The organism is Actinomadura oligospora ATCC 43269 (genome assembly GCF_000518265.1).
Lineage (GTDB): Bacteria > Actinomycetota > Actinomycetes > Streptosporangiales > Streptosporangiaceae > Spirillospora > Spirillospora oligospora.
Genome location: NZ_KI912413.1, coordinates 11,949 through 55,723 on the forward strand (window position 1 = coordinate 11,949; position 43,775 = coordinate 55,723).

A 43,775-nucleotide genomic window follows, 5' to 3' on the forward strand; every position below is an offset into this window, starting at 1 on the left:
TGAGCTGGCAATACTACAGTGAGTTTCCGATTGATCAAGGAACTAATTCGGTCATTGCACACAAATCGTCCCAAAGTATCTTCGGAACCTTCCGGGGTTCCTATGGGAACTGGAGGTTCCGAAGCACATACCGGCCTCACAGTTGGTCCGTCGACAGGCTCGCCTGGCGGCGCGAGGGAGCTGTCCGTACTCGGTCGCAGCGCGTCTGGGGGGCGAGGTTGCCGGAGGATTCGGATGAAGGCGCCATTCGGCGCTCCTCTGACTGCTTCACTCGAGTGAAGGTTATCTCGGTGTTCTGGCGCAGGTGGCAGGCGATTCTCAGGCCCGAAAGCGGGTTCAAGGACGCCACCGGACGCGGAGTTGGCTCCCCGCAGGAACCGGACGATAAGTTGATCTGGATGCCTGCCGAGACCGTTGGTTAAGAGCGCTGGCAATGCCCTCAGCTGGGGTGCTGGAAGTGAGAGTCGAGGGACGAGAGCGATGCAGCCCGCCGATGCTAAGCAGCTCGAACGAGCTGAGCGGCTGCATAGACGGGACTTCCCGGGCAGGACTGTTGTAGCTCCGACCGAAGCCATGCGCGGGCGGCGATCAGAATCTCTGGCCGTGATGAAGCGACCTGAGATCGGGTGAGGTTCGGTCGCCCCCTGCCCAGCTGATCTCCCTATGCCCTTCCTATCTGCTTGCCCACTTGATTGGGGAGTGGGTGTGGGGAGTATCGCCAGGTCATCGGCGAAACAGGTCTCCTGCTGAGTGCTCCGACTGGATGGAGCCACGGATTGGTAGAGGGGGCGACGGGGGTGCGGGGCTTCCCGCAGTAGCGGACATAGCGCACCGATTTTGTTGCTCTCGATATCTAGGCTGTTAATTTGGATATTAACTTCGCTGGCTCCATTGGGTATTGATCTCGACTCTGCTGTCATTTGGATGGTCGGCCGCCAGTCCTTCGAAGGCCATCGACTCTTGTTGACTTCTCAAAGTCGATGACGGGCGCCTATCCTTCGGTGATGCAAGGCTTCCTTTATGTGTAGCTGCTTTTTGTGGTGCGATGGCGGACAATTGATTGGAAGGTGAAAAAGAAAGGGGCGCGCGCCACGGCGTGTCGACAGAACGGAGAACGGTCATGGCTGCGGACTTTCGAGAGATCGGCCCGAGCAAGATTCCGGGTGAGTCGCTTACGCCCGAGGACATGGCGCGCGTCACGGACCACGACTGGACGGAGATCCGGTCGATCGCGCGCGGATACTGCCGCAAGGTGGACGCGACCCGATCGCGCAAGCTGGCCAATGGCAGCGCGACCGTGACCAAGAACGGATACCCGCTGTTCGGCACCGACGATGCATCGGATGACACGGCTCAGGACTCCGTGCTGATCTACGCGCAGCGTCTGCGCGACGTGATCGCACGCTGCGAGCCGTCCGCCGAGAGCGGTACCGAGCCAGAGTCGCAGGAGTGGGTGTACGTCCGTCGTGACGGCGAGCAGATGGTCATCACGCGTGCGACGCTGCGTCGCTGGGCTGTGCGGGATGCCGCACAGCGCAACGGCTATCGGGTCACGCAGCCGCCTGCGGATGACGCTCTTCGCGCTCTCTTGCGTGACGCGACGTTCGCGCAGAACAGCGCCGTCACCTTCCGGACGGCGTGGGGCAACGGCTCGGAGTTCCCGACGCTTCGGCAGATGCTCGAAACAGCCGAGAAGTCCGACGATCTCAGGCGCGCGGGTGTCTTCGCCACCGTGGCGCAGGAATGCCACGGTGGCGCCTACGGTTCGCGCCGTCAGGTCATCCGCACGCGCCGCGACGCCGAAGCCGAATGGCGTGAGCTGTCCAGTCGGCTGGACGAAGCGCGCGAAAGCTTCGCGACCGAAGACCAGAACAACGCCTAGAGTCAATCCCTCGGCGACCCCCGGAAGAATCCGGGGGTCGCTTCATTTTGATCCACCGAAATCTCAAGAGAATCATGGTGGCGGCGGACGTTCCGGCAAAGATCGCGGACGTATGTAAGTGAAGGCGAATTCGCCCGGCTCGCTCCGCTCTCCAGTCCGGCGATCGAACTTCGATTCTCTGAACGCGTGGCTCGGAAAACGGATTCGAGCCGAGATCGCTGAGGGGTGGGAATGGACATGAGGGAAGCTCTCGCGGGGATGATCTCCGCTGGGCTCGAACGGCGGAACTTCAGTACCGGATCCAAGGGATTCCACGCGTTCGGGCGGATCGTCCTCGATGGGATCAGCTACCAGGCGCAGGCACAAGCGATCTTGGTCGGTTCCAAGGGCGACCCCGAGCTGGTGCCCGAGGCGTCGACGGAAGAGATCGGGACGGCACTGGTCGATCTCGCGTCCCGCGCGCTCACTCCCAAGGACTTCCGGTCCGGCCGATCGGGCTTCCTGGCGAACGGCAAGGTCACGGTGCGCGGACAGCGCTACCAGGCCAACGTTCAGGCCGTCCGCCTCACCTGAAGCCCTTACGAGCGGCGCGGTCTTCTCCGCTCACGGCCGACGCACGGCGTTCCCGGGGCCCCACGATTCCGGGAACGTCCGTGCCACTCAAACCCGAATTCCACACCCGGGATGGTGCCTCATGACGTCCAGCCAGGTGATCGAGATTCCGCCGTGGTGGCGCGTCTCGGTCCGCCTCACGGCCTGCTGGCCGATCGATGACACGCACACACTCGAACTCGAACCGGCCGGACGTACCGACGACAACCGCATCCGCTGGGGCTACCGGCTGGCCTGCGACGGCCAGACGATCTTCGAGGCGCGCGACGTGTGCTCGCCCGTCGGTGAGCCACTGTCCGCCGATGCCCACGTGAAGGCGGCGAAGGCCATCCTGACCTTCCTCATCACGCCGTCGGAGGACCCCGAGGACCTCACCCCCGAACAGGTCGCTTGGCGTGAAGAGCACGCCGAGGAGCTGGCACTGCTGATCCGCGACGACATGTGCGGCTACTGCGGATCGCCCGCGCACATCTCGCCCGCATGCACCGACCGCTGACTAAACCCGTCCGGCGATGCCGACAGGAGGTTCACACATGCCCAAGATCTCCAGCCGCTCCAGCGCGCTCGGAAGGCTGCTCACCCACCACAAGGCGTTCACAACCGGCGGTGGACTCTCCGCGGTGACCGATGCCCCGCACGCGGTGGGACGCCTTCCGGTGGAGTGGGCGGACCGCTACCGGGCCGATCTCGAGGTGCCCGGGATCGGATACGTCGCGCTGTCGTACCTCACTCCCATCGCGTGGGTGCGCCGGGACGGCCTGACCGTCATCCCGGACGAGCACTACTCGGCCACCACGACCCGCCACCAGTCGATCATCCGGCGCTGGATGTGCGAAGGGGAGTGGTCATGACGGTCTATGGCCTGTGGCGGGGCGGCCCCAGCAACAGCCGTCCCGCCCATGAGGACCTTGAGCGCCTCTGACCGCTCCGTGCTCGGTCGGTGCCATCCACTGCGGCCCCATCGGACACCGCCGCGCCTTCCGACGGCCCTCGACCTCTCCGACTCCAACTCGCTGGGCCGTGCGTGCTATGGCGCGCACGGCCCAGCGAACAGAAAGGGCAGAACATGAGCACTCCGCCACCTCCCGCCCCCGGCCGTCCCGACGATGAGCCGCTGGAACCGATGAAGATCCGGACGCCGGAGGACGTGATCACCGCTGTGCCGTACCTTCTCGGGTTCCACCCCCGGGACAGCCTTGTGGTGGCCGCCTTCGACGGACCGCGCAACTTCGCCGCCATCCGGATCGACTTGCCGGGTCCAGAGCCGGAGCCGCGCGAATTCGAGGTCGAGGCGGCTATCACCGAGATCCTGACGCGCCACCGCTTCGCGAAGGCCGTCCTGATCGGTTACGGCACTGAGGAGGGCGTGTTGCCCTGCGCCGACCGGGTCCACGAGGCGCTCGCACGGGCCGGGGTCCGGGTCGCCGATTGCCTTCGCGTCGACGAGGGCCGCTGGTGGTCGCTCACCTGCGTCAACTCCTCCTGCTGCCCGCCGGAGGGGAAACCCTACGACGCGTCGCGGTCGGTGGTGGCCGCGACGGCCACGTACCTTGGGCTTGCCGCCGCGCCTTCACGCGAGGCCCTCGCCGAAATGATCGAGGCGGACGAGACCGTCCAGCAGGAGATCCGGGAGGCCACCGGTCGCGCCGAACGGCGGCTTCGGCACGTCTGGTCCGCCGACCCGAGGGAGACGCCGAAGGAAACGATCTCTGAGTTCGTCCATCGGCTCGGTGACCTGCGAGCGAGGACACGCGCCAATGAGAACCCGATCAGCGTCGAGGAGATCGCGGAGTTCAGCGTCCTGCTCGGCAACCTGCGGCTTCGGGACGAGGCATGGGTCAGGATCGGCGAGGGCGACCTGAACGCCGACATCGATCTCTGGACCGAAGTCCTCCGCCGCACCTCACCCGATTTCGCCGCCCCGCCAGCGACGCTGCTCGCGTTCGCGGCCTACATGGCGGGCAACAGCGGAATGGCCCGTGTCGCCCTCGATCGCGCGGACGAAGCCGACCCGTACTACTCGCTCGCTGCCCTCCTGCACATGATGGTCAGCGCTGCGGTGCCCCCTTCGACGCTGCGGAAGTTCGTGGCTCAGCAGAACCTCGACGACGCCTACGACACCCCACGCGAGCCGTCCTGAGAAGAACCGGGCACAGCTCACCAGCCGGATGAGCGACGACGATGCAGCACCCGCCACGGGCCGCCCTCACCAGGGCGGCCCGTTCATCTCGCACGCACCGCACGGAAGGGCTCCCATGCCTGCGGACAAAACCAAGCAGATTCAGAAGATCAGACAGCTCCTGACTCTCGCCGAACACCCCGACACCCCCGACTCCGAACGCGAGGCCGCTTTCGCGCGGGTGGGCATGCTCATGCTCAAGTACGAGATCGAAGACGCCGACCTCAAAGCCGCTCCGGGCGGAGACGTGCGGGAGGAGATCCTCCTGTACGAGCACGCCGTGTCCGGACGCGGCGGGCACGGCAGGGAACGCGCCTGGGCGCTCGGCGACGTGGCCGAGGGGATGGGCTGTGAGGTCGCGTTCCGCGCCAACGATTCCAGTAGCCGCATCCGCTGGGTCCTGGTCGTCGGCCCCGCCGCCACGATCGAGAACCTCAAGCTCCTGCTGCCCGCCGTCCTGCTCCAGATGGAGAACAGCGCCGCCAAGGCTGCCCGCACGCACGCTCGGAACCTGCCGAACTGGCTCACCCCTGGCGAGAAGACCATAGAGACCTCTACTGTCCGTCGCAGCTTCATGCGCGGCTTCGGCAAGGGCATCAAGGACAAGCTTGACGCCGCCCGAGCTCGGTTCGCCGAGGAACTCGACGCCGAAGCGGTGGCCGGTGACGCCAGCGCCGCGTCCCGTGAGCTGGTGCTCATGAACCGCCACCAGCTCGTCCACGCCGAGTTCGCACGCCGCTTCCCCAAACTCGGCAAGGCCCCGCGCGCCCCGCAGATTCGACGGGCACGGCTACCGGCAGGGCCACGACGCAGGCCGCTCCGCAGACCTTGGCGACGGGAAGCTCGGCGGGACACCCCGAGGCGAACTCACCTGATCCCGCCGCGCGGCCTGCCGTTCCGCCTACCGTTGGGATGGCAGGCCGCACGCCCACCCACCTTGGAGGGCCCGGATGAACGAACACACCGAGGCGCTACTGCGCGACGCCGTGAAGCGCCTCCAGCAAGCCATCCGAGCCCACGACTGCCCCGCCATCGTCGTCTTGGACGGGTCCCCGCGGCTGGTCCTCAGCGACTACGACTACCTCCGCGACGACGCCACCGCCCGCGCCTTCGAACTCCGCGCCGCCGCCAAGGCCAAACAAACCGGCGCCACCCGCTGGGCCCTGGCCGTCCCCATGGTCTGGCTCATCACCGAACACTCCATCGCCGCCCGCCCGGTCACCAACCATCCCCTGCGCGAAGGCGAGCAGGAAGTCATCATGTGGACCGTCGGCGACCTGGCCGAAGGCGTCGACTACGGCCGCGTCTCTTACGTCCGCCGCCCCGATGGCACTCCCGTTTTCGACGACCCTGAGGTCGCTGCTGTCACCCTCGGTCCAGCTGACTACACCATCGGATTCGTGCTGCTTCAGACGCTCACGGATGAGTTGCATTGAGTAGGCCGATGCCTCGGCAATCACCCTGGCCAGCTCGGAGGGCCGTCCAGCTGAGAAGATGCCAGGAGCCAACCATTCAAGCAACGAGGCGAAACCTCACCTGAACCGCCCCGGCTGTGCCTGAGTCATTTGCCAGGCCCGCCTCAGCAGCTTTGAGAGACTTGCTGAGGCGGGCATCGATCCTTGAACGAGCGATGACGCAAGGCCGGCGTCCTTGCGAGCTCTCACGCAGTAGTTACTGAAGGTTGCTATTCGGTCGCGGGAGCGGCCGTGCTGGAGCTATGCCCAGGTGGTGTAAGCAACCTCCGCTAACTCCACGATCAACCGTAGTAGTAACACAGCGCGTTCATTTCCCAGGTGATCGCCAAGCGCGGACGCTGCAAGCTAAATCACCGTTTACCTGGCAGCGATGTGATCTATCTCACTGGCGATCTCGACGCTGTGTAGTTCTATCTGGCCATAGGTGAGGTTCTGGTTGATTTACGCCTAAAATCTACCATTTGTCCGATTTAAGTGACGCGTAAAGATGTCACGAGATGCGATCGCCGTGGCCGTGTGATCTGTGTCACTTGTGTGAGAGTGTTGACTACTTTGCGTGGCCTAGTTAAGTTTCCGCCGTTCAGGAAGCTTTGCTTGCAGTTTCGGTACTTGTCATTTGCCGTGCCGAGTTAGCTGTAGCGCTCTGTAGCGGTGGTGATGAGGTGGCCAGCTTTCTCGGTGGGTGCAGCAGCCCGCTGTCTCAGCCCTTCTCGGTGGGCGGCGAGAGGGCGGCCGGATCGTCGGTTCCCGTGCGTAGGCATGGATGGCGGGCGTGGCGCCCGCTGGCCGTTGCCCTGGTGGTCCTGGCTATCGCCGGTATCTCCGCTGGCTGTGGCAGAGATACCAATAAGTCCTGTGGCCAGATCGAGCGGGAACTGGCGACCTTCAGAAACCGCCCGGTGAGTAACCCTCAGCTGGCCGCGTCAGCTTTTGAACAGGCGGCGTCCAAAGTCAGGGCGAGTGGCAAGTCCGCCGACGACGCTCACGTCCGCAGCTCAGCCCGGCAGCTTGCCCAGGCATTTACCGACCTCGCGCGCCGTATCCGATCCCAGTCGACCGCCTCAGCGCCAGCTCTCGACACCAGTGCGGTGACAGCAGCCGGAGCGGAGCTTCGACGAGCATGTTCCCGATAGCCAGCTGATGACCTCCGAACAGGGGCGGGGCATGCCTTCCGCCGCATCGATAAGCAACCCCCGCAGGCGCGAGTCCCTGTCACACACTCGCCCGAAGTTCCGCACTGGAGGCCCGTGTGCCTGGTAGACGCTCCGCAACTTCGAGCGGTGGAGTATTCCGCTCCCTGGGGGCGCTTGCGACCCGGTCGAAGACACTGGTTGCAGCCTTGGGTGTGCTGCTCTTGGTCGCCCTGATTCAGGTCGTGACTCCGGTCAGCCAGAAGGCGTCCGCAGATACCTCACCCGATCTCTCCACTGAGGCTGGTGCGCTAGCGGAGGCGAAGGCATCGGGTAAGGAGGTTGAGGTCACCGGGTTGCGCAGCGAGACCCGGGACGTTGTGGCCCGGCCGGATGGCTTGCTGGAAGGTGTCGAGCACCTGCGGCCCGTCCGCACGATGAAGGACGGCAAGTGGGTCGGGGTGGATCCGACCCTGCACCGGTCGGACGACGGCTCCATCGCCCCCGCGGCATCCACCGTTGGATTGACGTTCTCCGGTGGTGGATCGGGACCGCTGGTGAAGATGACCCGCGCTGGCCGGCAGATGACCTTGACCTGGCCCAGCGCGCTACCAAAGCCGACCCTGGATGGCGAGACTGCGACCTACCCGGAGGTCCTGCCGGGGGTCGACCTGCAGGTACGTGCCGATGTCGACGGGTTCGGCCAAGTGCTGATCGTCAAGACACCTGAAGCGGCAGCCGACCCACGCGTCGCGCAGATCAAGCTGGGAATGGACAGCGGCGGCCTCACCGTCACGCAGGGGCCCGACAAAACCCTGAAGGCGATAGACAAGGGAACCGGCGGCACGGTGTTCGCGGCCCCCGCTCCCCGTATGTGGGACTCGGGCCAGACCGACACCCCGGAGACACCTCCCTCCGAATCCCCGTCGCCCTCCCCCTCGGCGACCTCATCGGTTGCGCCGAAGCTGCGTAGCGAGACCTCGCCGACCACGAGCCCGACGGCAAGCCCTTCGCCGGCCCCAACTCAGACCGGTGGTCCCAGTCTTGCTGGTGGCGATGCTTCCGAGGGCGCGCCGGATGGGGCCAAGCAGGCACCGGTCGGCGTCACTGTGGACAACTCGTCCCTGACCCTGACTCCTGACAAATCGCTGCTAACGGCGTCCGACACCAACTTCCCGGTGTACATCGACCCGTGGTTTCAGGGAACCCCGCTGAGCACCGATTCCGGCGGCGAGTGGGGCATGGTCGGAAGTGAGCAGGTCCAGTACAAGTTCTCCTCCAACGAGGGTGTCGGGTTCTGCGACTACTCCTTTGACCCCAAATGCCAGCGCGATCAGGTCAAGCGGATTTGGTACCGGTTCCCGATCGGCAAGTACATCGGCAAGGACATCAGCAGCGCCTACTTCACGGCCAACGAGACCGCCGCGTCACAGTGCCCGAGCACGACCGCTCGCCGGATCAACCTGTACCGGCCCAAGGCGGGAACCGGCTTCAACTCCAGCTCGACCTGGAACTCCACCAACGACAGCGACCACTTCAACACGCTGCTGTCCTACCGGAACGCGACGCTGTGCTCAGGGTTGCCCGCCCCGATCAAGTTCGACAACTCCGACGATGAAAATTCCACCAGCAAGACGACCAGCTACCTGAAGGAGCGCCTGAACGGGAAGATCAACACGATCCTGTTCGCGCTGAAGGCAGGCAGCGAGTCGGACATGATGTACACCAAGCGGCTGGCCACCAAGGCCGAGTTGCACATCACCTACAACACCCGGCCGAACAAGCCGACGCTCAGCCAGATGAACATGGTGAACGGCGGTGGGTGCACCAACCCTGATGGCTCGCTGCACAACACCCGTACGCAACCGGCGATGGTGAGTGAGTTGCCGCGGGTTCATGTGAGGAACGTCTCCGATCCGGATGCCAGCCAGGGCGACATGGTGCGGGTGCAGTTTGGTCTTTCATGGGATGCCGGGGACGGCACCGGCTGGAAATCGCGGTGGGTGTCGAATTACACCGGATACATGAGGAGCGGCGCCAATGACTTCGGCTGGAGTCTGAGTCAGCCGTCCCCGCCAGTGACCATTCCGCAGGACACCTTGATCGGCTGGCATGTGATCGCCAACGACGGGAAGTCCAGCAGCGCATGGAGCTGGCAGAACGGCAGCGACGACTGCTACTTCAAGTACGACCTCTCTGCACCCAAAGTGACCATTGCCTCGACTGACTACCCAATGTTCGATCCGGAGAAGGGTGTCGATGCCCCCTACGGCAATGTGGGCCAGTATGGCGTTTTCACTGCGAAGATTGATGCCAACGGCACCGGAGTGAGTCAGGTGAGTTGGGATATTAATCACGACTCGCGCAACGGCGGCACAGCTCCGGTGGTGAACGGCATCGCGACCATAAATGCGATGCCAGTCAAGGCTGGCGTGAACGACCTGAATGTCACCGTTACTAATAATTATGGTAAGAGAGTCGACGCGACTTACCCGTTCCGCGTCATGACCGGATCGGACCCCAAGGCCTATTGGACCGCTAATGAGGAAGAGGGGAGCAGTGCCTTGGCTGATTCGGGAAGCGAGGATCCCAAGGCCCCCTTGTCCTTGAATGGTGGCGTGACGACGGGGGCGCCTGGCAAGGTCGGCAAGGCTGCAACGTTCAACGGCAGTGACGGCTACGGGCAGACCTCCGGCCAGGTGGTGGACACCACCAAGAGCTTCTCGCTGTCGGCGTGGGTGAGGTTGACCGACAAGGCGCTGTACCGGGCGGTGATCAGCCAGGCTGGGGGCAGCACCAATGGATTGCTGATGTCCTACTCGCCGGTCAAGGACCGCTGGACCTGGATCCTGCACCACCCCGACGGCACCGACGACGCCATCGCCTCCGATCAGGCCCCCGTGGCGGGGCAGTGGACCCATCTGACCGGGGTGTACGACGTGGTCACCAAGCAGATGGCGCTCTATGTCAACGGTTTGCGCCAGCAAGGAACCGCCACCCATCAGCCGTGGGCGGCGACCGGGCCGTTGTACGTGGGTACTGGCTGGACCCCCGCCAGCCTGGCTGCCAAATGGCGAGGCGACCTTGACGATATCCGCCTCTACGACCGCCCCCTGGGCTACGGCGAGGTCAGCCTGCTCGCCACCGCACGGCAGCAGATCACCGGGCGCTGGCGGCTCAACACCGCCACTGGCTCCCCGCTGGCCAGCCCGAACGAGGTCATTGGGGGTGCGCCGCTGACGCTTGCAGGCCAGGCGAACATGGTGACGGGCGTCCCATTGTTCGACGACTCGGTGAGTCCGCTGCCCGCTGCGGATAGAACGTCGCCGGTGGGATCGCTGTCGCTGAACGAACAGTCAGGAACCGACGGCACCGCCACCACCTCCCAGACCCTCGATGGAAGCCATAGCTTCACCGTCTCCGCGTGGGTTTGGGCGGCTGCCGAACCCACCAGGGCGATGACCGCGTTCAGCCTCGCCGGGGCCAACGGCGATGGGCTCACCGTCCACTACCTGCCCGGTGCCGTGGGGGAGGTCAAAGGTGGGGTGTGGGAAGCGGCTCTGACTGGGCGTAAGACCGGCATTCCCACCAGCAGCACGAATCTGGCCCACTTTTACGGCTGGAATCCCTTCCCCGACCACGGCGACCGATGGCAGTTGATCACTGTGGTGTACGACGCGGCCCAGAAGCGCCTCACCCTGTACGTCAACAGCCAGGAGCAGGACACCAGCGACGATGACACCACCGACGACGGTTCCATCGTCGAGTTGGTCGACGGGTTCACTGGCTCCGCGCCGGTGCGTTTGGGGCGCAACATGTCGGGTGGTGAACCGTGGAGCGGTCGTGTCGACGACGTGTGGACTGTCGATGGTGCGCTCTCCCCTGACCAGGTGGGTTGGCTCTACGGCATGACCACCGAACTGGACGCCGACCAGATGACGAACTGACGCCCGGCACGGGTGTCCCTGGCCGTCAGCGCGCTGTCGGCCAGGCCCCGGCACACCTCTGACCTGCTTTGCTCCACCCCCTTGCCCCTCGATAGGGCGGCATGACCATGCGCGGAGGACACGGTGAAGCTCACCGGACGCACCCCCCTGGGACGTTCCAGAAAAATCAGATTCCCGCTGGCGGGCACCGGCGGAGTTCGGCGTCACATCGCAGCCGCGACTGCTGTCACAGCGGCGGCCTCGCTGCTGACTCCGGTCCCCGCACTTGCGGCTCCCTATCGTCCCGCGGTGCCACAGGCGGATCGGAAGGTCAGTGGGCACAGCCTGAAGGCCAAGACGCCGAATACGACGACACGTGGCCTGGTGACGGCGAAGCCGAAGGTTAGCTGGCCCAAGGCGTCTACTGACCGAGTCGCAGTGCCCAAGACGCCGTCCGCGAACGGACGGTCGGCCCGTTCAACCCTTCAGGTCGCTCAAGTCGGGACGTCTCCGATCTCGGTCATGGCTCCAGGACAACTGCCCGCTGACAAGAAGACCCCCAAGCTGGCAGCAGATCCTGTGGGTCAGGTGCAGGTGAGCGTTCTCGACCAGTCGGTGACACGCAAGGCCGGAATCGAGGGCCTGGTGTTCACAGTCGGGCGCACCGACATGCCCGCCACTGGGGGAGCCAAGCCCGGGGCCGTGGGTGTTCGATTGGACTACTCAAGCTTCGCCCAGGCCTTTGGTGGTGCCTATGGGACGCGGCTGCGGCTGTCGCGCTATCCGGCGTGCGTGCTGTCCACTCCCCAACGACCTGAATGTCACAAGGCCGTCCTCATCCCATCGCTCAACGACGGCACACGCCGATTGCTCGCAGCTGATGTCGAGGCGGCGCCTGTCGAGGTGCCTTCGTCCTCGCCTTCTCCTTCTCCCTCACCCACAGGGCGACCGAGCGCCTCGAGTTCGCCTGCTGCCTCTCCGACTGCGACCGCGTCTTCCCAGGTCAAACAGCCAGGGATTGCTCAGGTGCAACCGGCCGAACAGCCCACGGTCCTCGTCGCAGCCGCAACATCCTCCGGGACGAACGGCAGCTTCAACGCTACCGACCTTGCACCGTCCTCCACCTGGAACGTCGGCGGCAACACGGGGGATTTCAGCTGGTCCTACCCCATGCGCGTTCCCCCGGTGCCGGGTGGTCTGACGCCTAAGCTCGCACTGACCTACAACTCGGCCGGAACTGACGGCCGGACCAGCAACACTGGCAATCAGCCGTCCTGGATCGGCGAGGGCTTCGATCTGTGGCCCGGCTACATCGAGCGCCGCTATGAATCCTGCAAGGACGCCGGGGCGCCCAAGAACACGACCGAGAACGGCTACCCCGGAGACCAATGCTGGGGTTATGACAATGCGGCGCTCACCTGGAGCGGTAAGGGTGGCCAGCTCATCCCCGACGGCAAGGGCAAATGGCACCTGAAGGACGATGACGGCACCCGGATCGAGAAGCTGACCGGCGCCGCCAACGGCGACGACAACGGTGAGTACTGGAAGGTCACCACTACCGACGGCGTCCAGTACTACTTCGGCCGCAACACCTGGACCGCCGGTAAGCCCACCACCAGCTCGGCCTGGACCACCCCGGTGTTCGGCGTGCACTCCGGCGACCCGTGCTACAACGCCAGTGGCTTCGCCGACTCCTCATGCGACCAGGCATACCGGTGGAACTTGGACTACGTGGTGGACCCGCGCGGCAACGCGATCGTCTACTACTACAACAAGGAGACCAACAACTACGGCAAGAACCTGAAGGAGACCGACGAAACCCCCTACGTCCGCGGCGGTTGGCTCGACCACGTCGACTACGGTCTGCGCTCGGACAACCTGTGGCCTGCTCACGCCCCGGCCCAGGTCAAGTTCAAGACTGCCGAACGCTGCATCTCCGCCACCAGCAGTGACTGCGACCCATCAAATATCTCCGCACATCCGGAGCTATGGCAGGACACTCCCTGGGATCTGCACTGTGACTCGGGGCAGGACTGCAAGGACAACCACGGCTCGCTGTCACCCACGTTCTGGACCCGCAAGCGTTTGACCAACGTCACCACCAGGGTCATCAAGAGCGATGGTTCGGATTTCCGTGACGTCGACTCCTGGAACCTGTCCCACGACTGGGGCGACGCCGACGCCGACCGGGACCTGCTGCTGACCTCGATCCAGCACACCGGCCTGGCTGGTACCGACTCCGGTGGGCAGCAGATCAAGCTCCCGCCGGTCAAGCTGGGCTACCGCCAGATGCCCAATCGCGTGGATGTGGAGGGCGATTACTTCCCCACTTTCTACCGGTACCGGCTGCAGTCCATCGACGATGAGAACGGTGGGGATACCCTGGTCTTTTACTCGGGAGAAGGCTGCGCTCCCGGCAAGTTCCCCAGCCCAGAGGGCAACACCAGTCGCTGCTTCCCGGTCATTGAGATCGACCCCACCGGAACCTGGGATTCCGAGAAGACAGTCACCAACTGGTACAACAAATACGTCGTCACGGCCGTCAAGCAGTCCGACCTGACTGGTTATGCCGTCGACAGTGCCGTGACCACCTACGACTACCAGGGTGGAGCGGCCTGGCACTATGCCGACGACGATGGGTTGACCAAGGCCAAGTTCAAGACCTGGTCGCAGTACCGCGGATACGGCGAGGTCATCACCCGCGCTGGCCGTGACAACAACCTCATGACCCAGACCGCCGCCTACTACATGCGCGGCATGGACGGCGACAAGAGCTCCGACGGTTTCACCCAAGGGGTTCTGGTTCCCGATGGGGAAGGTGCCAGCTACCTCGACCATGACTCGGCGCAGGGCTTCCGGATCCGCTCGGAAACCTTCGACAAGGCCGACGGTGTCGTCATTGGCAAGACCGTGTCCGAGCCCTGGCACAACCAGACCGCCTCGCAGTCGCGTGCCTGGGGAACGATCACAGCCAATCAGACCGGCACCAAATCCACCCGCAGCTTCACCAAACTCTCGGACGGTTCCTGGCGTCAGACCAAGACCGTCACCAATGTCTTCGACCCCGTCACCGGCACCCCGACTGAGGTCGACGATCTCGGCAACGTCGTCGAGACCGGCGATGAACAGTGCACCAACACCAGCTACGCGCGTACCGGCGACACCAGCGGCTGGATCATGAACCTCCCGGCCCAGGTGCAGACCGTCGCGGCGTCCTGTGCGGACAAGGGCAGCGTCGACTACACCAAGCAGCTGATCTCCGCCAACCGCAGTTACTACGATGGTGGCACCCTCGGCGCCATACCGACCAAGGGTCTGGTGACCCGCACTGACAAGGTTTCGGCGACTGGCACTACTGCCTCTCAGCTGGCCTTCGTTCAGGCGACCAAAGCGACCTACGACAACTTCGGCCGCCAACTCACTGCTGTGACTACGAACAACACCACCGGCAGCGGAGTAGACAAGACCACCACCACCACCTACACCGAAAGCCCCGCCTCAGGCGGCCTCACCACCGGTGTTTCCATCAGCTCGCCACCGGTGACCATCAATGGCACCGCCACCCCCCTCGTCACCAGCCAAACGCTCGAACCAGCCTTCGGGCAACCGCTGACCAGCACCAATGAGGGTGGCAAGACCACTACTACCGGTTACGACGCCCTGGGGCGCACCAGCAAGGTCTGGCTGCCCGGCCGCAGCATCGCCATCACTCCCAACTACGAGTTCACCTACCAGATCGAGCCGGGAAAGATCGTCGCGGTCGGCACCAAAACGCTGCACAACGACTCCACCCAGGCCACCAGCTACACCTTCTACGACGGGTTGCTGCGCCCCCGCCAGACTCAGGCACCCGGGCCCAACGGTGGCAGGTTGGTCGCCGAGACGTTCTACAACGCGCTGGGCAAACCCGCCCGCACCTACGACACTTACTACGCCGGCGGCGCCCCCACGCCCGACTTGTTCGGCATCGACACGCCCGGCGACGTCGAATCCCAGCACACCTACGACTACGACGGCCTTGGACGCCTCACCGCCGACCACTTCTGGGTCGGCAACGGCAGCCAGGCGGTGGAGAAGTGGAAGACCACCACCAGCTACACCGGTGAAGCCACCACGGTCACCCCACCTGCGGGCGGTACCAAGACCACCAACATCACCGACGCTCAGGGCCGCACCGTCGAAACCCGCCAGTACACCGGCACCGGCGCCAGCGACTACCTGTTCTCCACCTACACCTACACCCCGACCGGCCAACCCGCCACCATCACCGGCCCAGGCAAGGCTGGCACCATTCCCGCCACCACCTGGAGCTACGGCTACGACGTCCGAGGCCGCAAGACCTCCCAGACTGACCCCGATTCGGGAACCACCCGCTACGCCTACGACGACCTGGACCGCCTCACCCAGACCACCGACGCCCGCGGCAAGAAGATCGCCACCAGCTACGACGATCTCGGCCGCAAGACCAGCCTCGCCGATGTCACCGCTGGAAACCCCGGCACCAAGCTCGCTGACTGGACCTACGACACAGTCGTCAAGGGCCAACCCACCAGCAGCAACCGCTACGCCGGTGGCCTGACCTACACCTCCGCCGTCAGTCTTTACGACAGTCTCAACCGCCCCACCCGCACCTACATGGTGGTCCCGACGGCTCCGGGCCAGGACAAACTCGCCGGCACCTACGTCTTCGGCACCACCTACAACCTCGACGGGACCCTCGCCAGCCAGTCCTACCCCGCCGCAGGCGGTCTCACAGGTGAGACCGTCACACTCGGCTACGACGCAGACCGACTGGGTCGGCCGATGAAGATGACCGGGTACGTCACCGGTGCCCGCTACTCCTACACCGGTAAGCCCGAGCAACTCGAGCTGTCCACCGGCGGCAAGCACACCTGGATCACCAACACCTACGAGACCGGCACCGACCGGCTGCACACCTCCACGACCGAACGCGAGAACATCGCCGGTCTGGAACGCTACGCCATCTACGACTACCAAGACGCCGGCAACATCAAGGCGATCAACGACACCAGCCGCGCCGGCGTCGACAACCAATGCTTCAGTTACGACCTTCTCGGCCGTCTGACCGCCGCCTGGGCCCAGGGCACCGCGACCTGCGCCAGCGACGCCGCCTCAGCCACCGCCGGAGGACCCGCCCCTTACAAACAGACCTTCGCCTACGACGCCACCGGTAACCGCACTGACGAAACCTACGCCGACCCCACCACCTCATTCACTCGCAGCTACAAGCCCCCCACCGTCGGCCACCAGATCACAGATGTGACTCAAACCGGCAGCAAGGCCGGCACCAACAAGTATGCCTACGACGAGACCGGCAACATCACCGGACGCACAGTCGACGGCAAAACCGAGAACCTGACCTGGGACAACGACGGAACCCTCGCGAAGATCACCGATGTCGGCACAGGCGACACCAGCTTCGTCTACGACGCCGACGGTGACCGGCTGCTGCAGAAGGATTCCACCGGCGCCACCCTCTACCTCCCCGGCATGGAACTGCGGCAGGCGACCGGAGCCACCACCGCCACCGGAACCCGCTACTACAACTTCAGCGGGGCCAACGTGGCCCAACGCACCAGCGACGGCAAGGTCCGCTTCCTCGCCAGCGACCACCAGGGCACCAACGAAGTACAGATCGACGCCTCCTACACCGGAACCGACCCTGCTCAAGGCGTCGCTATCCGCCGACAACTCCCCTTCGGCAGCGAACGCGCAGGCAAAATCGGCTCCTGGACCGGCACCCGCGGATTCGTCGACGGCATCAACAACCCCACCGCCATCCCGCTGACTCATCTCGGTGCCCGCGAATACGACCCCAGCCTCGGCAGGTTCATCAGCGTCGACCCCGTTTTCGACAACACCGACCCACAATCGTGGAACGGCTACGCCTACGCCGACAACACCCCCATCACCTCCTCCGACCCCAGCGGGCTCTGCCCACCCGACCGCTGTGGTGAAGGAATCACCAACGTTGGCCAAGACCACCCCACCATGACCGGCGGGTGCGGACTGGACTGCGGCCAACCAGTCGGCGACACCGTCACACCGGTCAACAGCACAATCGGGACCTACACGATCCACGCCCCGAGCAAGGCAGCCCTCGCGGGATTTGCACTTGTCGCCATGTCAAAGATGGCCAAGAAATCCGACTACGTCGCCAAAGCGGGCCTACCCAGCTGTCAGCCAGGCGGCGAAGGCGGCGCACTTGGCGGGGCTTGCTCGGTCGGCCAGATCGACATCCTGAACACGTACGCCAAGACGATCTGCGAAGTCGGTGGGTTCCAGTGCACCAAGGGGCCGCTTAAGCGGTACTTCGACCTGGCCATGGACGGGTTCATGCCAGGTCGCGACGGTGCAGCAGGTGTTGCTGGCAGCGGCGGATTGCGAGGCGGCTTCAAGCTGCCGGCGGGGGAAATCGCGACAGGAGGTGGTGGCAAGTATCTATCCTCCTCCGGGGGGAGGGGGATAGATGGCCCGGTTCCCTCGCCGCTTCCTTTCCGCTCCGATGGTGAAACTGTATTCCATGGACACGGAGATTGGCGGAAGGGTGATGGAATGATCGAAATTCCCTCTGGGACCAGTCTCGCTTTTTATGGTGAGCATGGATATAAGATCAAAAAAACATTGGGAAATTCGATCGCAGGTGGGCGCCAGGAGCCGCTCCATGTAGCCAATGAGGGGGACGTTGTTCCTGACTACACACTGAGTCGCCTGGACCCTGGTGATTATTATCGTCGCGGAGCTACGCTCGTGGATACACCCACGAAGCTCAGTGAACTTCTAGGGCCGAACATGGGAAGGTGTCATTGGGCGGCCTGCCGAGGGCCGAAACGAAAGCGATAGCGCCTGATAGCATAGGATGCTCAATCACCCCTGGGGTACCCTCTTGTTGAGGGGGCTCCAGGGGTTGGCTACTTGTGGAGCAAGCTGATGGAATATATAGATCTTACTTCTTATAGTTATGATGAATTTCCGGTCCCGATGCTGAATATTGGTTGGCTGGGAACCGAGTATGGGATACAGGGGTGTGGGCGGATAATTCTTCCGGGAGAGTTCGAGCTATTGATGAATGCATCGAATCGTCTAGGCGGCCTAACTCTCGGCGTCCATGAATGTGAGTTCTGTCCCGAAGGGTCGACTTTCGCGGGAAATGGAGAATATCGATATTATTCGAACAATGGGGCAACTTATGCGGCCCCCATGATGATATTCCATTACATTGAAAGCCATGATTATTGCCCACCATCCGAATTCCTCCTCGAGTTGGAAAACTTTGATCCGCTTGAGTGGGATTCTCGCGCAGATCTTCTCTGTGAGATGGTTTGCAATCAAGAGGCGGCGGTAGATCTCAGGGCTGAGGCGGTTGTCGACCTGCCCAAGTGGAAGGATCCACGAGTCGTGGAGGTCTTGAAATTTGCCGCCAATGACGAAGACTTGTCTGATGCGGCCTGGGAGGAGATTGGAATTTCCATCGGACAGGTCATGTCGCATGGATTTTCGGCAGATATTCATCTCGAGGAATTTTCGGACCATATCCAGTTCGGCGTGTCTGAATACATGCGTCGATCTTAAGAGGTGGCATCTTGGAGACGCTGCCTTGATTCCGGGCCGTGCCTGATTAGGCATCTGCTGTGGAGGTTTGCTGCAAAAAATAATGGACTATCCTGGGTTGAGACGAAATCACTGGCGACCAGCGGCTGGACGGACGGCTCCGGCGTACTGGTTCTCGTAGTAGGAGTTGCCGCGCCAGCGGGTGATTTCGACGGTGCGGCCGGTTTGGGGTGCGTGGATCATGCGGTTGCCGTCGATGTTGAGGCCGACGTGGTGGATGGTGGCGGGGTTGCCGGGGTTGTTGGCGAAGAAGATGAGGTCGCCGGGTTGGAGTTGGGTGCGGGGGATGTGGGGGCCGTCGTGCCATTGGGTGTCGGTGGTGCGGGTGATGGGGACTCCGGCTTTGGCCCAGGCGTATTGCGCGAGGCTGGAGCAGTCGTAGCCGACGGTGTGGGCGCCTTGGGCGATGCCGGTGCCGGGGCCGCTTGGTCCGCCGCCGCCCCAGGAGTAGGGGACGCCGAGTTGGGTCATGGCGGCGCGGATGGCCAGGACGCCGCGGCCTGAACCTCCGGGGACGCTGGGCTGGCCTGAGGTGTCTTTGACCAGTTGGGTGCAGAGCTTGTCGGCGTCGGCTTGGAACTGCTTGGTGATGTCGTCGGTGCTTGGTGGGTGGGGAGCGCCGTGGAGCGTGCGGGTGATCTGGGCGAGGGCTTTGGCGCGGGGGAGCTTGCTGGCGGCGGTGGTGATGAGCCCGGCTCGGATCTCGTTCTTGGTGCTGGCGGTGAGGTGCGGGGTGGCGGTGCCGTGGGTTCGGACGATTTTGGTGGCGCGGGGTTCGTGGTGGGCGTAGGCGGTGGGGGTGGCGGATTTCTGGACGGCTTGGGCGGCCTGGGTGAGGGGGAGGCGCTGCCAGTCGTCGAGGTGGGTGAGGCGGGAGTAGAAGGCGCGGGCGGCGTGGTGGGGGTTGAGGATCTGGGTGCGGGTTCCGTAGCCGCTGGTGGGCTTCTGGTGGAACAGGCCGAAGGACGTGCCGTGGTCTCCTGTCAGGTCGCGGCCGAGGTCGGATTCCTGGAGGGCGGTCGCGATGGCGATGACGGCGGCACGGGTTGGTAGGTGCTGTTCGGTGGCGGTGTGGATGATGACGCGGGCGTTTGCGGCCTGGGCGGCGTCCAGCCTGAGGCGGTGAGTGGTGCGGGTGTCTTCGGCGATGTGGGGATCGGGGCCAGGGTCGGTGGCGTAGTCGCAGATGGTGGTGGCGGTGTCGGGCTGGTGGGTCAGGTCGTTGAGGTGGGAGCCGCCGGAGGCGGCGCCGGTGACCACGGCGACGCCTCCGGCCAGGACGCCGCTCGCGGCGGCGAGTTTGATTCCGGCTCCGGCGAGGATCACGACGTGCGTTCCGGCGTGTTCGAGGTCGACTGGGGCCGGGCGCGGGTGAGGGCGGCGAGGCGGCAGCGTGTTGAGCCGATGTCGAGGGGGAGCCAGAAGCGTCCGGCGGGGGTGTCGTCGCCGGGGTGGACGAGCGGGGACGGGCAGGCGGTCGCGATGGGCAGCCGGTGGGCGGCGGGGCGGGAGGCCAGGCGGGCGCGGAGGTTGGCTTCGCGGCGGGGGCCCTGGAGCCAGAACAGGATGGGTGTGGTGATGCCGGTGGCTTCGGTGAGGGCGGCGTAGCCGTCGAGCTTGCGGGCGACCTTGTCGAGGGTTTCGGTGCCGGTGTCGTACTCGAGGAAGAAGTCGAGGTGGTCGCCCTGGTCGGTCCAGCGGCCGTAGGCGTCGGGGCGGGCGTGCTGGCCCCAGATCTTGGTGCAGCGGTGTTCGGCCCACCAGGCGTCCAGGCGGGCTCCGGTGGTGTGGCGGGCGGTGTGGGCGAGGTTGGTGAAGAAGCCGTTGACGCCGATGGTGTGGTTCAGGCGCTGGGAGTAGGCGATGGCCAGGGCGTGGGAGCGGCGGTAGCCGAAGTCGGCGGGGTCGGTGCCGTCCTCGGCGGCGAGGATGGCGGCTCCGGCCTCCCCGAGGACGTAGTGGAAGGGGGCGCTGCCCGCGCCGACGGGCCGGTTGGGCTGGAAGCGTTCGACGACGCTCATCTCGTGCAGGCGCAGCATGCGCTTGCGGGCGGTGTCGTCGGAGTCGAAGGCGATCTGGGCGATCTGCGGGGCGGTCAGGACGCGGTGTTCCCAGACCAGGCGCAGGACGTGCCGGTCGCGGCTGGTGATGCGGGGCGCGAGCGCGGCCAGGACGGCGGGTGTGTAGCGGCGTGCGGGCATCAGTCTCCTTCGTTGGGTGTGAGGCGGGGATCGTCGGGGCGTGCCGCCGCGGTTTCCGGGCGGCGGCCGTGGGCGGTGCTGGCGGCGGCGCGAATGCGGTCCGCGTGTTCGCGGTCGGGTTCCGGGAGAGGGCGGGTTCGCAGGGTGAACGGGGGAGTCTCGGCGGCCTTGACGACTAGGCGGGCGGCGGCCTGGAAGGCGGCGAGGCTGGCCAGGTCGTGCGCGGACAGTGTCGGCCGGAAGTGGGTGGCGACCGTGGCGGCGTCGTCGGGGGAGAGCGCGAAGTAGATCTTGTTGCGGGCGTCGGAGGAGATCGCCTGGCGCAGGGCGCGGGGGAGCTGGTCGAGGTACTGGTGGGCCAGAGTGAGCGAGACGCGGTAGGCGCGGGCCTCGGCGAGCATGTCCGACAGGGCGTGCGGCAGGGTGAGGAAGTTGTGGCACTCGTCCACGTACACGGCGGCGTGCGCGCGGGCGTGGCCGAGGCGTGCGCGGCGGGCGGCGGCCTGCCATGCCTGGGCCAGGATCATCGAGCCGAGCAGGCGGGCGGTGTCGTCGCCGAGGACGCCCTTGGGGAGCCGGACGAGCAGGATGCCGCCGTCCAGGATGTCGGTCATGTCGAAGGTGGATCGGGCCGATCCGAGCACGTCGCGGACGAACGGGCGCAGCAGGAACGCGCGCAGCTTGTTCATGATGGGGCTGGTGACGTGGGCTTGGGCGGCCTCCGACAGTCCCTCGTACCAGTTCCAGAAGCCGCGGAGCAGCGGGTCGGCGAGTCCTGCGGTGAGCCGCCGCCGGTAGGCGGGGTCGGTGAGCAGGGCGGGTATGTCAGCGAGGGTGCCGCCGCGCTGGGCAAGGGTGAGGCAGCAGCCGCGCAGGATGTCGTCGGTGCGGGGTCCCCAGGTGTCGGCGTAGATCTTGCGGAAGATCCCGACGAGGTTGTCGGTGGCCATCGCGATGTCCCCGCCTCGGTGGGAGGTCTGCAGGACGTTCAGGGCGGGACGGGGATGCCGGTCATCGGGGTCGATGAGCACGACCCGGTTCGCGCAGTCTTCGGGGAGCAGCCCGAGGAGATCGGTGACCAGGTCTCCCTTGGCCTCGATGACCACGGTGCCGCGCCCGGCGCTGGCGTCGGCCAGGATCATCTGGGCGAGCAACGTGGACTTTCCGGTGCCGTTCGGGCCCATGACGTGGACGTGGTGGACGGCGTCCGCGACGCGCAGCCCGACAGGCCGGGTGCTGCCTGCGTCGGAGTCCCCGAGGGGTTTGGCGTCGGGGCCGTGGCGGGCGATCGCCGAGGAAGGCGCGACGGAGTGGGCTCCGGCGCGGTTCAGCCCAGGAACGGTGTCGTCCAGCGGCAGGTGCGCAAGGGCGGCGAGCTCTGAGATCGAGACCAGCTGGCCGCGTCCCAGGTGACGTCCGTTGAGGGCTTGAGCGGGACGGCGCAGGCGGCGGCGCTCCAGCCGGTTGTGACCGGCGTAGACGGCGAAGGCGGAAGCGATCGCGTGCGCGCGTCCGACGACGGCGCTGCGGCGAGCCTCTTCGGTTTCGGCGTTGAGGGGACGGTCGGTAGGCGCGGCGGCTACGGCGTATCGGATGGCGATCGCGTAGCGGGACTGGGCGGCCTTGTCGGCGGCGGCGCGTGCCTGGGCGGCGTGCTCGAGCTGATCGGCGCGGTCGGTCATGTCCCGGCCTTTCGGCACTGACACGCGACGGTGGACCGGCCCGAGGAGCGTGAGCAGGGCGCGAGCATGACGTTCGACGGCCAGCAGGTCCAGGGAGGCCAGGCGGCGGCCGGTCGCGGGACGAGCCAGGATCTGCACGCAGGAATGCTGGCCGTAGGGCATCGCTGACGCCGCGCCGATCAAGGCGCGGAGCGGGTCGTTGTTGTGGCGGTCCTTCAGTGGAAGATGCTCGCCTCGCGCCAGCATCAGCCAGCCGCCGGACGTCCATCGCGACGGTGGCACTGGGACGGCCTCGTCGACGGGGATAGTGGTGGTGCGGGCGGACGGCCAGGCGGCTTCGATAGCGTGCTCGGCCAGGCCGTCCGGCACGTTGGCGGGTACCCAGAGCCGGATGCGGATGCCGCTCGCGTCGAAGGCGGCGTACTCGAACGCCAGATGCGGCTGCCCGAACACCACGCGAGCCCAGGCCGGGCGCAGCAGCCCCATCAGGTTGCTCCACAGTGCGTGCGCGCTGGCCAGGTCGGCCTGCGGAGGTGGCTGGATCTCGATGCAGCGGCTTCCAGCGGCCATCCGCCGGTGGCGCGCGCGAAGGACGGCATACCGGGCCACGTCTGCGGCGATCAGGAGCGGCGCGACGATCAGGTAGTGGCTGTACAGCCAGGACAGCAGCAGCCGGGGGACGAACCAGGGGTCAGGGTTCACAGCAGGTCGTCCTCCTGTTCGTCCAGGTCGGCGAGCTCTGCGGGGTCGGTCGTGGCGATGCGGGTTTCGGCGTCGCTGGCGATCACCTGGAACGCCACCCGCTGGGATCCGGCGGTGAGCAGGCCGCGTCCGCGTTCGGCCGACAGCAGCAGGCCGCGTTCGCCGTCCGACAGCGCGAACGCGTCGGCGATGACGTCGATGGCCTGCGGGGCCTGGCGGAGCAGGATCTGGGTGGCGGCGTTGGCGACCACGGCCTGGCCGAGGTCGGAGCCGAGCAGATCGGCGGCGTCCTGGCTGATGACCGCGAGCCCCGCCCAGTGCTTCCGGGCGGCCTTGGCCATCCGGTACAGGAACTTGGCCCCTTCGGCGTCGCGCATCAGCAGCCACGCCTCGTCCACCACGATCAGCCGTGGACGCCGGTTACGCGGGTCGGACACCCGCCGCCAGATGGCGTCCAAGGTCATCAGGGTGCCGACCGCCTTGAGCTCGTCAGGCAGGGCCCGCAGCGAGAAGACGATCAGATGGGAGTCGGGACGGGTCGTGGTGTGCCCGTCGAACAGCGTCTTGTGGCTGCCGGAGGTGAACGGCGCGAGCCTGTCGGCCAGCGAGCGCGCGTGCGGGTCCGGATCAGCGGCCAGGGTCTTGGCCAGGTCGCCAAGCAGCGGCGGACGGCGTCGCCACGTGCGTGGGTCGGCGGTGATTCCGGCGAGTCGGTAGGTCTTCAGGACGGCGCGGTCCAACGCCGCCTTGGTCGCGCCGTCCATCGCCTCGCCGAGCAGGACGGCCAGCAGCGTGTGGATGAACACCGCCCGCCGGATCAGCGCATCGGACTCCGCACGCGTGCCCACAGGCAGATCGAACGGGTTGAGCCGCACCTCCGGCGCGCCCAGCCGCAGATGTGCCCCGCCGACCGCGCGCGCCAGACGCCCGTACTCGTCCTCGGGATCGATGACCGCGACCTCGACCCCGGCGTACAGGTTCCGCAGCGCCTCGAGCTTGGCCAGGAAGCTCTTGCCCGCACCCGAGCGCGCCAGGATCACGCTGTTGTGGTTGTCCTGGGCGAACCGGTCCCACATCACCAGCGACGCCGAGTCGGCGTTCACCCCGTACAGCACCGGATGCTCACCAAACTCGGTGTTCAGATCGGGCGAGGTGAAAGGGAAGGACGCCGCGAGCGCTGCGGTGTCGAACGCGCGCCGCAGCTTCAGCCGGTCGGTCCCGAGCGGCAGGGTGCTCGTCCAGCCCTGCAACGTGCGGAAGGTGGCGGGCTTGGCGTCCAGCAGGAGCGACGCCGCCAGCGTGCGGACGCGTCCAACCTCGGCCTCCAGCCGCTTCAACGTGGGCGCGTGCACCGTCAGGTACAACCCCACGCGAAACAACCGACCCTGGCCACGGGCGAGCTGGGAGGCCAGTTCGTAGGCGTCCTCGGTGGCGGCCTCGGCTTCGAAGTCGACCAGGCGGCCGTGATCGGCGTCCGCCCGGCTGGTGGACTCCAACCGGGCGAGCTGACGGCGCAGCCGATCGGCGGCCACCAGCGGCGGGATCGGCTCGACGTGCACCGACACGTCCAGCCGCCCGGGATAGGTGAGCAGCGGCTGCAACCAGCCCTGGCCGACCTCGCGCGGATAGCCGACCACGGCGAAGGTGGTGCACAAGCTGCCGTCCAGGCACAGGTGACGGGGCGCGATCTCCACTGCAGGGGACGGCACCTGCGACGGCTCGGCGACGTGACGACTCAGGCGGATCACAGCTGGTCCTCCTTGAACAGGCGGGCGGCGGTGACGGGCTCGTTGGGCGCGGCCAGATCGGTCAGACCAGGCGGCATGCCGGGGTCGAGGCATCCGGCCAGAACGGCGGCGGCTTGTGCTGCATCCAGCACGCGGGCGGTGACCTGCGCGGCTCCCAGCGCATGAGCGGCGTCCTCGGCGCGACGCAGGACACGCCCCGCGGCCCCGGCGACATCCCGGCCACCCGGGGCATCGTGGGGTTCGCGCAGCACCAGCAGAACTCGGCGGCGCAGCAGATCGCGCGACGCGCCCAGGCGCTCAAGGAACGCGGCGTGCTCCAACGCCCCGCGCTCCAACGCCGGATGCGGCAACGCGGGCGCGTCAGCACGCAGCCGCACGATCGCCGGACGCAGATTGACGCGCTCGGCCACCACGACCACCTGGACGGGATGGGTGAGCGAGTTCAGCCAGCGCCCGAACGCCGCCACCAGCGCGAGCTGCTCCTCATCCGTCCGCAGAGCGAAACTGATGGTCGAGCAGTCCACGATCACCGCGACGCCGTCGCCGCCCAGGTCCAGCACCCCGTCCCGGCGGACGGACCGGACCGGCAGATTCAGCACGCCCGGCAGCGGCTCGTCCAACCGAGGCCCAAGCTCAGCCGGGCCAGGCACACCCTCGGGAGCGAACACCTGACGGCGCGGCATCCGACTCTGCCGCCAGGCCGCGACCACCAACTGATCCAGGCCGACCCCATCACGCCGAAAAAGCGCCAGCGCAGCACCAACGGTCACCAGCGGCACGACGCACGCCAGCGCCACCGTCTGCGGGGTGACCCGGGACGCGACGCCGTACACCAGATAGGAGGTCACGGCGGTCACCGAAAGAATCGCCAGCTGCCGGGCCGTCAGCCCCCAGAGCAGCCGGTCCTCCCGCTCCAGATCAGCCGGGATCAGGACCCGAGTGTCGTCGTGCATCACGCGCCCCTCCCTCGGCGGCTCGTCCGGGGTAGCGGGCCACGCCGGGAAGACGGGCGCGCCTGACTGGATGCCGAACCTGACGCGGATCTCGGCGGCGGCTGAGGCGCTGGTCGAGGCGTCGGCCGGGGTGAAGGTTGGCGAGGAGGCTGCGCCTGCCCGCCCGGCTGCGCCGAAGGCGACCCGGGATGCGACTGGTAGTACGCGGGCTGCGCCCGGAATGGCCGAGGCCCAGGCTGCCGCGCCTGGCCCCGGCCACCGCCACCCGGTCGCCCTCCTCCGACGCCCGGCCGTCGCCCTCCTCCACCCCGCCTCCGGCCCGCGCCGCCGAATCGACGGTGGGCACGGTTGACCTGGTAACGGATGTAGAAGAAGGTGCCCGCCCGGCTGACAGGGCTCCGCGGAGCGGCGCCTTGGACGACCAGATGCCACACCCACACCGGAACGCGCACCAGCACGTACAGCAGGCAGATCACCAGGACCATGTCCCAGAACTGGCCGTTGTCGCTGAACGCCCTGGACCCGTCCGGCGTGAACAGCACCTCGACCGCGATGAGGAACACCAGCGACTGGACGACCTGCGTCAGCAGAACCGCGACCAGGATCCGCCACCACACCCGCGCGATCGCCTCGGTCTGCGGCAGCGCGTGGCACGCCAGCGCCAGGGGAGCCCCGACGAGCAGCACCATCAGCACCATGACGCGGATCGCGTAGGTGGCCGCCAGGATGCACGCCAAGAACGCCGCGACCAGCACCAGGATCACCAGGAAGACGGCCCCAGACCTGAGGTGATGGCCGAGCCGGTCGGCCAGGACCTTCGCCGCCGCGTCCGGGTTGACGCCCGGCCCTGCCAGCGCCCGCGCCAGAGCGTTGGCGAAGTGCACCGGCTGCTCGACGATCTCGCTGCTGAACTCGGCGGTCACGAACGCCACCACCAGCCGGGGCGCGACGTCTTTGACCGAGTAGGACGTCTGCACCGTCTCGTGCCCCATCAGCAGCAGCCCACCGGCCACCAGCAGCAGCACGAAACAGGCGTCGGCGATCCACAGCGACTGCCGCCACGCGGCCTGGACGCGCGGAAAGCGGGCGAACTCCGGGGTCTGGATGAGGTTGTCACCCATCCCGCCGAACGCCCACTTGACCGAGGACCGCGCGAGCGACAGGAACCAGGAGTCGATCGCGCCGCCGATCTTGCAGGGCATGTCCAGCGGGTCGCACTTCTTGTCGTCCCCGGAATCGGACGAGGAGCCGTCGCCGGGCGACCCACCATCCGAGCCAGGTGACGACGGGCTTCCTGCCCCGGACGACGGCGGCTGAGGAGAGCCAGAGGGAGACCGGCCGGTCGACGGCTCCAGCGACGGCCTCGGCTCGGGCCCCGGAGACGGCACGGGATCAGCCGGTTCATCCACCGACACCAGACGCGCCTCCAGCACCGCAGGCCCGTGCAGGACTACGCCCAGCCCGATCAGCACAGAGACGACCAGCGGACTGACGACGCACAACCGCGCCCGACACGAGAGCCCCACGATCAGACCCCCACGATCTTCTTCAGCGCGGACACCAGGACCGGGGCCAGAGCGGCGATGCCGTAGCCGATCGCGGCGCTGCGCAGCGTGTTCTTGGCCTTGGCCACCTCACCGGGATCACCACCGGCCAGCAGGTACCGCAGGCCGCCGAACGTCGCCATCAACGTGGCCAGCCCGACCAGGAACCCGATCAGCCAGGTCCGCAGGTTGTCGATGATCTGCCCCAGCCGCGCCTTGGGGTCGTCCTGACCCGGCGGCGGCGCGAACGGAACCTGAGCACGCGCGGCCATCGCGACCACCACCAACAGAGCCGCCGCGATCACCAAGACCGCCAGAACCCGCCACACCCGCCGACCATGCCGCGACCACCGCCCACCGCTGGGGCGCAGCAGCCCGCATGGTTTTAGCCGCCCTGCTGGTGACGACAGCGAGTCGATCGCCAGTCCCGGACTTGAAGAAACCTCACTCGCCCGGTCGGAAGAGCACTTCTGCGACGGAGACAGATCGACGCGTTCACGGCCTCCCAGTGCCAGAGCATCCGCCTTGTCGGCCGACGGCCGGAACGCGCACTCCGAAGTGTCCAGCGGAGAACTGGAGTACTCGCCACCGGCTGAGAAAACGAAGGCCATCAGATGCTCCCGACGACAGGAAATGCGTCTCGGTCACCTGTCTAGGAGTCGCCATTGGCAGATCTCTGGCACCACTGATCCCCACCGACGGGACCACGCACCCGCAGAAGGTCCGCCAGAGGCTCACACCACGCCGTTCGCGGGGCTGCCAACGACCCGCCAGAGCCGCCTCACGGCTGCCAGAGCACCGCCAGACACCGGTGATGGCCTGGGCTCAAGCGTCCACCAGCGAACTCGCGCCGACCCTCCGCGTATCACCCGCGGCGGTTCGCGGCCGAGATTCAGCGGGCGGACATGAGACCCACGAGAAGGACACGCGAACCATGAGCAAGACACTCCACCCGGAACTGGCCAAGCATCACCACAGCGACACCGGCACCTTCGTCTTCAGCCCGCCCGTCACCAGCAACCACAAATCCGAAACCACACAGAGCGACCCGGCAATCCGCGTTCTGGCGCTCGACACCAGCCCGCAGGCATCCGCCCTTCTGATGCTCTCGGTCGACGGCGACATCCCGAAATTCGACCTCGCCATGTACACCGACCGCCCCGCCGATCGGCCGCGCATGTTCGCCCACCTGGCCGTCATTCAGCAGCGCGCCATCAAAGCCGGAATCCCGATCCTGCGCGTACCGGCCACCGGCCCCGCCGAACCCGCCATCCACGACAAGATCCGCGAGATCCTCGGCTTCCCGGTGCCGCGTCCCGTCCCGCCCGGCGTCCACGCCGAACTCGCCTGGCCCGTCAGCCTCGACACCATTCACCAGGCCACCGACTCCACCCAGCGCTTCGTCCAGCACACCTTCCCGCTGCTGGACCTCGGCTGGGCCCTCGGCGACTGCCAGGGCTACCTGCGCTCCCTCAGACTCGACGCACCCAAGCACGACCTCCTCGGGCGGGAACCGTCATGACCATCCCCTACGGCGCAACCTTCCGTCTGGGCTGGTACTCATGAAGCTGAGCCGCTCAATGCGTCGGGTACCGTCACACGGCCCAGCGGCGAAAACCTCCCTCGGAGTTGATCACCTGCCCGGTGATCCAGGCGCTGTCATCACTGGCCAGCCACGAAACCAAGCGGGCAACATCAGCCGGACGGCCCCAGCGTCCCTGCGGGAGAGCACGCCCTACTCGCTCGGTGAGGTCGGGGTCTGCCCAGCCGGTGTCGACGGGCCCGGGATTGACCGCGTTCACCGTGATTCCCCGGCCGATGAGCGCGTCGGACAAGCTGAGGGTCATCTGGTGGATGGCGCCCTTGCTGATGGCATATGGCAACTCCTGGCTCATGGGGCCCAGATGCTGTCCCGAGGTGAACAAGTTGATCCGGCCGCCGGCCCGGTCATCGTTGTGAACGGCCGCGAACGCCTGAGTCAGCAGAACGCTGGCCCTGGCGTTCACCGCCCAGGTCAGATCCAGTTCGGCCGCGGTGACCTCGGCAAGGTTCTGGCTCGAGCTGCGGGCGTGGTTGGCGACCAGCACATCCATCGTGCCGAACGCCTCCACCGCAGCGTTCACCACCAGCTGAGGCGCCTGGGCGTCGGCGAAGTCGGCGGCGACATGCCGCAGACGAGGTCCCTCGCAACCCAGCAGCTCCACGATCCCGGAATCCCCTCCGAGATCGGCGCCCCAGGGTTGGTCGGCATCATGCGGCGACCACGAATGCACCAGCACGGAGGCACCAGCAGCGAGCAGCTCAGCGGCCACCGCGAAACCGATCCCCGCTCTGCGGCTGACTCCGGTCACCACAGCGACCCGGCCGTCCAGTGCGCCGACCGACGATTCTCCCACTTCACTGCCATGCACTCCGCGAACGTTAGCCGCGGGCTACACCGCACGCTGAGCAGTTTCCCCAGGAAACGGCGTCCTCCCACACCATGCTGCCTTCGCATTGAACCGGACAACGGCGCCCTCGCTGGAGATGAACCACGATGAGACGGCCCTATTGGCGCAACGACACCGTGACCCTCCACCTTGGCGAGGCGCGGCAGATTCTGGCGGGCCTGCCGGATCACACAGTCGACTGTGTGATCACCCGCCCGCCTGTCTACCGCCCCGGTGGCAACCCAATGGCAGGGCGCATCGGAAGTGAGGAAACGTCTGCCGCCTACCTGGTTGCCTTGCGGCAGGTGTTCGCCGAGATCTACCGCGTTCTTGCCGCTGACGGCACCTGCTGGATCAGCCTCCGCGACCACCGCCCTTCCCCTGCCGCCGGACGCGGCAACGCCAGCGGCACCAGCGGCGGTAGCCTGCTCGGCTTGCCCTGGCAGCTTGCCCTCAGTCTGCGCGCGGACGGCTGGATCATCCGCGACGCGATCGTCTGCCTCTGCCCCACCTCATCCCCGGACGGCGGCTGCTTCGCTGGCCAGTACGAAACGCTGTTCGCACTGGCCAAACAGCACAGCCACTGGTTCGCTCCACCGCGTGGCGACGAAGGCCACCACGGATGCCGCACCCCACGCCGCCCCAACACCCACTGCGGCCTATGGCCGCTCCCGACCGTCCGTCTCCACGACGGGCGGCACCAACCAGACGTGTTGCCACCGAGACGGCAACACAGGGAAGTCAGTGGCAACACCAGCGGAAATACCTGGACCTCCGCTGCCGCACCATCCGGCGGTCGACCCTCGATGGGAATCCCGGTTGGCATCTCGATTCGTTGCGTTGCCGCTGGATGCCGTCCTGGTGGCACGGTGCTGGATCCGTTCGCAGGAACCGGCAACGTCGGCGTCTCGGCGCGGCACCTCGGACGCCGCTTCATCGGCAGCGAACTGAGCCCCTGCCGCCTGAACGCCACCGACCACCGCAACCTGCCACCGGTCGACTGGAATGGCTAAAGCGGCACAAGAGCCCCGCAGCGGACCCGCCACAAGGCCACATGTCCCTTGCCAGAGCCCCCCAGAGCCCCCTTCGCCTTCCTACGATGACAAGCCCGGACGACGTCGTCGACGCTCCCTGGAATCGCGGGTCGAGTTCGTCACCGTCGCCGACGCCGCGGGTGATGAGCTCGACGCACGACAGAACGCCGCGATCCTGGAGGTCCTACGATGGCTGATCAGGCAGCGGGGAACGTGAGATTTCCCTGGCAAGAGTCCGAGGACGTCGACGCCGCGGTGGAAGCCACCGGCATGGCGATGCCGGTGGCTTGGCTGGGCCGCACCTCTACCGATGATCAACAGGACCCGACTCTCTCCCTGCCACGCCAGCTCAACAGTGCCCGCAGTGCGTTGCCCGCCAACTGCACGATCGTCGCGCACTTCTACGACGTCGAATCCGGCCGGATGGCCATCGAGGATCGGGGCCGCGGGCACGCGCACGAGGCGTTCGATATCCCCATCGCACGTGACGGCGGCATTCAGGATCTGCTCGCCGAGGCCAAGCGCCCCGACCGCCGGTTTCTGGCGGTGGTGTGTGAGTCGGTGGAGCGGGTCGCACGCCGCACCTACTTCGGCACCAAGATCGAGTATGAGCTGGAGCAGGCCGGGGTCATGCTGCTCGCCGCCGACGAGCCCATTCCCGACTTCGGCAAGCCCTCCACAGGGCGAGCGCGGAAGCGCGCGACCCCGACTCTCACCCGTCGGGTCAAGCAGGCCGTCGCCGAGTGGTACGTGCTGCAGATGCTGGAGCTGTCTTGGGACGCCTTCTGCGAGCACACGGAGCAGGGATGGAACGTCGGCAAGCCTTGTTACGGCTACAGGGCCAAGAAGGTCCCGCACCCGGTCGCGGCCAAACGTGCTCAGGGGTGCACCAAGTCCCGACTGATCCCGCATCCGGTCGAGGGGCCCACCGTCACCAAGATCTTCGAGATCCGCGCAGTTCTCCGACTCGGCTATGACGCCATCGCTGACCGGCTCAACGCCGATCCTGAGAGGTACCCCCCGCCGACGCCGGTTGACCCGCGCCGGGCTTTGGGGCGGTGGAGCGGGTCGGCTATCCGGGAGATCCTTGTCAACCCCAAGTACACCGGTTACATGGTGTGGAACCGTCGCGCGACCAAGAAGGGCGGACGCTGCAATCCGCCGAACGAATGGGTCTGGTCCCAGCAGCCAGTCCATGAACCCCTGGTGACCAAGGTGCGCTTCCAAGAAGTCACGCCGATCGGCAAGGCCCGTCAAGGATCGCGGTCCGTGGCCAGGGCGAATCACCAGCCGCAAACTCGTCGCGTCTATCAGCTGCGCTCCTACGTGATCTGCGAGCTGTGTGATCGCCGAATGCATGGCAAGACGAGGAAGCAGATCATGTACCACGTGTGCGAGCCGGACCGTCGTCACCATCGTGACCGCCGCCAGTGGTATGCCGACCACCCCATGGCCTTGTGGGTGCGAGAGGACGACCTTATGAAGGTCGTGGAAGAGGTGTTCGCCGACCACATCTTGGGGCCCCAACGTCAAGCCGCACTACGGCGCGCGCTCGCCTCTTCTGAGCCCTCCCCACCTGCTGGCCATGAGCGGTTGAAGAACGAGATCGCCGAACTAGAGCGGCGGTGCGACAACCTGGTGACGCAGATCGAGGACTTCAGGTCGACTGGGGACGAAGAGATCGACGCGGAACTCAGGGAGCGGCTCCGTGTCCGCTACGCCGAGGCGGCTCGGCAGCGTAGGCAGAAGGCTTCCGAGCTCACATCGATGGATTCCGGGGCGACGGCGAACTCCCAGGATGATCCTGCGCTTCTGGCGGAGCTTCCGAACGTGTCCGTGGCGCTCTGGAAGCTCCCCGATGGTCTGCGGAGGGAACTGTTCGACAGCTTCAACCTTCAGCTTCGTTACCGGTACTTGGAGCATGAAGTGACCGTCCGAATCACGGTGAAGGAGAGCGCAATGCCGACGATCAAAGCGCTGATCGAGCGATCGACCGCCCCGGACGACGGTGAGGCACCCCCTGATCCGGTCACCCCTCTTCCTGGTGCCTTGCCGGGGGCACCACACACAGGGGAACCGCCCGCCCGACCACCGGCGCGGGCGGTTCGCGTTATGGCGGATGCCGGGATCACGTCGTCAGCGACGCGGGCCTGATCTTCGATGGTGGCCCCGGTCAAGGTCACCCGGCATTGAGCGACGCGTGTGCGCTTGTCAAAGCTGATCTCCAGACGGAAGGCGTCGAACAGCTTCCGCGTGATGGAGTCGGGCAGCAGGCTGATGTCGACCGGCCCGGCGGGCAGCACGTCGAGGAGCTCGGGTGAATGCTGCGGCGGCAGGGCCGCCTCCAGTTCGGCGAGCTCCGTCCGTTTGGCTTCCCGGTCGGCGGCCAGCTCCAGAGACCGGATCTTGATCAGGCGCAGCGCGCCCAAACGTTCACGGAACTCCAGCGGTCGAGCGGCGGCTGGGAGGCGATCCCAACAGCAGGAACGCGAGTGATCACGAGACCCCTGAGCTTCTCTGCTCGCGGGGTCTCGCCGTGACTCGCTGAGGGGCGGGCCCGGCCTGCACACGTGGAGCCGCACGCGGGGCGGAGAGGCTCGTCGTACTCGTCCGCCTCCGCGCGCGCGGAGCCCTGCTTCCGCTTCTGCTTGTGGGGTGGTGTGTGCCGCACCCCCGACGGGGTCGGGGAAGAGGACCGTGCGGCACGCGGTCTAGATGGAGGCGTCCTTCTCGGCCTCCGGCGTGGGCTCGGGACCCATGCGACGGATCGCTTCTGCGACGATCTCCAGGTACTCGGTATGCGCCAGGTTCTCGATGATCTGGATGCGCGCGGGGAAGTAGCCGAAGGCCCTCAGGCGGCCAGTGAACGCCGCTTTGACTTCTTCCCATGCAGCGTCCAACGCAAGCAGGATCGGGAGCGTCTCCGCGTCCTCCAAGGCATCCGCTGCGTCGGCGCTGGCGAGCACGGAGATCAGTTCGCGCATGCGATCCGAGGATCGTCCGTCCGCCCACGCGACATCCCAGACGCGTCCCCATGCTCCGAGGACCACCGGTACCAAGACGGCGGGGTCTGCGAAGCGGGTGGTGCGGTTCCTGTACGAGCCTTTGGCGTTCATCGCACGCCGCCCGTGTTCAGCGTCCAAGCGATCAGACGGAGCACGCCGTGCAGGTCGACGACAGGACCGAGCGACTCACGTTCGGCGGTGCGTGTCGTCCAGACGTAGCACCACCTGCCGCGCTGGTAGTCGACGCCGACCCTGACAGGCGGGATGCCGACGACGGACAGCGCGACGGCGTCCTGCTCGCGGACTGCGCTCATTCCGAAGCGCGGGGCTGCGTCTTCCATCGCATGAAGCGCCTGCGCGCGAGGATGGCGCGGACGCGACACAGGAGGCGTCGGTGGGTTTGCGGCTTGAGTCTGGACGGTTCGCGCGGTCCCTGCCGCGTGCCGTCCGCCGCGCCGTCGTGCGAGGCGCATGCGGAACCTCCGAAGATCGCGAGTGAGAAAGTGCGGCCTGTCGCACGCTCCGGGTCGGTGTGACAGGTGCTCTGCGTAGAGGTGAAGTTAGAGCGCTGTCACGGACGGCGACCGTACAATTTGTGTGGGTCGTGCTTTCTCAAGGCGGGGATTCTGTCGCCGATGACCAACAACGCAGAGATCGGACGTCGCGTCGCCTACTGGCGCGAGCGGCGCGGCATGACACGTCGGCACTTCGCCGACAGGGTCGGCCGCTCGCTCAGCTGGGTCGAGAAGATCGAGGCAGGCGAGCGGGGGCTGGTTCGCCTCCCCGTGATCGAACGCGTGGCCGATGCACTCCAGATCTCATGGCGCGTCCTGGTGGATGAGGAAGAAGCCGAGCGAGCACGCCGAAGCCCGGACGCTGCCGAGGTCACCGCGATCAAGTCCGCGCTTGCGATGTACCCCACCCAGCACACGCACACGGACCCCGTCCATGCACCCAACCTCGGCAGCCTCTCAAAGCAAGCGTCTTACGCCCTTGAAGCGTTCTTGGCCTCAGACTTCGCAGTGGTGGGGAAAAGCCTTCCGAGGCTGATCGCGGATGGGCAGCGCGCGCTTCATACGCAGGAGCAGGAGCAGCGCGAAGCCGCTGCGCTATTGGTCTTGATCTACAAGCTGGCCAGTTCCACCCTGCACAAGTTCGGCGCTCACGAACTGGCGTGGCTTGCTGCTGATCGCGCCATGTCCACCGCCCGGCTCGCCGACGACCCGGTATCGCTCGCGCGTGCGGGGCGTTGCGTCGGCCGGGCACTGATGTCGGCCGGACTCATGCACGAGGCATTGGAGCAGCTCCGAGCCACGGCAGCGGAACTGGAACCCGCTCTGGCCGACGCCTCTTCGGATCTGCTCTCGATGGTCGGCATGGTGTGGCTTGCGGCCGAGATCGCCGCCGCACGTGCCGGGGACGCCGACGCCGCACGCGCCATGCACGACAAGGCTGAAGCGATTGCGCGGCGACTTGGTCAGGGCTACGAGGACCGCAGCACCGCCTTCGGTATGGCCAACGTTGGGTTGCACCGCGTGTCAGCGCTTGTCCGGCTCGGGGACGGAAGAGCCGCACTGGCCGCCGCTCGCCGCATCGAGCCAGAAGTGCTCTGCCGGCTGCCACGCGAGCGCAAGGCCAACCACCTGCTCGATCTCGCCGAGGCGCACAGACGATGCGGCAACCTCGACAACGCTGTGACAGCGCTCTGGGAGGCGGACAAGACTGCACCCCAGGAGGTACGCCGCCGCCCCATGACCCAAGAGTTGATCGCTGGCTTGTGGGAGTCACAAGACCAGATCAACGGAACGGCGCGCTTGCGACAACTGGCGGGCAACGCTGGACTACCAGTGTGAGCGACACAGCTTCCCGCCCCGTCTTGTACGTGATCGTCTGCGCGGCCGGACCCGCCACCCATGTCGATCGGCTCGTCACCCAAGCGCAAGTGCGTGGCTGGGAGGTCTGCGTCATCCCTAGCCCCAACGCCGTTGACTTCATCAACGTTGCCGCGCTTCAGAAGATGACCGGGCATCCTGTCCGCTCGCGGTACCGCAAACCCGGTGAGTCCGGAAGCTTGCCCAAAGCTCAAGCCGTCATCGTCGCGCCTGCGACCTACAACACCCTGAACAAATGGGCGCATGGGATCGCCGACAACTACCCCCTCGGGCTGCTGGCCGAACTCGTACCGCTCGGCATTCCGACCGTGGTGTTGCCGTTCATCAACTCCGCCCTCGCGGCGAACCCGGCGCTATCGCGCAGCATCTCCGAATTACGCGCCATGGGCGTGCGCGTGCTCTACGGTCCGGGCGAGTTCGAGCCGCATGCACCAGGCACCGGAGGTTCCCGGCTAGACGCCTTCCCCTGGGGCCTAGCGCTCGACGCTGCCGAAGACGCTCGCAGAGGCGCCTCCCCGACACAGGGATGATCAGGCCGGCCTCGACGAAGCCATGGGATGCACCGAGAGCCGGGCGTCGACGGTACTGCCGGGGGGATCTCTTGCTGACCCTCGACCAGATGCGCACGGTCAACCGCGCTCTCGACATCCCCCTTGGCCTGCTTGCCTGGGCGATCCCAGCGAGAGTGAGAAGAGGACGACCCCACGAACCGCAGACAGTTCGGCACCATGGCGCTCCTAACCATCCTGCCGATTCCTCGCGCCGCCAGCGCCATCGACGAAGGGACAGCGAGGACGCTCACCGCCATCACCGGCCAGCAACGGCGACTTGACGCCGTGCTCCGGTCTCAGGACCTCATCGACGGCGTGAGAGCGCACCTCGACCTGGCGCTCAGAGCTCGCCAGCACCTGGCCACCACGCAGCCAGCATCGCGGCGGCCGTCGGCGAAGCCGCCGGATTCGCGGCGTGGCTGTCCATGGACATGCTGGACCTCGGCAGCGCACGCCGCTTCTACCGGAAGGCGATCGCCAGCGCGAAGGACGCCCGGAATAGCCTCCTCGCGGCGTACATGACGGGCAGCTTGGCCGCCTTCGAGATCGACGCCGCCGCCGATCCCCTTCTCGGCCTGGCCATGCTCAAGGAAGCGCGGACGTTCCTGAACCGAGGCCCCGAGTTCAGCACGCCCACCGCCTGGTTGGAGTCCCTGGAAGCACTGGCGCACGCCTCCGGGCCACGGCGCGACGAGACCGCCGCCACCCAAGCTCTGACCCGAGCAGAGCAAGCCATTAAGGCGGCCGACGGGCCACCCCCGTGGCCGTGGGCGACCACGCCAAGCTCGCACGCGCACGTGCATCCGTCGCTGTTCGCCTCGGACAAGGAGAAGCCGCGGCCCGAGCCTTTGCCGAGTCGCTGCCATCACCCCAGCCAGCACCGAAGCAAGCAGCCGTGACGACCGTGGAAGTTGCTACGGCAACCTGCCAGCGCGGCGAATCTGAGGACGCTTCCCGCCTCGCCCTCGGTGCCCTCGACACCGGCATTGCCCTGCGGTCGGAGCGAGTCCTTCAATGAGCCCGTCAGTTTCGCTACGACTACTCAGGGCCGACCACCCGACCATCACTCGCTTCGACGATCGCCTCAGGACCACACTCGTGTAGGGAGAGCCATGCGCATCGCGATCTCCGGCCACCGCCTTCTGCCTGCCGAGACCGAACTGCTCGTCGGCCAGGAGCTGGACAATCTCCTCACCGCTCAACCCGGCCCGATCGTCGGGATCTCCTGCTTGGCCGATGGCGCCGACGCGCTCTTCGCGCGGGCCGTCCTCGCTCACAGCGGTGAGCTGGTGGCCGTGGTCCCAGCGTCGGAGTACAGAGACTGCCTGCCCGAGGAACACCACGCCACCTACGACCACCTCCTGTCAGCTGCCGAGGAAGTTCGCAGACTGCCCTTCACGGAGTCGGAGAGCAAAGCCCACATGGAGGCCAGCAGGCTCATGCTCACGCTCGCGGACGAGCTGTGGGCAGTCTGGGACGGGAAGCCCGCACGGGGCTATGGCGGCACCGCCGACGTTGTGGAAGCAGCACGTCATGCAGGACTCCGCGTGAAGGTCACCTGGCCGGACGGAGCCTCGCGAGACTGAGCACTGCGATCGGTCGTCGCCTCGCGGCTGGGCTCGCCCTCCCAGGGGCTGTCTCGAAGCCAGGTGAGCCGTTCGCGTAGGGCTGGACGGCCCCGGCGCGCCACATTTCGCGGCCGCCAGAGCCGCCGATCTCAAGAAGGTGAGCATCGAGATCCACCCTGGCCTTGACTGCGCCTCGGCCACCGTTGAAGGCTGCATCTGTGCACCTCAACATCGTTCGCGTGGTGGTTCTAGGGTGTGGGGATGGAGTTGTGGGGGCGCGGCTTTACGGGGACCCGTGTCGGGCGTGTGGGTTCGACTGGTCGTTGAGCCCCGGCGGCGCGGTGGCGCTGGTGCGGGACGTGCCCGCGCGGTATGGACGGCTCGTGGAAGGGCGGCGGGGCGACGAGCGGCATCCGGACCTCGCCTGGAACGTGGCCGCCTATGTCAGCCACGTCACCGACAACCTGCGCAACTGGGCCGAACGCCTCGTCGGTGCGCGCCTGACCGACGTGAGCACCGTCCCCGGGTACGACCCGGACCTCCTCGCGCGCGCCCGTGGCTACAACGAGATCTCGCTGGCAGGGGCGTTGTGGTCGCTGCGCGGGGCGGCGGGGGCTTGGGCGGAGTCGGTGTCCCTGGCCGAGGAGGACGGGACCGTTCTCGAACACGCCGGGCGCGGTCCCCAGCGCGCCGAGGACGTCGCTCGCAACAACGCGCACGACGCTGTGCACCATGCCTGGGATATCCAACGCATCCTGGACTGTCGACGGGATGGGCGCTAGCTAGGCCGCGGGGCTGACGTGCGAGGGCGGGCATGTAGTCCGGCGGCGTTGCAGGGAGCATGATTCGGCGGTCACGTACGTGGCCCCCACTGCCAGAGCTTGGGCTCGGCCTCTTCGCGGAGTGGCCGAGCCGACTGTTTCTACGGCTAAGGGCGGGCGACGACGCGGGCCGTCGGCGGCGTGGACCGCGCCGGGAACGGATCAGCGGGATCGCCATGAACAAGGGCTTGAGGGCGTGGATGTCGTGAGTGTTGGCGGCCGAGGCGGCCGAGACGGCAACCACCAGCGGCATCACGGCGGCATCGGACAACACGATCGACCGGATTGGGACCGGTCAGCGAACCCCTTTTTCGCACGGACCGCGGCAGCGTCCACGATCGCCGAGGTCCAGTCGAGCTGCCCCCGCGCCCCGAGTTCGTCCAGCACCGCCTGGTGCAGCCTCGGCCACAACCCGGCCCGCGTCCAAGCCGTGAACCGGCGATGCGCGGTGGGTGCCGACACCCCGAACTCGGCCGGCAGATGCCGCCACGCGCACCCACTGGTCAGCACGTACACGATCGCCGTGAACACCGCTCGATCGTCGACCGGCCCGGTCCCACCACCCTGTCGACGCGGCCGGAACTGCGGCACCAACGGAGCCACCAGACCCCACAACTCATCCGGAACCAACCGCAACGCAAGATCCGACGCCACAACCACCATCATGCAGCAGGCCACACCACAACCACATGAGACAACTCTTAGCCCGACAGCACGTCCACGGAGCACTCAGCTGCTGCCTTTCCTCTATCCGGGGGAAACCGAGGGGTTGTGGTGACAGGATGCTGCCATGGTGCTTCAGGTGGGGGTCAAGGCGCTCCAGAGGAGACGAGATCAGCTGCGCGACTCTGCGGAATCAGTTGACTCGAACCCCGCCCTCGGAGACGTGGCCACGGTCTGTCTCCTCCTGTTCTACGCGGCCGAGTGCGGGCTCAAGGAGCGGCTGCTCGTCCGGCAGGGGCACCGCGACTCTGCGGCCCTGGAGCCCACCCACAACCTTCGCAGACTGGCCAAGGAACTGCGGCTGCCTCGGGCCATGGGGGCACGCCTCGACCGGCTTGAAAGTTGCAGAATGCACCCGCCCACGCGTGGCTCCGTTGCCCTCGCTGATCTGCATCAGGTTTGGCGTTATGGTGCAAAGCTTGACTCGGCGGATGAGAAGGATGCCCAGGAAGCGCTTCGCGCTCTGATCAGCTGGTGCGAGCAGGACTAGGGGTAGGAGTATGAGGTCGTGGCCGAACTAACTGATCTGGAGAGGCTGGCTCCCCCGGAACGTCTGTTCACTTGGGTGGATGTGGAAGAGCACCTGGCTCTCCTGGCGGCAGCGGACCGGTGGCCCTGTTGGCTGCAAGCGGCGGATGGGTGGTGGGACGGCCTCGAGCTCGTCGCTTCCCCCGGTACGGATGCCGAAGAGGTGAAGCAATGGTTGGACGAAGCTTTCGGAGCGGGTTCGACCGAGTGGTGCGACGGCACGCTGGTGCTGGGGCTCGACGATCCGCGTGCGACGGAGTTTGTCGGCCTGCCCGTCATGCTCAGCCCCGAACCGGAGAACGTGAACCAGCCGCGCCGTGTCCCGCTGCTACGCGAGAAGCACATCACTCCGCAGTTGGCGCACCCGCTGGAAAGGCCCATCGACGAGTCCTTTGCCAGCGACGTACAGCTGGTGGCATTCCACTCATTCAAGGGCGGAGTCGGGCGCACGGTCCACGCGGTCGCCATGGCTGACGCCGTGGCCCAGCGCGGCGGCAGCGCCCTGCTGATCGACGCCGATCTTGAGGCCCCCGGAATCACGTGGATGCACAGAGCCCAGGGGGGGCAGCTCGACTTCTGTTACGAGGACCTGCTCGCCCTATTGCAGGGAGGCGAGGACGGCAGCTGGTCCGCGGCCGTGGACATCGCCGCCGCGTACCTGCCGAATCAGCAGGTCGGACGGTACACCAACGGCGGGCGCGTGACCGTGGTCCCAACCAGCCGGAGGCCGCTGCTCGGCCCCCCTCGGATCGACCCGGCGGATCTGCTCACGCCAGGCCGATCCCCATACTTCCTGACCGAAGCACTTGCGGCGCTCGCCGCCCGTGTCGGCGCAGACACGGTCGTCGTAGACCTGCGTGCAGGAGCGACCGAGTTGTCCGCCCCGGTGCTGCTCGACCCCCGTGTCCAGCGCGTTTTCGTCACCACCCTGAGCCACCAGTCACTCGCCGGAACCGAGAGACTGCTGCGACAGCTGGGGCACCGGGCACCGACGCTGCAGGGTGTCGACCCGGCGAGCTCCGTGATCATCACTCAGTACCGGCAGGATGTGCACGAGGACCAGGCGGAACGCGCACGTAATGATCTGGGCAGCGCGCTATTCGCGTCGCTCAGACGGCCGGACGATAAACCAAACGCTGAGGCTCACGACACTGGCGAAGTAGACATTGACCTCCTTTCCCAGCCCCTGCTCAGCCCGTTTCGAGAAGAGCTGCTCGCGCTCCCCTCCTCCTGGGACGCTGTGATGCGAGTGCTGGAGAGTTGCAAAGTAGCCGAGGCCCTAGAGCCGATCGTGTCCACTCTGGTCTCTCCGACTGCACCCGACACAGAGGAACTGTTGGAGGCCGTCGATCACACCACGCTGCGCAGCCGACTAGCGGAGACCGCTCGACGGTTTATCTACGCCGAACGAGAAGGCATGTCGTCGGCCAGTGGCTTCCTGGCGACCGATCCGCTGCGTAGGCTGCTGGGAGATCACCGTACAGAACCGCCATTGGCGCTCGTGGTGGGCGCCAAGGGCGCAGGCAAGACCTTCATGTACGCGAAGGCATGTGCAGCCCGGTCGTGGGACAAGTTCGCCGAGCAGTCCGGCATTCAGGGCGTTCAATTGGCCGTGCCTGTGGTTCCGGTGCTCGAGTCGGACAATCTGGAGTATGACGACCTAACGACGCAGGACTTGCGGGATGCGTTCGTGGCAGCGCACAGCGGGGAGTCAGGCCAGGTTGCCACCTCTCAGGAAATTAAGGACCGGCTGAAGGCGGGGCTCACGACCCTCGACGCGCAGGACGAGCTCCAATGGCGGCACTTGTGGCTCGAGTGCCTGGCTATCGCGGCAGGCGTACGGCCGCCGGACAGTAGCGGCGCGGAAGCCGCCCTCACCGAGCTCGGCAGGCGTGCGCGGGCAGTGTTCGTCATCGACGGGCTCGAGGACCTGCTGCAGTCGCTCGACAACGAGTCCAAGCGCACGGCACTGCGCGTGCTGCTGATCGACGTTCTCGCCTGGCTGCGCTCGCTGCGGGGGCGCCCTCTTGGGCTGGTGGTCTTCGTCCGTCAGGATCTAGTGACACGGGCGGTGCGTCAGAACAGCGGGCAGCTCCTGGCTCGGTACGATCCCTATGCGCTGCGCTGGGACAAGGAAGAGGCACTGCGGCTCGCGCTGTGGGTAACCGCTCATGCCGGTGCGCTGCCTACCCCTGTGGCCGAGTCCCAGATCACCGAGCTGTCCTACGACGAGCTGGTGGAGACCCTCATCCCAGTGTGGGGCTGGAAGATGGGAACAGAGAAGTCCAAGGAAGCGCGTTCACACCTCTGGGTGCCCGCCGCCCTCGGGGACTTCAATGATCAGGTGCAAGCCAGGGATGTTGTCGTGTTTCTGGCCGAGGCGGCGCAGTTGTCTATTCCTCAGACGGCATGGGAAGACCGCGTGCTGGTGCCCGGGGCCATGCGCAAGGCACTGCTCGCGTGTAGTACGAACAAGATCGACTCGATTCAGCAGGAGAACCAGGAAGTTGGCGAGCTGCTGAGTCGACTTCAGCAGGTACGTCAGCCAGTGACGGTGCCCTTCGAGTTGGAGGAGGTGGGGATCCAGGTGCGGGACGCAGACTTCCTCGTGGACTCCGGAGTTTTCGCTCGAGGTAATGACGGTCGCTACTGGGTGGCTGAGATCTACCGGCACGGTCTGGGATACGGCAGTGAGCGCAGAGCGAAGGTGCTGGGGCGACGATGACAGCGTGAGCGCATCCGACTCGCGAGGTGAGCGAAGGCGGGCTGGTCTGCGGAACGGATGCAGCACACACGAGCATGAGAAACCTTGCGAACAGGTGGGAACTGCAGAGGACTGTTTTCCCAGGCCAGGTGCATGGTGTTTGTGTAGGTCACAGCCTTGATCAGAGAAAACTCCTAAAGCGGGTGTCGGGGGTGGGGGAGCGGTCCCATGTGTGCAGGGCCGTTCCGGGGGCACACAGAACAGGGGTGACGCCGGCGCTCTCCGAAGGCGGAGAGCGCCAGCTCACAATCGAGGTCCATCGCCCTCTCCCAAATCGCCGGAACAGCCGCAAACCCCGTCGGCCCGGTGCTGAGGGGGGCCGATGAAGATCCGTTCCTCTCGGCTCGACGACAGCGCCTGCCAGGTTGTCCGTGCCGACCGCCTCATCCGCGGGACGACCACTGCCGCAGTCGGCCTCCTCGCGTTGATCGCCGCCGTGGTCTCGTACCGCCATATGCACCGGCTCGCCCTCACCCACGGCGAATCCTCGCTGACTGCAGCCCTGATCCCGCTGTCGGTGGACGGCATGATCGTGGCCGCGTCGATGTCCATTCTCTCCGCGCACCGCCCCGGTGCCGTGAAGGCTGGCTTGCCTGGGCCCTCCTGATCATCGGCAGCCTCGCTTCTCTGGCCGCGAACGTCGCCGTCGCCGAACCCACCGTGGCCGGCCGCGTGATAGCCGCGTGGCCTTCCTTCGCCTTGGTCGGCTCCTACGAAATGCTGATGAGCCAGCTCCGACCCACTCGCGAGGAATGCAAGGTCGTGGAATCCGGATCTGGTGGCGAGCCCTCGGA

The 43,775-nt window shown here is 66.4% G+C and carries 31 protein-coding genes and 1 pseudogene; 21 read left to right on the plus strand and 11 right to left on the minus strand.

The features are described from left to right. Positions 1–1,120 precede the first annotated feature (1,120 nt). From P696_RS0141705 to P696_RS56725, 10 genes and pseudogenes are all read left to right on the plus strand, one after another. The gene (locus P696_RS0141705) at positions 1,121–1,882 is read left to right on the plus strand and encodes a hypothetical protein (protein ID WP_026416969.1); all 762 of its coding nucleotides are present in this window, start codon (positions 1,121–1,123) and stop codon (positions 1,880–1,882) included. A gap of 237 nt (positions 1,883–2,119) precedes the next feature. Beyond that, complete coding sequence (locus tag P696_RS0141710) at positions 2,120–2,455, plus strand: hypothetical protein (protein ID WP_157430250.1); 336 nt, start codon at positions 2,120–2,122, stop codon at positions 2,453–2,455. 121 nt (positions 2,456–2,576) lie between these two features. Further along, positions 2,577–2,990 carry a hypothetical protein gene (locus P696_RS0141715; protein ID WP_026416971.1) on the plus strand — a complete coding sequence of 138 codons (414 nt, stop codon included), beginning with the start codon at positions 2,577–2,579 and terminating at the stop codon, positions 2,988–2,990. A 37-nt stretch (positions 2,991–3,027) separates the two neighbouring features. Beyond that, the gene (locus tag P696_RS0141720) at positions 3,028–3,345 is read left to right on the plus strand and encodes a DUF8033 domain-containing protein (RefSeq protein ID WP_026416972.1); all 318 of its coding nucleotides are present in this window, start codon (positions 3,028–3,030) and stop codon (positions 3,343–3,345) included. Positions 3,346–3,560: 215 nt separating this feature from the next. Next, a complete protein-coding gene (locus P696_RS0141725) occupies positions 3,561–4,634 on the plus strand; it encodes a DUF4192 domain-containing protein (protein ID WP_064744351.1) in 1,074 nt (357 codons plus the stop codon). Positions 4,635–4,749: 115 nt separating this feature from the next. Next, a pseudogene (locus P696_RS59495) lies at positions 4,750–4,836 on the plus strand (hypothetical protein); the annotation flags it as partial. 787 nt (positions 4,837–5,623) lie between these two features. Then, positions 5,624–6,109: a hypothetical protein gene (locus P696_RS58615; protein ID WP_026416975.1), complete on the plus strand. Its 486-nt coding sequence runs from the start codon at positions 5,624–5,626 to the stop codon at positions 6,107–6,109. A gap of 1,384 nt (positions 6,110–7,493) precedes the next feature. Then, on the plus strand, positions 7,494–11,225 hold the full coding sequence (locus P696_RS0141740) for a LamG domain-containing protein (RefSeq protein ID WP_026416976.1): 3,732 nt from the start codon (positions 7,494–7,496) through the stop codon (positions 11,223–11,225). A gap of 123 nt (positions 11,226–11,348) precedes the next feature. Next, complete coding sequence (locus P696_RS51795; RefSeq protein ID WP_157430252.1) at positions 11,349–18,068, plus strand: RHS repeat domain-containing protein; 6,720 nt, start codon at positions 11,349–11,351, stop codon at positions 18,066–18,068. Between the two features lie 72 nt (positions 18,069–18,140). Then, the gene (locus P696_RS56725; protein WP_157430253.1) at positions 18,141–18,797 is read left to right on the plus strand and encodes a DUF7919 family protein; all 657 of its coding nucleotides are present in this window, start codon (positions 18,141–18,143) and stop codon (positions 18,795–18,797) included. A gap of 108 nt (positions 18,798–18,905) precedes the next feature. Here the strand turns inward: P696_RS56725 and P696_RS53530 are convergent, their stop codons facing one another. The 7 genes from P696_RS53530 to P696_RS0141785 form a co-directional block, all read right to left on the minus strand. Further along, the gene (locus P696_RS53530) at positions 18,906–20,162 is read right to left on the minus strand and encodes a C40 family peptidase (protein ID WP_051469137.1); all 1,257 of its coding nucleotides are present in this window, start codon (positions 20,160–20,162) and stop codon (positions 18,906–18,908) included. Beyond that, positions 20,159–21,037, minus strand: a complete 879-nt coding sequence (locus P696_RS56730; RefSeq protein ID WP_051469139.1) for a replication-relaxation family protein — start codon at positions 21,035–21,037, stop codon at positions 20,159–20,161. The genes P696_RS53530 and P696_RS56730 overlap by 4 nt, the downstream gene beginning before the upstream one ends. Beyond that, the gene (locus tag P696_RS56735; protein ID WP_051469142.1) at positions 21,037–23,421 is read right to left on the minus strand and encodes a type IV secretory system conjugative DNA transfer family protein; all 2,385 of its coding nucleotides are present in this window, start codon (positions 23,419–23,421) and stop codon (positions 21,037–21,039) included. The genes P696_RS56730 and P696_RS56735 overlap by 1 nt, the downstream gene beginning before the upstream one ends. Then, positions 23,418–25,169, minus strand: coding sequence for a VirB4 family type IV secretion system protein (locus P696_RS51820; RefSeq protein WP_051469144.1), 1,752 nt, complete (start codon positions 25,167–25,169; stop codon positions 23,418–23,420). Before P696_RS51820 ends, P696_RS56735 begins: the two co-directional genes overlap by 4 nt. After that, positions 25,166–26,122, minus strand: coding sequence for a PrgI family protein (locus P696_RS0141775; protein ID WP_026416977.1), 957 nt, complete (start codon positions 26,120–26,122; stop codon positions 25,166–25,168). The genes P696_RS51820 and P696_RS0141775 overlap by 4 nt, the downstream gene beginning before the upstream one ends. After that, positions 26,122–27,324, minus strand: a complete 1,203-nt coding sequence (locus P696_RS57190; RefSeq protein ID WP_026416978.1) for a conjugal transfer protein TrbL family protein — start codon at positions 27,322–27,324, stop codon at positions 26,122–26,124. The genes P696_RS0141775 and P696_RS57190 overlap by 1 nt, the downstream gene beginning before the upstream one ends. Positions 27,325–27,650: 326 nt before the next feature. Next, positions 27,651–27,995 (minus strand): pilin, encoded by a 345-nt coding sequence (locus tag P696_RS0141785; protein ID WP_026416979.1) that lies wholly within the window; start codon positions 27,993–27,995, stop codon positions 27,651–27,653. A 605-nt stretch (positions 27,996–28,600) separates the two neighbouring features. Between P696_RS0141785 and P696_RS0141790 the strand changes: the two genes are divergently transcribed. Continuing rightward, on the plus strand, positions 28,601–29,188 hold the full coding sequence (locus tag P696_RS0141790) for a hypothetical protein (RefSeq protein WP_026416980.1): 588 nt from the start codon (positions 28,601–28,603) through the stop codon (positions 29,186–29,188). A gap of 73 nt (positions 29,189–29,261) precedes the next feature. Here P696_RS0141790 and P696_RS0141795 read toward each other — a convergent pair whose 3' ends face one another. Then, positions 29,262–30,077, minus strand: a complete 816-nt coding sequence (locus tag P696_RS0141795) for an SDR family oxidoreductase (protein ID WP_211246017.1) — start codon at positions 30,075–30,077, stop codon at positions 29,262–29,264. A 125-nt stretch (positions 30,078–30,202) separates the two neighbouring features. Between P696_RS0141795 and P696_RS55475 the strand changes: the two genes are divergently transcribed. Both P696_RS55475 and P696_RS51830 read left to right on the plus strand, forming a co-directional pair. Then, entirely contained in the window at positions 30,203–31,108 is a 906-nt protein-coding gene (locus P696_RS55475) for a DNA-methyltransferase (RefSeq protein WP_084339080.1), read from the plus strand. A 210-nt stretch (positions 31,109–31,318) separates the two neighbouring features. Further along, a complete protein-coding gene (locus P696_RS51830; protein WP_051469148.1) occupies positions 31,319–33,283 on the plus strand; it encodes a recombinase family protein in 1,965 nt (654 codons plus the stop codon). Between the two features lie 557 nt (positions 33,284–33,840). Here P696_RS51830 and P696_RS0141820 read toward each other — a convergent pair. Together P696_RS0141820 and P696_RS0141825 are read right to left on the minus strand one after the other, a co-directional pair. Further along, positions 33,841–34,113: a hypothetical protein gene (locus tag P696_RS0141820; RefSeq protein ID WP_026416983.1), complete on the minus strand. Its 273-nt coding sequence runs from the start codon at positions 34,111–34,113 to the stop codon at positions 33,841–33,843. Between the two features lie 128 nt (positions 34,114–34,241). Next, the gene (locus P696_RS0141825; protein ID WP_026416984.1) at positions 34,242–34,448 is read right to left on the minus strand and encodes a hypothetical protein; all 207 of its coding nucleotides are present in this window, start codon (positions 34,446–34,448) and stop codon (positions 34,242–34,244) included. Positions 34,449–34,769: 321 nt separating this feature from the next. Between P696_RS0141825 and P696_RS58620 the strand changes: the two genes are divergently transcribed. The 5 genes from P696_RS58620 (at position 34,770) to P696_RS57195 (ending at position 38,927) form a co-directional block, all read left to right on the plus strand. Further along, on the plus strand, positions 34,770–35,987 hold the full coding sequence (locus P696_RS58620) for a helix-turn-helix domain-containing protein (protein ID WP_026416985.1): 1,218 nt from the start codon (positions 34,770–34,772) through the stop codon (positions 35,985–35,987). A gap of 29 nt (positions 35,988–36,016) precedes the next feature. Then, positions 36,017–36,556, plus strand: a complete 540-nt coding sequence (locus P696_RS0141835; protein ID WP_342669066.1) for a flavoprotein — start codon at positions 36,017–36,019, stop codon at positions 36,554–36,556. Between the two features lie 446 nt (positions 36,557–37,002). Continuing rightward, the gene (locus P696_RS53535) at positions 37,003–37,476 is read left to right on the plus strand and encodes a hypothetical protein (RefSeq protein ID WP_026416987.1); all 474 of its coding nucleotides are present in this window, start codon (positions 37,003–37,005) and stop codon (positions 37,474–37,476) included. A 213-nt stretch (positions 37,477–37,689) separates the two neighbouring features. After that, a complete protein-coding gene (locus P696_RS0141845) occupies positions 37,690–38,163 on the plus strand; it encodes a hypothetical protein (protein WP_211246018.1) in 474 nt (157 codons plus the stop codon). A 332-nt stretch (positions 38,164–38,495) separates the two neighbouring features. Next, positions 38,496–38,927: a DinB family protein gene (locus tag P696_RS57195; RefSeq protein WP_170026739.1), complete on the plus strand. Its 432-nt coding sequence runs from the start codon at positions 38,496–38,498 to the stop codon at positions 38,925–38,927. A 291-nt stretch (positions 38,928–39,218) separates the two neighbouring features. Here P696_RS57195 and P696_RS0141855 read toward each other — a convergent pair whose 3' ends face one another. Beyond that, positions 39,219–39,632: an IS5 family transposase gene (locus tag P696_RS0141855; protein WP_026416990.1), complete on the minus strand. Its 414-nt coding sequence runs from the start codon at positions 39,630–39,632 to the stop codon at positions 39,219–39,221. A gap of 124 nt (positions 39,633–39,756) precedes the next feature. Here P696_RS0141855 and P696_RS0141860 point away from each other — a divergent pair, with 124 nt between their 5' ends. The 3 genes from P696_RS0141860 to P696_RS58985 all read left to right on the plus strand — a co-directional run bounded on the left by P696_RS0141860 (position 39,757) and on the right by P696_RS58985 (position 43,588). Next, the gene (locus P696_RS0141860; protein ID WP_026416991.1) at positions 39,757–40,179 is read left to right on the plus strand and encodes a hypothetical protein; all 423 of its coding nucleotides are present in this window, start codon (positions 39,757–39,759) and stop codon (positions 40,177–40,179) included. An 18-nt stretch (positions 40,180–40,197) separates the two neighbouring features. Further along, positions 40,198–42,942, plus strand: a complete 2,745-nt coding sequence (locus tag P696_RS0141865) for a KGGVGR-motif variant AAA ATPase (protein ID WP_245628022.1) — start codon at positions 40,198–40,200, stop codon at positions 42,940–42,942. A gap of 361 nt (positions 42,943–43,303) precedes the next feature. Next, positions 43,304–43,588, plus strand: a complete 285-nt coding sequence (locus P696_RS58985; protein ID WP_026416993.1) for a DUF2637 domain-containing protein — start codon at positions 43,304–43,306, stop codon at positions 43,586–43,588. The last annotated feature ends 187 nt before the right edge of the window (positions 43,589–43,775 follow it).

Excerpts from the sequence above, each read along its gene's own strand:
- P696_RS0141705 (WP_026416969.1), top strand. The coding sequence starts at position 1,121 with ATGGCTGCGGACTTTCGAGAGATCGGCCCGAGCAAGATTCCGGGTGAG.
- P696_RS0141710 (WP_157430250.1), top strand. The coding sequence starts at position 2,120 with ATGAGGGAAGCTCTCGCGGGGATGATCTCCGCTGGGCTCGAACGGCGG.
- P696_RS0141715 (WP_026416971.1), top strand. The coding sequence starts at position 2,577 with ATGACGTCCAGCCAGGTGATCGAGATTCCGCCGTGGTGGCGCGTCTCG.
- P696_RS0141720 (WP_026416972.1), top strand. The coding sequence starts at position 3,028 with ATGCCCAAGATCTCCAGCCGCTCCAGCGCGCTCGGAAGGCTGCTCACC.
- P696_RS0141725 (WP_064744351.1), top strand. The coding sequence starts at position 3,561 with ATGAGCACTCCGCCACCTCCCGCCCCCGGCCGTCCCGACGATGAGCCG.
- P696_RS58615 (WP_026416975.1), top strand. The coding sequence starts at position 5,624 with ATGAACGAACACACCGAGGCGCTACTGCGCGACGCCGTGAAGCGCCTC.
- P696_RS56730 (WP_051469139.1), bottom strand. The coding sequence starts at position 21,037 with ATGCCCGCACGCCGCTACACACCCGCCGTCCTGGCCGCGCTCGCGCCC.
- P696_RS0141775 (WP_026416977.1), bottom strand. The coding sequence starts at position 26,122 with ATGCACGACGACACTCGGGTCCTGATCCCGGCTGATCTGGAGCGGGAG.
- P696_RS57190 (WP_026416978.1), bottom strand. The coding sequence starts at position 27,324 with ATGCCCTGCAAGATCGGCGGCGCGATCGACTCCTGGTTCCTGTCGCTC.
- P696_RS0141790 (WP_026416980.1), top strand. The coding sequence starts at position 28,601 with ATGAGCAAGACACTCCACCCGGAACTGGCCAAGCATCACCACAGCGAC.
- P696_RS55475 (WP_084339080.1), top strand. The coding sequence starts at position 30,203 with ATGAGACGGCCCTATTGGCGCAACGACACCGTGACCCTCCACCTTGGC.
- P696_RS51830 (WP_051469148.1), top strand. The coding sequence starts at position 31,319 with ATGGCTGATCAGGCAGCGGGGAACGTGAGATTTCCCTGGCAAGAGTCC.
- P696_RS0141820 (WP_026416983.1), bottom strand. The coding sequence starts at position 34,113 with ATGCGCGAACTGATCTCCGTGCTCGCCAGCGCCGACGCAGCGGATGCC.
- P696_RS0141825 (WP_026416984.1), bottom strand. The coding sequence starts at position 34,448 with ATGAGCGCAGTCCGCGAGCAGGACGCCGTCGCGCTGTCCGTCGTCGGC.
- P696_RS58620 (WP_026416985.1), top strand. The coding sequence starts at position 34,770 with ATGACCAACAACGCAGAGATCGGACGTCGCGTCGCCTACTGGCGCGAG.
- P696_RS53535 (WP_026416987.1), top strand. The coding sequence starts at position 37,003 with ATGGACATGCTGGACCTCGGCAGCGCACGCCGCTTCTACCGGAAGGCG.
- P696_RS0141845 (WP_211246018.1), top strand. The coding sequence starts at position 37,690 with ATGCGCATCGCGATCTCCGGCCACCGCCTTCTGCCTGCCGAGACCGAA.
- P696_RS0141855 (WP_026416990.1), bottom strand. The coding sequence starts at position 39,632 with ATGATGGTGGTTGTGGCGTCGGATCTTGCGTTGCGGTTGGTTCCGGAT.
- P696_RS0141860 (WP_026416991.1), top strand. The coding sequence starts at position 39,757 with ATGGTGCTTCAGGTGGGGGTCAAGGCGCTCCAGAGGAGACGAGATCAG.
- P696_RS58985 (WP_026416993.1), top strand. The coding sequence starts at position 43,304 with ATGAAGATCCGTTCCTCTCGGCTCGACGACAGCGCCTGCCAGGTTGTC.